The organism is Frigidibacter sp. (assembly GCF_030695035.1).
Lineage (GTDB): Bacteria > Pseudomonadota > Alphaproteobacteria > Rhodobacterales > Rhodobacteraceae > Frigidibacter.
Genome location: NZ_JAUYTT010000010.1, coordinates 113178 through 169731, shown reverse-complemented (window position 1 = coordinate 169731; position 56554 = coordinate 113178). Strand labels below are relative to the sequence as shown.

At 66.9% G+C, this 56554-nt stretch carries 49 protein-coding genes (1 of these 49 running past the window's edge); 21 read left to right on the top strand and 28 right to left on the bottom strand.

Annotated elements, in window-relative coordinates; genetic code table 11:
• Window positions 1–104: 104 nt before the first annotated feature.
• Window positions 105–1247 carry a type III PLP-dependent enzyme gene (locus Q8S30_RS09925; protein ID WP_305665867.1) on the bottom strand — a complete coding sequence of 381 codons (1143 nt, stop codon included), beginning with the start codon at window positions 1245–1247 and terminating at the stop codon, window positions 105–107.
• Window positions 1248–1475: 228 nt separating this feature from the next.
• Between Q8S30_RS09925 and Q8S30_RS09920 the strand changes: the two genes are divergently transcribed.
• The 3 genes from Q8S30_RS09920 (at window position 1476) to Q8S30_RS09910 (ending at window position 5457) form a co-directional block, all read left to right on the top strand.
• Window positions 1476–1907 (top strand): Lrp/AsnC family transcriptional regulator, encoded by a 432-nt coding sequence (locus tag Q8S30_RS09920; protein ID WP_161344328.1) that lies wholly within the window; start codon window positions 1476–1478, stop codon window positions 1905–1907.
• Window positions 1908–2015: 108 nt separating this feature from the next.
• Window positions 2016–2294 carry a hypothetical protein gene (locus Q8S30_RS09915; RefSeq protein ID WP_305665866.1) on the top strand — a complete coding sequence of 93 codons (279 nt, stop codon included), beginning with the start codon at window positions 2016–2018 and terminating at the stop codon, window positions 2292–2294.
• A gap of 103 nt (window positions 2295–2397) precedes the next feature.
• A complete protein-coding gene (locus tag Q8S30_RS09910) occupies window positions 2398–5457 on the top strand; it encodes a valine--tRNA ligase (RefSeq protein WP_305665865.1) in 3060 nt (1019 codons plus the stop codon).
• Window positions 5458–5475: 18 nt separating this feature from the next.
• Here the strand turns inward: Q8S30_RS09910 and Q8S30_RS09905 are convergent, their stop codons facing one another.
• Window positions 5476–7203, bottom strand: a complete 1728-nt coding sequence (locus tag Q8S30_RS09905) for an MFS transporter (RefSeq protein ID WP_305665864.1) — start codon at window positions 7201–7203, stop codon at window positions 5476–5478.
• 192 nt (window positions 7204–7395) lie between these two features.
• Here Q8S30_RS09905 and Q8S30_RS09900 point away from each other — a divergent pair, with 192 nt between their 5' ends.
• Both Q8S30_RS09900 and Q8S30_RS09895 read left to right on the top strand, forming a co-directional pair.
• Complete coding sequence (locus Q8S30_RS09900; RefSeq protein WP_305665863.1) at window positions 7396–8526, top strand: pyridoxal phosphate-dependent aminotransferase; 1131 nt, start codon at window positions 7396–7398, stop codon at window positions 8524–8526.
• 75 nt (window positions 8527–8601) lie between these two features.
• Window positions 8602–9003: a DUF305 domain-containing protein gene (locus Q8S30_RS09895; RefSeq protein WP_305665862.1), complete on the top strand. Its 402-nt coding sequence runs from the start codon at window positions 8602–8604 to the stop codon at window positions 9001–9003.
• Between the two features lie 82 nt (window positions 9004–9085).
• Here Q8S30_RS09895 and Q8S30_RS09890 read toward each other — a convergent pair whose 3' ends face one another.
• Complete coding sequence (locus tag Q8S30_RS09890; protein WP_305665861.1) at window positions 9086–10285, bottom strand: alanine--glyoxylate aminotransferase family protein; 1200 nt, start codon at window positions 10283–10285, stop codon at window positions 9086–9088.
• 344 nt (window positions 10286–10629) lie between these two features.
• On the opposite strand from Q8S30_RS09890, the gene Q8S30_RS09885 reads away from it, so the two are divergent.
• On the top strand, window positions 10630–11451 hold the full coding sequence (locus Q8S30_RS09885) for a tyrosine-protein phosphatase (RefSeq protein WP_305665860.1): 822 nt from the start codon (window positions 10630–10632) through the stop codon (window positions 11449–11451).
• Entirely contained in the window at window positions 11448–13184 is a 1737-nt protein-coding gene (locus tag Q8S30_RS09880) for an ABC transporter ATP-binding protein (RefSeq protein ID WP_305665859.1), read from the top strand. The genes Q8S30_RS09885 and Q8S30_RS09880 overlap by 4 nt, the downstream gene beginning before the upstream one ends.
• A 9-nt stretch (window positions 13185–13193) precedes the next feature.
• Here Q8S30_RS09880 and Q8S30_RS09875 read toward each other — a convergent pair whose 3' ends face one another.
• The 3 genes from Q8S30_RS09875 to Q8S30_RS09865 form a co-directional block, all read right to left on the bottom strand.
• Window positions 13194–13685 carry a cytochrome b gene (locus Q8S30_RS09875; RefSeq protein WP_305665858.1) on the bottom strand — a complete coding sequence of 164 codons (492 nt, stop codon included), beginning with the start codon at window positions 13683–13685 and terminating at the stop codon, window positions 13194–13196.
• Window positions 13686–13960: 275 nt separating this feature from the next.
• On the bottom strand, window positions 13961–14146 hold the full coding sequence (locus tag Q8S30_RS09870; protein ID WP_305665857.1) for a hypothetical protein: 186 nt from the start codon (window positions 14144–14146) through the stop codon (window positions 13961–13963).
• A 157-nt stretch (window positions 14147–14303) separates the two neighbouring features.
• Window positions 14304–15542, bottom strand: a complete 1239-nt coding sequence (locus Q8S30_RS09865; RefSeq protein ID WP_305665856.1) for an MFS transporter — start codon at window positions 15540–15542, stop codon at window positions 14304–14306.
• 169 nt (window positions 15543–15711) lie between these two features.
• On the opposite strand from Q8S30_RS09865, the gene Q8S30_RS09860 reads away from it, so the two are divergent.
• Complete coding sequence (locus Q8S30_RS09860; protein WP_305665855.1) at window positions 15712–16608, top strand: DMT family transporter; 897 nt, start codon at window positions 15712–15714, stop codon at window positions 16606–16608.
• A 45-nt stretch (window positions 16609–16653) separates the two neighbouring features.
• Here Q8S30_RS09860 and Q8S30_RS09855 read toward each other — a convergent pair whose 3' ends face one another.
• The 11 genes from Q8S30_RS09855 to Q8S30_RS09805 all read right to left on the bottom strand — a co-directional run bounded on the left by Q8S30_RS09855 (window position 16654) and on the right by Q8S30_RS09805 (window position 29713).
• Window positions 16654–17595: an ABC transporter substrate-binding protein gene (locus tag Q8S30_RS09855; protein WP_305665854.1), complete on the bottom strand. Its 942-nt coding sequence runs from the start codon at window positions 17593–17595 to the stop codon at window positions 16654–16656.
• 26 nt (window positions 17596–17621) lie between these two features.
• Window positions 17622–18608, bottom strand: coding sequence for an ABC transporter permease (locus Q8S30_RS09850; RefSeq protein ID WP_305665853.1), 987 nt, complete (start codon window positions 18606–18608; stop codon window positions 17622–17624).
• A complete protein-coding gene (locus tag Q8S30_RS09845; RefSeq protein ID WP_305665852.1) occupies window positions 18605–20113 on the bottom strand; it encodes a sugar ABC transporter ATP-binding protein in 1509 nt (502 codons plus the stop codon). The genes Q8S30_RS09850 and Q8S30_RS09845 overlap by 4 nt, the downstream gene beginning before the upstream one ends.
• On the bottom strand, window positions 20110–21252 hold the full coding sequence (locus Q8S30_RS09840; RefSeq protein ID WP_305665851.1) for a Gfo/Idh/MocA family protein: 1143 nt from the start codon (window positions 21250–21252) through the stop codon (window positions 20110–20112). Before Q8S30_RS09840 ends, Q8S30_RS09845 begins: the two co-directional genes overlap by 4 nt.
• Before the next feature lie 3 nt (window positions 21253–21255).
• Window positions 21256–22308, bottom strand: a complete 1053-nt coding sequence (locus Q8S30_RS09835; RefSeq protein ID WP_305665850.1) for a sugar phosphate isomerase/epimerase — start codon at window positions 22306–22308, stop codon at window positions 21256–21258.
• 11 nt (window positions 22309–22319) lie between these two features.
• Window positions 22320–23630, bottom strand: coding sequence for a xylose isomerase (xylA, locus tag Q8S30_RS09830; RefSeq protein WP_371135484.1), 1311 nt, complete (start codon window positions 23628–23630; stop codon window positions 22320–22322).
• The gene (locus Q8S30_RS09825; protein ID WP_305665848.1) at window positions 23621–24667 is read right to left on the bottom strand and encodes a LacI family DNA-binding transcriptional regulator; all 1047 of its coding nucleotides are present in this window, start codon (window positions 24665–24667) and stop codon (window positions 23621–23623) included. Before Q8S30_RS09825 ends, xylA begins: the two co-directional genes overlap by 10 nt.
• Window positions 24668–24811: 144 nt before the next feature.
• Entirely contained in the window at window positions 24812–25564 is a 753-nt protein-coding gene (locus tag Q8S30_RS09820; protein ID WP_305665847.1) for an IclR family transcriptional regulator, read from the bottom strand.
• Between the two features lie 102 nt (window positions 25565–25666).
• On the bottom strand, window positions 25667–26752 hold the full coding sequence (locus tag Q8S30_RS09815) for an extracellular solute-binding protein (protein ID WP_305665846.1): 1086 nt from the start codon (window positions 26750–26752) through the stop codon (window positions 25667–25669).
• 34 nt (window positions 26753–26786) lie between these two features.
• On the bottom strand, window positions 26787–28574 hold the full coding sequence (locus Q8S30_RS09810; RefSeq protein WP_305665845.1) for an ABC transporter permease subunit: 1788 nt from the start codon (window positions 28572–28574) through the stop codon (window positions 26787–26789).
• On the bottom strand, window positions 28571–29713 hold the full coding sequence (locus Q8S30_RS09805) for an ABC transporter ATP-binding protein (RefSeq protein WP_305665844.1): 1143 nt from the start codon (window positions 29711–29713) through the stop codon (window positions 28571–28573). The genes Q8S30_RS09810 and Q8S30_RS09805 overlap by 4 nt, the downstream gene beginning before the upstream one ends.
• Before the next feature lie 241 nt (window positions 29714–29954).
• On the opposite strand from Q8S30_RS09805, the gene Q8S30_RS09800 reads away from it, so the two are divergent.
• From Q8S30_RS09800 to Q8S30_RS09750, 11 genes are read left to right on the top strand one after another with little or no spacing between them, the layout of a single operon-like run.
• Window positions 29955–30755, top strand: a complete 801-nt coding sequence (locus tag Q8S30_RS09800; RefSeq protein ID WP_305665843.1) for a CoA transferase subunit A — start codon at window positions 29955–29957, stop codon at window positions 30753–30755.
• Window positions 30752–31504: a CoA-transferase gene (locus Q8S30_RS09795; RefSeq protein WP_305665842.1), complete on the top strand. Its 753-nt coding sequence runs from the start codon at window positions 30752–30754 to the stop codon at window positions 31502–31504. The genes Q8S30_RS09800 and Q8S30_RS09795 overlap by 4 nt, the downstream gene beginning before the upstream one ends.
• Window positions 31505–31518: 14 nt before the next feature.
• The gene (locus Q8S30_RS09790; RefSeq protein WP_305665841.1) at window positions 31519–32724 is read left to right on the top strand and encodes a CaiB/BaiF CoA-transferase family protein; all 1206 of its coding nucleotides are present in this window, start codon (window positions 31519–31521) and stop codon (window positions 32722–32724) included.
• Between the two features lie 9 nt (window positions 32725–32733).
• Window positions 32734–33783: a 2-hydroxyacid dehydrogenase gene (locus Q8S30_RS09785; RefSeq protein WP_305665840.1), complete on the top strand. Its 1050-nt coding sequence runs from the start codon at window positions 32734–32736 to the stop codon at window positions 33781–33783.
• Window positions 33784–33791: 8 nt separating this feature from the next.
• Window positions 33792–34469, top strand: a complete 678-nt coding sequence (locus Q8S30_RS09780; protein ID WP_305665839.1) for a class II aldolase/adducin family protein — start codon at window positions 33792–33794, stop codon at window positions 34467–34469.
• On the top strand, window positions 34469–35974 hold the full coding sequence (locus Q8S30_RS09775; RefSeq protein ID WP_305665838.1) for an FGGY family carbohydrate kinase: 1506 nt from the start codon (window positions 34469–34471) through the stop codon (window positions 35972–35974). The genes Q8S30_RS09780 and Q8S30_RS09775 overlap by 1 nt, the downstream gene beginning before the upstream one ends.
• Entirely contained in the window at window positions 35971–37515 is a 1545-nt protein-coding gene (locus Q8S30_RS09770) for an acetolactate synthase large subunit (protein WP_305665837.1), read from the top strand. Before Q8S30_RS09775 ends, Q8S30_RS09770 begins: the two co-directional genes overlap by 4 nt.
• A 12-nt stretch (window positions 37516–37527) precedes the next feature.
• Complete coding sequence (locus tag Q8S30_RS09765; RefSeq protein ID WP_305665836.1) at window positions 37528–39849, top strand: molybdopterin guanine dinucleotide-containing S/N-oxide reductase; 2322 nt, start codon at window positions 37528–37530, stop codon at window positions 39847–39849.
• Window positions 39846–40415, top strand: coding sequence for a peroxidase-related enzyme (locus Q8S30_RS09760; protein WP_305665835.1), 570 nt, complete (start codon window positions 39846–39848; stop codon window positions 40413–40415). Before Q8S30_RS09765 ends, Q8S30_RS09760 begins: the two co-directional genes overlap by 4 nt.
• Before the next feature lie 2 nt (window positions 40416–40417).
• Window positions 40418–40813 (top strand): rhodanese-like domain-containing protein, encoded by a 396-nt coding sequence (locus Q8S30_RS09755; RefSeq protein ID WP_305665834.1) that lies wholly within the window; start codon window positions 40418–40420, stop codon window positions 40811–40813.
• A gap of 27 nt (window positions 40814–40840) precedes the next feature.
• Complete coding sequence (locus tag Q8S30_RS09750) at window positions 40841–42490, top strand: acyl-CoA synthetase (protein ID WP_305665833.1); 1650 nt, start codon at window positions 40841–40843, stop codon at window positions 42488–42490.
• 35 nt (window positions 42491–42525) lie between these two features.
• On the opposite strand, the gene Q8S30_RS09745 is transcribed toward Q8S30_RS09750, so the two are convergent.
• Together Q8S30_RS09745 and Q8S30_RS09740 are read right to left on the bottom strand one after the other, a co-directional pair.
• On the bottom strand, window positions 42526–43521 hold the full coding sequence (locus Q8S30_RS09745; RefSeq protein ID WP_305665832.1) for an MDR family oxidoreductase: 996 nt from the start codon (window positions 43519–43521) through the stop codon (window positions 42526–42528).
• Entirely contained in the window at window positions 43518–44288 is a 771-nt protein-coding gene (locus Q8S30_RS09740; protein ID WP_305665831.1) for a FadR/GntR family transcriptional regulator, read from the bottom strand. The genes Q8S30_RS09745 and Q8S30_RS09740 overlap by 4 nt, the downstream gene beginning before the upstream one ends.
• Before the next feature lie 121 nt (window positions 44289–44409).
• Here Q8S30_RS09740 and Q8S30_RS09735 point away from each other — a divergent pair, with 121 nt between their 5' ends.
• Window positions 44410–45822: an FAD-binding oxidoreductase gene (locus tag Q8S30_RS09735; RefSeq protein WP_305665830.1), complete on the top strand. Its 1413-nt coding sequence runs from the start codon at window positions 44410–44412 to the stop codon at window positions 45820–45822.
• 12 nt (window positions 45823–45834) lie between these two features.
• Here the strand turns inward: Q8S30_RS09735 and Q8S30_RS09730 are convergent, their stop codons facing one another.
• The 7 genes from Q8S30_RS09730 to Q8S30_RS09700 form a co-directional block, all read right to left on the bottom strand.
• The gene (locus Q8S30_RS09730) at window positions 45835–47475 is read right to left on the bottom strand and encodes an ABC transporter ATP-binding protein (RefSeq protein ID WP_305665829.1); all 1641 of its coding nucleotides are present in this window, start codon (window positions 47473–47475) and stop codon (window positions 45835–45837) included.
• Window positions 47476–47486: 11 nt separating this feature from the next.
• Complete coding sequence (locus tag Q8S30_RS09725) at window positions 47487–48290, bottom strand: ABC transporter permease (protein ID WP_305665828.1); 804 nt, start codon at window positions 48288–48290, stop codon at window positions 47487–47489.
• 91 nt (window positions 48291–48381) lie between these two features.
• Window positions 48382–49323, bottom strand: a complete 942-nt coding sequence (locus Q8S30_RS09720) for an ABC transporter permease (protein ID WP_305665827.1) — start codon at window positions 49321–49323, stop codon at window positions 48382–48384.
• 24 nt (window positions 49324–49347) lie between these two features.
• Entirely contained in the window at window positions 49348–50916 is a 1569-nt protein-coding gene (locus Q8S30_RS09715) for an ABC transporter substrate-binding protein (RefSeq protein ID WP_305665826.1), read from the bottom strand.
• A 162-nt stretch (window positions 50917–51078) separates the two neighbouring features.
• A complete protein-coding gene (locus Q8S30_RS09710) occupies window positions 51079–52539 on the bottom strand; it encodes an amidase (RefSeq protein WP_305665825.1) in 1461 nt (486 codons plus the stop codon).
• Window positions 52529–52882: a hypothetical protein gene (locus Q8S30_RS09705; protein WP_305665824.1), complete on the bottom strand. Its 354-nt coding sequence runs from the start codon at window positions 52880–52882 to the stop codon at window positions 52529–52531. Before Q8S30_RS09705 ends, Q8S30_RS09710 begins: the two co-directional genes overlap by 11 nt.
• Window positions 52875–54218, bottom strand: a complete 1344-nt coding sequence (locus tag Q8S30_RS09700; protein WP_305665823.1) for an acyclic terpene utilization AtuA family protein — start codon at window positions 54216–54218, stop codon at window positions 52875–52877. The genes Q8S30_RS09705 and Q8S30_RS09700 overlap by 8 nt, the downstream gene beginning before the upstream one ends.
• Before the next feature lie 73 nt (window positions 54219–54291).
• Between Q8S30_RS09700 and Q8S30_RS09695 the strand changes: the two genes are divergently transcribed.
• Window positions 54292–55227, top strand: coding sequence for a LysR family transcriptional regulator (locus Q8S30_RS09695; protein WP_305665822.1), 936 nt, complete (start codon window positions 54292–54294; stop codon window positions 55225–55227).
• A 20-nt stretch (window positions 55228–55247) separates the two neighbouring features.
• On the opposite strand, the gene Q8S30_RS09690 is transcribed toward Q8S30_RS09695, so the two are convergent.
• Both Q8S30_RS09690 and Q8S30_RS09685 read right to left on the bottom strand, forming a co-directional pair.
• Window positions 55248–56078 (bottom strand): alpha/beta hydrolase, encoded by an 831-nt coding sequence (locus tag Q8S30_RS09690; RefSeq protein WP_305665821.1) that lies wholly within the window; start codon window positions 56076–56078, stop codon window positions 55248–55250.
• A gap of 9 nt (window positions 56079–56087) precedes the next feature.
• A protein-coding gene (locus tag Q8S30_RS09685; RefSeq protein WP_305665820.1) for an NAD-dependent succinate-semialdehyde dehydrogenase crosses the window boundary here: on the bottom strand, window positions 56088–56554 show its final stretch. Its footprint extends 997 nt past the window's final position; 467 of the gene's 1464 nt are visible here — the last part of the coding sequence; the start codon falls outside the window, past its right edge; it ends in the stop codon at window positions 56088–56090.

Here is a 56554-nt window from a genome sequence, read left to right as displayed (position 1 = left end):
CTGACCGCACAAAGGCGGTGCAAAGGCGGACTGTGACGCGCGGCGACAAACATGACAAAGGCGGGCGATTGCGCGCCCGCCTTTGTCTGGTCTTGCAGCCTTGCTCAGCGCAGCGACAGCGTCGTCGCCAGCAGCACGTCGCCAAACCCGTTGAAGCGGGTGTTGGTCGCGGTCGAATAGGCACCCATGCCGTGAAACACGAGGTAGTCGCCTTCCTGCAGGTCGCAGGGCAGCGACAGCTCGCCCGGCAGACGGTCCACCGAATCGCAGGTGGGGCCGAAGACGATACGCTCGCGGGTCAGGCCATCGCGCTTCATGCCCTCGGTCGAGATCACCTCGGTGCGGTCGATCACGCCGATCATCGGCAGCTCGGTCAGCGCGCCATAGACGCCGTCGTTGATGAACACATGCGCATCGTCGCGCACGGCCTTGACCTTGGCCGCCAGCGTGAAGGCATCGGCCACCAGCCCGCGGCCCGGCTCGCAGATCAGCGCCGGACGGTCGGCACCGAAAGCCTCGGTCGCCACGCGGTCGATCAGCGCGAAGGTGGCTTCCAGCTGCGGCGTCACCTCGTTCAGCCGGTGCGACGGGAAGCCGCCGCCGACATTCAGCCGCACCGCCTTGACGCCGGCCTGCGCACAGATTTCGGCACCCGCCCGGATATAGGCATCCCAGGCCATCGGATCGGTGCATTGCGTGCCCGGGTGGAAGGTCAGCGACGGGATGAAGCCCGCCTCGGCGACCTTTGCCAGCAGCTCGGCCGCAACCTCGACCGTGGCGCCGAACTTGGCACCGAAGTTGTAGGCGGCACCCGCGACCGGCAGCTTGTAGCGCACCGAAATCTCGCAGCCCGCGGCCGGGACCATCTCGATCAGCTTGGCCAGCTCGGAATGGCTGTCCACCGACCAGGATTTCACGTCCGCGCCTACCGCATGGGCAATCTCGGCCCGCGCCCGCACCGGATTGTTGTAATGCAGCGCAGCCGTCGGCGCGAGCCGGCGGATCATGTCGATCTCATGCGGAGAAGCCACGTCAAAACCCCGGATCCCGGCCGCAACGAGGTTCTGCACCACCATCTCATCGGGGTTGGACTTGACCGCATAGGTCACCAGCCCGGGAAAGCCCGCGATGAAGCGCCGCGCGGTCGCTTGCAGGACCGTCGGTGCGAAGAACATGACCGGATTTTCCGGTTTTTGTGCGCGAAGAAGTTCGGACGGATTCGCCCAGATCGTTTTCGAGAGCCCCATCAGCGTGTCCCTTTCTATGCCAACAGAGCGCAGCCTTCCCCTGCCCTGGAATACCAGTTCGGGACGCTTACGCGTTCAACCAAACCAGGCCAGGTGCGTATGAGCCGCCCTTTTCCTGAAAACGAAGTCTGCGCGATATGGGGCACAGTTTCACCGATCAAAAGAGTAGATTTGCGGTGCATCGTCGTTACAATGCCACATCGTTCGGGCAAAGTGAAGGAAAGTCTCGTGGATGACCTCGATCGCAGCATTCTGGGGCTGCTCAGCGCCGATGCGCGGATTTCCGTGGCCACTCTGGCGCGGCGGCTGAAGGTCGCCCGCTCGACCATCCAGGCGCGGCTGGAGCGGCTGGAGACCAGCGGCATCATCGCCGGATATACCGTCAAGCTGGGCGAGGCCGCACGGCAGGGCCGGATCCGCGCCACCGTGCTGCTGACGATAGAGCCGCGGGCGCAGCCGGCGATCCTGACACGGCTGAAGGCGATCCCCGAGATCGAGCGGGTGCATACCACCTCCGGCCGGGTCGATCTGCTGCTGCAGATCGCCGCGCCCTCGACGGCGGTTCTGGACGCGGTGCTGGACCAGATCGGGGAAATGAGCGGGGTAAAATCGTCGGAAAGCCTGATCCACCTGTCAACAAAGATGGACCGCGCCGTCTGAGCCTTCCGCAACGGAATTGCAGATCGACATATTTCTGTTGCAATCCTGAATGGAACGCATGACTCGGCGGCGCTTTTTCGGCAGGCTGACCCTTAGGGGAGAATCATCATGAAGTTCATCAAAGCAGAACCGTCTTCTGCGGCGGGTCCTGTCATCGGCCCGGCGGGGGCAACGATGTGGGCGCGGCACGGGCAGGCAGGCTATGGGTTGGCCTACGGGCTGGCGAAACAGACCTCGCAGATTGGCCGGCCAGCATCGTCTCCGGCACACAGTACGGACCGCAACCTGCCCTCGGGCTGGTGGCTGGTTCCGGCGGCAATCGGCGGGGCGCTGAGCTGGGCCTGGCTGATCTATACGCCCATCATGCTGGTCTCGGGCCACCTGTGAACCCAAGCGCACGGCAGGCCTTGCAAGGCCGCCCGCTGCTCTGGCCTTCCCCTTGCGGCGTTGGACGGTTACACACCACGTCAAGCTAGACGGGGTGCAGCCAATGCCGATGGAAAAGACGTTCAATGCCGCCGAGGCCGAGCCGCGGCTTTATGCGGAATGGGAGCAGGCGGGCGCCTTCCGCGCCGGGGCCAATGCCAAGCCGGGCGCAGAGTCGTTCTGCATCATGATCCCGCCGCCGAACGTGACCGGCAGCCTGCATATGGGCCATGCCTTCAACAACACGTTGCAAGACATCCTCGTGCGCTGGCACCGGATGCGCGGCTTCGACACGCTGTGGCAGCCCGGGCAGGACCATGCCGGCATCGCCACGCAGATGGTCGTGGAACGCGAGCTGGCGAAATCCCAGCAGCCCGGCCGCCGCGAGATGGGCCGCGAGGCGTTCCTTGAAAAGGTCTGGGAGTGGAAAGAGCAGTCGGGCGGTACCATCATCAACCAGCTCAAACGCCTCGGCGCCTCCTGCGACTGGGACCGCAACGCCTTCACCATGGACGCGCATTTCCAGCAGGCCGTCATCAAGGTGTTCGTGGACCTCTACCACAAGGGCCTGATCTATCGCGGCAAGCGGCTGGTGAACTGGGATCCGCATTTCGAGACGGCCATCTCGGATCTCGAAGTCGAGAATACCGAGGTGAAGGGCCATATGTGGCACTTCAAATACCGCCTCGCGGGCGGCGAGACCTATGAATATGTCGAACGTGACGCCGAGGGCGAAGTGACGCTGCGCGAGGTGCGCGATTACATCTCCATCGCCACCACCCGGCCCGAAACCATGCTGGGCGACGGCGCGGTGGCGGTTCACCCGTCGGATGCGCGCTATGCGCCCATCGTCGGCAAGCTGGTCCATCTGCCGCTGTGTGACCGCCTGATCCCGATCATCACCGATGACTACCCCGACCCCGCCTTCGGCTCGGGCGCGGTCAAGATCACGGGCGCGCATGACTTCAACGACTATGCCGTGGCGCAGCGCAACAATATCCCGCTCTACCCGCTGCTCGATACCAAGGGCCGGATGCGCGACGATGGCCTGCCCTATGCCGAAGCCGTGGAAATCGCCCGCGCCCTCGCCGCCGATCCGTCGCTGGCGGCGCAGACAGAGCTTGGCCCGGTCAACCTTGTCCCTGAAAAGTATCGCGGCATGGACCGTTTCGACGCCCGCGCCGCCGTGGTTGCCGACATCACCGAACAGGGCCTCGCGGTCATGGTCGCGGATGATGAGGGCAACCCGGTGCCTTATGTCGAGAACAAGCCGATCATGCAGCCCTTCGGCGACCGCTCGAAGGTGGTCATCGAACCGATGCTGACCGACCAGTGGTTCGTCGACACCGCCAAGATCGTGCAGCCCGCGATTGACGCCGTGCGCGATGGCCGCACCGTGATTCTGCCCGAACAGCATGAGAAGGTGTATTTCCACTGGCTGGAAAACATCGAACCCTGGTGCATCAGCCGCCAGCTGTGGTGGGGCCACCAGATCCCGGTCTGGTACGGGCTCGACCTGTTCCAGACCGGCTTTGCCGATGACGAGGGCGACAATGCACTGGACGAGGTGGAGATCTTCCGCCTGCTCAACGAAGGCAGCTTCAACCACGGCGATCCGCGCCACCATTGCGCCGCCGATCTGGACACCGTGTCCGAAGAGTTCAAGGCCGACCTTGCCGCCCTGCCCGCCCCCCTCCACGCCGCCCGCGTGATCGAGGTGGCCGACCAGCACGCCGCCATCGAGGCGCTGGCCAGCAGCCTTGCCGAGTACAACCTCAGCCAGGATCCGACGCATCTGGTCTATCCGGTCTGGCGCGATCCCGACGTGCTCGACACCTGGTTCTCCTCCGGCCTCTGGCCCATCGGCACGCTCGGCTGGCCCGAGCAGACGCCGGAACTGGAGCGCTACTTCCCCACCTCCACCCTCGTCACCGGCTTCGACATCATCTTCTTCTGGGTCGCCCGGATGATGATGATGCAGCTCGCCGTGGTGGGTCAGGTGCCGTTCAGCACCGTCTATGTCCATGCCCTCGTCCGCGACGAGAAGGGCAAGAAGATGTCGAAATCGCTCGGCAACGTGCTCGACCCGCTGGAGTTGATCGACGAATACGGCGCCGATGCCGTGCGCTTCACCGTGACCGCGATGGCGGCCATGGGGCGCGATCTGAAGCTGTCCACCGCGCGTATCGCCGGCTACCGGAACTTCACCACCAAGATCTGGAACGCCACCCGCTTTGCCGAGATGAACGGCGTGTTCATCGGCCCGCGTCCGACCGGCATCCCCCAGCCCAAGCACACCGTGAACCGCTGGATCATCGGCGAAACCGCCCGCGTGCGCGAGGCGGTGGACGAGGCGCTGGCGGGCTACCGCTTCAACGACGCCGCCAACGCGCTCTATGCCTTCGTCTGGGGCAAGGTCTGCGACTGGTATGTCGAATTTGCCAAGCCCTTGTTCGATGGGACCGATGCCGAGGAAACCCGCGACACGATGGCCTGGGTGCTGGACCAGTGCTACACGCTCTGCCACCCGATCATGCCCTTCCTGACCGAAGAGCTGTGGGCGCTGACCGCCCCGCCCATCGGCCGCGCCAAGCCGCTGGTGCATGCCGACTGGCCCACCTACCGCGCCGCCGACCTGCTCGACCCTGCCGCCGACCGCGAGATGACCTGGGTCATCGCGCTGATCGAGGAAATCCGCTCGGCCCGCAGCCAGATGCATGTGCCGGTGGGCCTCAAGTTGCCGATGGTGCTGGTGGAGGCTGACGCCGCCGCCCGCACCGCCTGGGCGCGGAACGAGGCGCTGATCCAGCGCCTCGCCCGCATCGACAGCCTGACCGAGGCGCCCGCCCCCAAAGGCGCGATCACCATCGCCGCCGAGGGCGCGACCTTCGCCCTGCCGCTGGATGGCGTCATCGACGTGGCAGAAGAGAAGGCCCGCCTGACCAAGGCGCTGGAGAAGCTGGAGAAAGACCTGAACGGTCTGCGCGGCCGCCTGAACAATCCCAAATTCGTGGAAAGCGCGCCCGAAGAGATTGTCGAGGAAAACCGCGAGAAGCTGGCACTTGGCGATGAAGAGGCCGGCAAGATCCGCGCCGCCCTCTCCCGCCTCGCCGACATGGGCTGACAGGTCAGCCGCCCGGCATCAATGGTGGATGTCGGGCGGCGGCTTCAGCGCCATGTCGTCGTAGAGCGGCACCGTCTGCCGTTCGATCAGCCGGTGCACCCGCGGCCGCTCTGGCCCGCGATGCAGTGCAAGCAGCGCTTGATAGCTGTCGAGGTCGGCCTTGGTGCGGCGCTCGTTATGGCGCAGGTAATCCACCCAGGTCGGCACATGATAGGACTCGGTCCAGGTATCGGGGCTTTCCAGATCACGCAGTAGCGCCCATTGCCGGGCCCCGTCGCGGATGCGGATCCGGCGGCGGATCTGCATCAGGGCCAGGAACGCACCGGTATCCTCGGGGGCGATCTGGTAATCGACCATCACCATGATCGGCCCGCTGCGCCCGCGCAGGTCCAGCCGCAGTTGCGGCTCGCGGAAGAGGCCAAGGGGATCAAGGTCCAGCGCCCCGAACTCTGCCAGCGGCAGCCAGCGCCCCGCAGCCGCCCCCAGCAGCAGCAAGGCCGAGGCGGCCAGCAGCGCCTGATCGGGGCCGCGCGCATCGGCCAGCAGCCCCCAGCACCAGCTTCCCGCCGCCATGCCGCCAAAGACCGAGGTCTGGTAAAAGGACAGCGCCCGCCCCACCACCCAGCGGGGCGTCGACAGCTGCACCGACACGTTGAACAGCGACAGCGCCAGCACCCAGCAGGCCCCCGCCACCATCAGCGCCGCACCGGCAAGCACCAGATGGGTGGCAAAGGCCAGCCCCGCCACGCCGATGGCAAAGCCGGCAAAGGCCCCCACCACCACCTTCTCATTGGCAAAGCGCGCGCGGACCTTGCTGTTCACCGCCACCCCGCCAATCGCCCCAAGCCCGAAGAACCCCAGCAGCATCCCATAGGTCAGCGCCGTGCCCCCCAGCATGTCCCGCGCCACCGTCGGCAACAGCGCCAGCACCGAGGAGGCCGCAAAGCCGAACAGCGCCGAGCGTCCCATCACCCGCATCAGGTTCGGCGACATCGACACATAGCGCAGCCCGGCGCCTAGCGCCTGCCCCAGCGGCTCGCGCGGCAGCCGCGCCGGCTGCCTCTCGGGCTGCCAGCGGATCAGCGACCAGATCGTCGGCAGATAGCTCAGCGCATTCACCCCGAAGGCCGCCGCCGCCCCCGCCAGCGCCACCAGCGCGCCGCCAAGCGCCGGGCCGACGCTGCGCATCAGGTTGAAGCCCATGCTGTTCAGGCTCACCGCCGCCGAAAGATCGCTGCGCGGCACGATATCGCCCATCGAGGCCTGCCAGGACGGGTTGTAAAGCGCGACCCCGCTGCCCAGCAGGAAGGTAAAGGCCAAGAGCCCCCAGGGCGACAGCACCCCCAGCCAGGCCGTCAGCGCCAGCGCCACCGACACCGTCAGCATGAACACCTGCGCCGCGATCAGGATGCGGCGGCGGTCGAAACTGTCGGCCAGCGCCCCCGCGACCAGCGAAAACACCATGATCGGCAGCGTGTTCGACGCCTGCACCAGCGCCACCATCCCGTGCGAGGTGGTCAGCGAGGTCATCAGCCAGCCCGCCCCCACCGCCTGGATGAGCCCGCCTAGGTTCGACACCTGCGAGCTGACCCAGAGCCGGCGGAAGGTCGGGATCCCCAGCGGGGCGAAGGTCGGATGGCGTGCGATGGTCCTGCTCCTCGGGCAGCGGCAAGTCGGGGCGAAGCGCGGGGCGCGGCCGCCCGTCAATGCCCGGCCCGGCCGGTTCGTTCCCGCCTCCTCCGCCATTTATCACGCCGAAGCCCGCGTAAGCGCAACCCCCGCCGCGGCACCCCTTCCCCCTTTGCTTTTTCCAAATATCCTGCAGGGGGAGCCCGAAGGGCGTGGGGGACGCAAAGTCCCCCGGCCCCGGCCGAGCCTCCAACATCCACCAAACCGCCCCCTTGCCGGGCCCCGCGATTTCGGCTTCTGATGCCCGCCATGACCGCACCGCGCCCCACCCCGCCCCGCTTCACGCCCCTCGTGGCCTCGCTGCCCGCCACCGTGCCCTTCGTCGGGCCCGAGACCCAGGAGCGCGCCCGCGGCCGCCGCTTCGCCGCCCGTCTCGGCGCGAATGAGAGCGTGTTCGGCCCCTCGCCCCGCGCGATAGACGCCATGGCGGCAGCGGCCCGTGATGTGTGGATGTATGGCGACCCCGAGAACCACGACCTGCGCGCCGCGCTCGCTGCCCATCACGGCACCACGCCGGCGCATGTGATGGTGGGCGAGGGCATCGACGGCCTTCTGGGATACCTCGTGCGGATGCTGATCGCGCCCGGCGATGCCGTCGTCACCTCCGACGGGGCCTATCCCACCTTCAACTTCCATGTCGCGGGGTTCGGCGGCGCGCTGCATAAGGTGCCCTATCACGGCAACCATGAGGACCCCGAGGCACTGCTGGCCCGCGCTACTGAGACCCGCGCGCGGCTCCTGTACATCGCCAACCCCGATAACCCGATGGGCTCGCACCACCCCGCCGCCACGCTCGAGCGGATGGTGGAGCGCCTGCCCGACGGCTGCCTGATGGTGCTCGACGAGGCCTATCTCGAACTGGCCCCGGGGGGCACCGCGCCCATGATCGCGCCCGAGGATCCGCGGGTGATCCGGATGCGCACCTTCTCCAAGGGCTATGGCATGGCCGGGGCACGGGTGGGCTATGCCATCGGCGCCGCGCCACTGATCGCCGCCTTCGACCGGGTGCGCAACCATTTCGGCATGGGCCGCATCGCGCAGGCCGGCGCTTTGGCGGCGCTGGCGGATCAGGACTGGCTGGCGCAGGTGCAAGCTCAGGTCGCCACCGCACGCGACGGCCTCGCCGCCATCGCCCGCGCGAATGGGCTGGTGCCCCTGCCCTCCGCCACCAACTTCGTGACGATGGATTGCGGCGCGGGCGGCGCCTTCGCCCGCGCCGTGCTGTCCGGGCTGATCGCCCGCGACATCTTCGTGCGGATGCCCTTTACCGCCCCGCATGACCGCTGCATCCGTGTCAGCTGCGGCACCGAGGCCGATCTGGCCGCCTTTGCCGCGGCGCTTCCCGATGCGCTGGCCGAGGCGCAGGCGGCTCTCCGCTGAGCCTCACCCATTGGTGAGTGGACGGGATGCGCAGCGCCGGGGCACTCTCGCCCGGGCAACAGTGAGGACAGTCCGATGACACGCCAAAATACCGCCCGTACCCTTCTGCGCGCCGCACGCCTCAGCCCGCTGGCCTTCGCGCTGGCCTTCGGCGCCTATGCCCAGACGATGGATCACAGCAACCACGGGGCCCCCGCCGCTACACAAACCGAGGCTGGACCGGCGCCCTGGGATGCAGGCTATGCCGCGGCGAATGCGAAGATGCATGAGGGGATGGCAGTCGCCCCCAGCGGCGATGCCGATGTCGATTTCATCCGCGGCATGATCCCCCATCACCAGGGCGCCATCGACATGGCCCGCGTGGTGCTGGAGCATGGCAGCGACCCCGAGGTGCGCAAGCTCGCCGAAGAGGTGATCGCGGCGCAGGAGGGTGAGATCGCCTGGATGACGGAGTGGCTCAAGGCGCACGGCCAGTAAAGCGCTGCGCTTGGGGTAAGCCGCGGGGCCTTTGCGCCCCCGCACCCCCGCAGGATATTTGAGACAAGGCAAAGGCGGGGAGTCAGACGCCCGCGACTACCGCCGCGGCGGCCTCGACGCCGCCCGGGCCATGCGGGATGCCAAGGGCGCGCATCCCGGCCTCCATCGTGGCCAGCACGCCGAGGGTCATATGCGCATTGACATGGCCCATATGCGCGACGCGCAGGTAATCCTGATAGGCCGGATCCGTGGGCAGCGCCATGCCAAGGCCGATGCCAAGGGTGACCCCCGCCTCGGTCTCCAGCCATTTGCGCAGGCGCCCGGCCCCGCCGCCGCCAATGCGGGCCGCGGTGACGGAATGGCCGCGCCGGGCCGGGTCGGCGATGTTCAGCGCGATATCGCCGCCGCGGCCCCAGGCCTCGAACGCCGCCCAGACCGCGCGGGCCAACCTCTCGTGCCGCGCCCAGACATGGGGCAGGCCCTCTTCGTCGAGGATCATCGTCAGCGATTCCCGCAGCCCGAACAGGTGATGCGTCGGCGCGGTGCCGCAGAAGAACTGGTAATATTCGGCCCCCACCGCGCGCGGCTTCCAGTCCCAGTAGGGCGTCACCAGATCGGACTGCTGCGAGGCCGCCAGCGCCTTGTCCGAGAACCACACAAAGCCAAGCCCCGGCGGCACCATCAGCCCCTTCTGGCTGGCCGCGACCATCACATCGACGCCCCAGGCATCCATGTGGAACTCGTCGCACCCCAGCGAGGCGATGCAATCCACCGCCAGCAGCGCCGGGTGGCCCACCGCGTCGATGGCGGCGCGGATCGCCGGGATGTCATTGCACACGCTGGTGGCGGTATCGACATGGGTGACCAGCACCGCGCGGATAGTGTGGGCGGTGTCCGCCGCCAGCGCTTCGGCGATGCGGGCCGGATCGGCGGGGGAGGCGCGGCCGAAGTCGATCACCTCGACATCCACGCCCACGCGGCGCGCGGAGTCGGCCCAGCCGATGCCAAAGCGCCCGGTGGCAGCGACCAGCGCCTTGTCCCCGCGCGAGAAGAGGTTGGCATTCGCCGCCTCCCAGGCGCCATGGCCATTGGCGATGTAGATCGCCACATGGGCCTTTGTATCCGCCACGCGCCTCAGGTCGGGGTAGATCCCCCGCGTCATCTCGACCAGCGCGCCTTCATAGATATTGGGCGCGGCGCGGTGCATGGCGTTCAGCACCCGGTCGGGCATCGTGGAAGGGCCGGGAATGGCAAGATAGGGGCGACCCTGCGCGAGGCTCATGGAACAGGCTCCGGGGAATGGAAGACCCGCCATGGGTAGGGCGGCGCGGCGGCGGCGTCAATCGGGGGCGGAGGGGCCGCGCTGGTGTTTTCTGATCGCTTATCAACCCCGTGCCGGGCCTCCTGTGGAATGCTGGCGCAACGGTCCCTTGCAGAATTTGGAGCCGTTCGGGCCTATGTCCTCACCCCTTGCCCTCCGGCTTGCGCCGTCGGGCAACCGGCGGGACTGCTCCACCCCAGACAGTCCACCCCCCCTTTGCTTGCCTCGCCGCGGCTTTCGGGCTAGACCCGCGGACCAAATGACGGGGCCCGTCCCGCCCCGCCCCTGCCCGATCCGGAGACGCGATGTTCAGCCGGCTGAAGACCCTGCACAAGCGCTTTGAAGCCCGGCTGAGCGATCCGGCCGGCCCCGGCCTTGACGCGCCCGAAGGCCGCCGTCGGCATCTGCTGCATTTCCAGCTGTTCGATCATGCCTTCCTGCGCGTGTTCTGGACCAATGCCGCCAAGGTCGCGGAGGGCGTCTACCGCTCCAACCAGCCCTCGCCCGCACGAATGAAGCGCCTCAAGGCCCGCGGCATCCACACCGTGCTCAGCCTGCGCGGCGATGTTCCCCTCAGCTTCAACCTGCTGGAGCGCGAGGCGGCGCTGCGCGAGGGGATCACCCTTGTCAGCATCCGGCTCTACGCCAAGCGCCTGCCCAGCGCCGAGACGCTGATCGAGCTGGAGCATCTGTTCCGCACCCTCGACCGCCCCCTGCTGATGCATTGCAAATCCGGCTCGGACCGCGCCGGATTTGCCTCGGCGCTCTACCTGATGATGATCGAGAACCGCCCGGTGGCCGAGGCGGCCCGGCAGCTCGACTGGCGCTTCTTGCACCTCAAGACCACGCCCACCGGGGTGCTGGACCATTTCCTGCGCGTCTATGACGAGGCGCACCGCCAGACCGGCATCAGCCTGATGGACTGGGTGCGCACGGAATATGACCCCAAGGCGGTGACGCGGTCCTTCAAGGACTGGCTGGCGGCGCGCAAGGGCATCCCTGCCCCCGGGGTGGCGGCGGCAGCCGAAGCTGTGCTGGCCAGCGCGCCGGAAGCCGCAGCCCCCCTGCCGCCCGACCTCGCGGCCCCCGACGTGAAGATCGAGGCCGACCCCGAGGACCGGCCATGACCGGCCCGCAACTGATCCGCTGGCTGTGGCGCGATTACCTGCGGCCCTGGCGCTGGTGGTTTGCGGTCGCCATGCTGCTGATGTCGGTCGAAGGCGCGACCGTGGGGGCACTGTCCTATCTGGTGAAGCCGATGTTCGACCGGGTCTTCGTCGGCGGCTCGTCCGAGGCGGTGATCTGGGTCGCGCTGATGGTCGGCGGCGTCTTCGTGCTGCGGGCGCTGACCAGCCTGGCGCACAAGGCCATCATGGCGCGGCTGGGAGAGCGCATCGTGCAGGCGATGCAGGGCAATGTCCTGCGGCACCTGCTGACGCTCGACCAGTCCTTCTACACGATCCACCCACCGGGCAGCCTGATCGAGCGCACCCGCGGCGACAGCGGCGCGATCCGCAACCTTGCCAGCCAGGTCATCGCGGCGCTGGGGCGCGATCTGTCCGCGCTGATCTCGGTGCTGGCGGTGGTGTTGTGGATCGACCCGATGTGGACGCTGGTGGCCGTGGCGGGCGTGCCGCTGCTGCTGCTGCCGATCATGGCGCTGCAAAAGCTGGTGCGGCGCACCAGCCGCAAGGCCCGCGTCGCCGCCGCCGACAATGCGACGCGGCTCGATGAAATCTTCCACGGCGTCGCAACGATCCAGATCAATGGCATCGAGGCGCGCGAGGCCGACCGCTACACCCAGGCCCAGCAACGCTATGTCAAGCAACAGGTCCGGGCCGAGACCGGATCGGCGGCAATCCCGGCACTGATCGACCTTGTGGCGGCGATCGGGCTGGCCGGCGTGCTGACCTATGGCGGCTATGAGATCATCGGCGGCGAGAAGACCGTGGGCGAGTTCATGACCTTCTTCATTGCCATGGCCGCGGTCTTCGACCCGCTGCGCCGGCTGGGCGCCATCTCGGGTGCCTGGCAAAGCACGCGCGCCTCGCTCGACCGGGTGGTGCAGCTCTTGCAGATCGCGCCGCGTGTCACCTCGCCCGCCAAGCCCCTGCCCGCGCCAACCGAGCGCGGCGCAATGCGGCTGGCCTTTGAAGGGGTCAGCTTCGGCTATGGCACAGCGCCGGTGCTGAACGACCTTGGCTTCACCGCCGAGCCCGGGCAGACCACCGCCATCGTCGGCCCCTCGGGCGCGGGCAAGACCACCCTCTTCAAGCTGCTGACCCGGATGATCGACCCCGATACCGGCCGCGTCACCGTCGCCGGGCAGGACCTGCGCGATCTCGATCTGTCCGACCTGCGCGGGCTCTATTCCGTCGTGGCGCAGGACACTGCCCTGTTTGACGAGACCATCCGCGACAACATCCTTCTGGGCCGCACCGACGTGACCGAGGCGCAGCTGGCTGCCGCGCTCGACTCCGCTCATCTGACCGATTTCGTGGCGGGCCTCCCCGCCGGGCTCGACACCCCCGCCGGCCCCCGCGGCTCTGCCCTGTCGGGCGGCCAGCGCCAGCGCGTTGCCATCGCCCGCGCCCTGCTGCGCGATGCGCCGATCCTGCTGCTGGACGAGGCGACAAGCGCGCTCGATGCGGCATCCGAACGGATGGTGCAGGACGCGCTGGAACGGCTGGCGAGCGGGCGCACCACGCTGGTCATTGCGCACCGGCTGGCGACGGTGCGCAATGCCGACAAGATCGTGGTGATGCAGGCCGGCCATGTCGTGGAACAGGGCCGGCATGACGAACTGGTGGCGCAGAACGGCATCTACGCCAGCCTCAGCCGGCTACAGTTCGGCGAGTAGCCGCCCCGATCAAGGGGCGGGGGTCTTCATCCGCAGCAGCAGCCCGTCCTTCAGCACGAACTGGTGGTAGAGCGCGCCCACGACATGCAGCACGACCAGCGCCAGCAGCAGGGTCTTCATCACCCCATGCGCATCACCAGCCGCCCCCACGCCGCCGAACCATGCCACCGCGCCCGACAGCGGCAGCGCCAGCAGCAGCGCGTAAAGCCCGCCATGCGTGACCTTGGCCACGAGTTTCAGCGCGGGATGCTCGCCTTCAGGCAAGGGCGGCGCGGCACGGCGGCTGCGCAGCACGATCCGCCACAGCACCAGCGCCGCGATCAGCAGCCCGCCCGCCACATGCAGCGGGACAAGCGGGTCGAAGGCTGGCTCCAGCCCCTTGCCAAGCGCGGCCCATGCCGCCGAAATCCCGTCATGCAGCACGAATTGCGGCACGATCAGCAGTGCAACGATCCAGTGCAGGCGGATCTGGGGTTTCGAATATCCTGTTGGCTCTGTCATGGCTCTCTCCATCTTGGGTGCCGGCCTTGCCCGGCGGAAGATCGGGGTCAGGCTCAGGTCTGGCGCGCCCCAAGCGTTGATCGCACGGCCCCGCCCGTTCCGTCGCTAGCACGATGTCGCGGCGGAAAGGGCGCACTGCCGGCCGGCTTTCGCCGCTGGCAGGGTGCTGACAGGTTCGGCCCGGCAGGGCCTCGCGGTAATACCCGACGCATTTTGTATGCATATGGAATACATATGGGTTCCATATGCATTCCATATCGCGGCGGACGGCTTGCTCAGGCGTCCTGCATCAGCTGCTTGGCGACGAACCACGACACCGGCAGCGCGACGACGGCACCCGCGACAGCGGCGACGATGATCGAGACGGCATCGACCCGGCCCACGGTCAGCGCCGCAACGATGGCCGTGCCGGACAGCGTGGTCGCAGCCAAAGTGTAGATGATGAGAAAGAGACGGATCATGGGTTGCTCCCGCAATGTCTCGCGTTTCCGTGAGGATTGGTAGGCGGGCGGCACAGCTTTCGCCTTGATCTGGATCACGTGGCGAACCGTTGCCTTCGCGAAAAAGTCGGGCGCCCGGCATCATGCCCTGTCTCGGCCAGAAAGGCACGGCGGCCGGTCAGGCCGTGCGGGTACCGCGCCCTGCAAGGAAGCACCCAATCGCCGCCAGCTGCACGGCGGCGGCACAGGCGAACAGCGCCGCCTCGCCACCCGCACCGCCGCGCAGCAGGCCGAAGGCGGCGGGCGCGAAGGCATAGCCCGCCTGTCCGATCGCCACGATCAGCGGCACCACCCGCGCCGCATCCTTGGGCGCAAACTCCTGCTGCGCTATAAGCGGCGGTAGCGAGGTAGCATTGCCGATGCCAAGGCCGAACAGCGCGAGGCCGAGGATCAGCCAGCCCCCGCCCGTCCCCGCAGCGGCCAGAAATATAAGTGAGCCAAGCACTTGCACGCCATAGCTCATGCAGGCGACCAACCTGCGGTCCGTCGAGGCAGGCATCGCCCAGCCCACCAGCGAGCGCCCGAGGATCGCCGCGAGTGTAGCGCCGCCCATCGCCAGGCCGGCCCCGCCCTCCCCCAGCACCGGCACCAGCAGCGAGAACAGATGCGCCAGCAGTCCGATCTGCGCGAAGAGGCCGAGCATCATCCCCGCGGCCAGCGTCAGGAACCTGCGGTCGCGCCAGAGGGACAGACGCCCTGACGGCACGCGCACCGCCGGCGGCGCCACGGGCGCCCCTGCCCCGTCCGGGTGCTGCCCCATGCCTTCGGGCGTGCGCGAGAACACCAGCACCGCCAGCAGGACAATCACCGCCAACATCGCCCCGCCAACGGCCAAGGCGGCGGCGGCAAAGCCGATCCCCGCGATCAGCGTGATCCACAGCGGCGAGAACAGCACCCCGCCCAGGCTGGCGCCGTTATAGGCCATCCCCAGCGCAGCCGGGCGGCGCAGGCTGAACCACGGCGCGACCAGCGCGTTCACCGCCGCCGCGCCCATGCCAACCCAGCCGGCTCCGCTGACCGGCGCTGCGGCGAACAGCTGCCACGGCGCGGCGGCAAGGGCCCACCCCATCACGCCAAGGGCCAGCAGCACTGCACCCAGCACCGTGACCTGCGGCACACCCAGCCGGCGATAGAGACGCGGGAGGTTGGCAACGACGAACGCACCCACAAGAAAATGCACGGTGACTGCGGCCGAAACCAGCGCCACAGGCCAGCCCGTGCGCTCGACCACGGCATAAAGGAAGACCGGCGGGCCATAGAAGCCGACGCCCCAGCCGAAGATGGCGAGCAAGAAGGTGGCGGCGACGACGTGCCAGCCGAAGAACGGGCGGGATGCGGCGAACGGCAGGGGGGACATGCGGGCAGACTCCATGAAGGGTCCGCAGGGTATGGAGGCAATGTCACGGCGGATGCTTCGGCACAGAGCGAAGCATTACCGATTTTCGCGCAGCGGGAAGGCTGCCCGCCACGCCTTGCCGCGCGCAGATTGTTCGCCTAATGTTCCAAAAACCAGGGAGCTTCGGACGATGCAGCGTGCTGAACGGCGACCCGACAACCTGCCGCTGGCCGTCAGCGTGATCCTTGTCACGGTGCTGGCGCTGTCGCTTGGCGATGCGCTGATCAAGCTGACCAGCAGCAGCTTCGTGATCTGGCAGATCTTCGTGATCCGCTCGCTGATCGCCCTTCCCTGCCTGCTCGCGCTGACTGGGCGCAGCACGCTGCGTCCGCCAAAGGCGGCGGGCTGGGTCGCGCTGCGCAGCGCGACGCTGGTCGCCATGTGGATCTGTTATTATCTGGCGCTGCCGCATCTGTCGCTGTCGGCGGCCGCGGCCGCCTATTACACGCTGCCGATCTTCATCACCCTGTTCTCGGCGCTGTTCATCGGCGAGCGGATCAGCCGGGCCGGATGGATCGCCGTCGCCCTCGGCTTTCTTGGCGTGCTCTTGATCCTGCGGCCGGGATTGGGCGATTTCAACGGTTGGGCGATCCTGCCGCTGATTGCCGCCATGCTCTATGCCGGGGCGATGATCCTGACGCGGACGCGCTGCCGCGACGAGAACCCGCTGATCCTGTCGCTGGCATTGAATATCTGCTTTGTGGCCACCGGAAGCGTGGCCGCCGCCGGTATCGCGCTGATCCCCGCCGAGGCGCGGCAGGGGTTCCTGCTGGCGCCCTGGGCCAGCATGGGCATGGCGGAATGGCTGTCGATGGCACTGCTGGCGGCGGCCCTGCTGATCGGCAGCATCGGCGCTGCCATTGCCTATCAGAACGGCCCGCCCGCTGTGATCGGAGCGTTCGACTTTGCCTATGTCGCTTTCGCGGTGCTGTGGGGGGTGGTCTTCTTTGCCGATGTGCCAGACCTGACCTCGGCCGCCGGCATGGCGCTGATCGTCGGCGCCGGGATACTATCACTGCGGCAGTGATCATGACCGGGCGGACCCGGCCATGACAGCAGCATTTGAGCCCGATCAGAACGGGCTGTCGGGGTAGTAGAAGTCAGCCGCATTTTCCGGCGTGACCAGAACCGAGCCGATGATGAACTGCCCTGAAACCGGGGCCTGCGAGACGAGGCCGACGGCCGTAATCTCGATGGCGGTGGCGATCATCGACGGCGGATAGGTCACGTTGGCCGGGATCATCGTGTCGCCGTCCATCACCCGCTTGACCATCTCTTTCATGCCTGCGCCGCCGAGCACGAACTTGACGTCATCGCGGCCCGCCGCCTCGATGGCCGCCAGAACGCCGACGGCCATGTCATCGTCCGACGCCCAAACCGCGTCGATCTGCGGGTGCTTGGACAGGAAGTCCTGCATGACGGTGAAGCTGTCATCGCGGTTCCAGTTGCCATGCTCCATGCCGATGACTTCGATGTTCTTGCCTTCGATGGCAGCCTCGAAGCCCTCCACACGCTCATTGTCGATGGTGGTCGGGATGCCGCGCAGCACGACGATCTTGCCGCCATCTGGCATCGCCGAGGCCATGTATTCGCCCGAGACGCTGCCGAAGCCGGGGTTGTCGCCCGCGACATAGAGGTCTTCGATCCCGGGGACCGAGAGGCCGCGGTCCACGACCGTGATCCAGGCGCCCGAGGCCTTGACGTTCTGCACCGGGCCGGTCAGCGGCTCCGATTCAAACGGCAGCACCACCAGCGCGTCGATGTTGCGGGTGGCGACCATATCCTCGATGTCGTTCACCTGCTTGCCGGGATCGGAGGCCGTGGCGAGCACGAAATCGAGTTCCGGGTACGCCTCTTCCAGCCGGTCGATGGCGGCCTGGGCAAAGTAGTTCATGCCGCCCGCCCAGCCATGCGTCGCGGCCGGGATCGACACGCCGATCACCTTGGTTTCCTGCGCGATGGCCGGCACGGCCAGCGCCACCGACAGGGCAAGCCCCGATACGAGATGTTTCATTGGATTCTCCTCCCTAGATGCCGGGGTCAGACCCCCGGTTTGCTTTCGCGCTGCAGAACCACAGCGAGAACGATGATCAGCCCCTGGATTGCTCCGTTCAGGTAGGGCGATACGAAATCCGTCAGGTTCAGGATGTTGCCGATCAGCGTGAGGATCAGCACCCCGATCACCGTGCCCCAGACCCGGCCGAAGCCGCCCTTGAGCAAGGTGCCCCCGATAATGACCGCGGCAATCGCCTCCAGCTCCCACAGCACGCCGGTGGAGGAAGAGGCAGAGCCAAGCCGCGGCACATACATGATGGTGGCGACGCCCACGAGCAGGCCAAGGATCACATAGGTCGCCATCCGCACCCGGCCCACCCGGACGCTGGAATATTTGGCAACCTGATCGTTGGACCCGATGGCGGCGCAATGGCGGCCGAAGACCGACGAGCGCATGGCGATCTCGCCCACGATCACCACCACGGCGAACACGATGATCGGCCAACTGACCCCAAGGATGCCCCCATAAAACACCGGCTGGTAGAAGGTACGCAGCCCGAAATCGAGGCTGAGCGTGCCGCCATCGGCCAGCCAGGTCACCAGGCTGCGGTAGATGCCCATGGACCCGAGCGTGACGATGAACGCCTCGATCCCCAGCACGGTAATCAGGAACCCGTTCAACCAGCCCGCCACCAGCCCCGCCACCAGCGCCGTCGCCATGCCCAGAAGAATGATCGGCACCCCCACCCCCAGCGAGGGCAGCGCCGCGTTCATCACCAGGATCATCAGCCCGGCCACGAAAGCGGCCATCGAGCCGACCGACAGGTCCAGCCCGCCGGCGGTGATCACGAAGGTCATGCCGACGGCGATGATGCCGATGAAGGCCGAACGCGACAGCACGTTGCTGATATTGTCCACGCCCAGAAAGTTCGGGTTCATCAGTGCGCCCATCACGATCAGCACGATCAGCGCCGCGATCGGGCCGATCACGGACATCGACACCTTGGGTCGGGCCTGAGGCTTGACGGTCATTGCGCAGTCTCCAGTACCGGGGCGCGTTGCCCCACTCCCATCGCCAGCTGGACGATGGCATCTTCGGTGAGCGATGCGCCCTGAACCTCGCCGGCAATGCGCCCCTGGCGCATCACCAGAACGCGGTCGGCAAGGCCGATCACCTCTTGCATCTCGGACGAGATCACGACGATGGCCCGGCCTTGGTCGGCCAGCCCGCGGATGAAGCCATACATCTGCTGCTTGGTGCCGATGTCGATGCCGCGCGTCGGCTCGTCGATGATCACGATGTCGGGGTTCGACAGCATGGTCTTGGCGAACAGCAGCTTTTGCTGGTTGCCGCCCGACAGGTTGCCGACGCGCACCCCGCGGCTGCCGCGGATGTCGAACTCGGCGATAGCCTTCGTCAGGGCGGTCTCTTCGGCCCCCTTGTCGATCAGCCCGCGCGCGAAGCTGTGCAGGGCCTGAAGGGTCAGGTTCTCGCGCATTCCCTTTTGCAACAGCAGGCCGCGGGTCTTGCGGTCTTCGGTCAGGTAGCACATGCCAAGGTCCAGCGCCTCCCAAGGGTGGCGGATGGTCACCGGCTGGCCCTTGATCCGCACCTCGCCGCTGGCGGAGCGCAGGCCGCAGAGCCCCTCGAAGGTTTCGGTGCGCCCGGACCCAATCAGCCCGGCGATACCGAGGATCTCGCCGCGGCGCAGGGTGAAGTTGATATCTTCGGCAAAGCCCGGCACCGTCAGTCCCCGCACCTCCAGCGCCATGTCGCCGAAGCTGCCGGTCTTGGGCGGGAACAGGTCCGACATCTCGCGCCCGACCATCGCTGTGGCCATCGCGTGTTCGTCCATCCCCTCGGCGGGGCCGGAGAACACCACCGAGCCGTCGCGCATGATGGTCAGGTCATCGGCAATCTCGCGCACTTCATCCAGCTTGTGCGAGGTGAACAGCACCGCCGTGCCCTTGTCGCGCAGGGCCCGCACCTGCCGCATCAGCACCGCGGTTTCCGATTTGGTCAGCACCGCGGTCGGCTCGTCCATGATCAGCACGCGGGTGTCGCGCAGCAGGGCCTTGGCAATCTCCACCATCTGCTTGTCGGAGTTCGACATCTGCGAGACTACACGGTCGGTCGGCACGCGGCAGTCCAGCCGGTCGAGCAACTCGTGCGTTTTTTCCCGCATCGCGCGCTTGTCCAGCAGCAAGCCGCGTTTCAGCTCCTGCCCCAGGAAGATGTTCTGCTCGGCGGTCAGCTGCTCGGCGAGGTTGAACTCCTGATGGATCAGCGAAATGCCAAGCGCCTCGGCCTCGCCCATCGAGGCGAAGGCGGTCTCGCGCCCCTCCACATGCACGCTGCCGGAGCTGGGGGGCTGGTAGCCCGCGATGATCTTCATGGTGGTGGACTTGCCCGCCCCGTTCTCGCCGATCAGCGCATGGACGCGGCCGGGGCGCAGCGCCATGCTGACGCCGTGCAGCACCTCGATGGGGCCGAAGCTGCGGCTGACATTGGACAGGGACAGCACGGGTTCCGTCACAGCGCCACCCAGGCCGCATCGTCCTGCGACGAGGCAACGGCGGCCGCGATGAAGCGCATCCCGGCGAGGCCCGCTTCGAGCCCCGGCAGCACGTCCAACACCGCCGCGCGCTCGCCCTTCGCCGCGGCGCGGATCGCCTGCGCCGCCCCTGCGTAGATGTTGGCGAAGCCCTCCAGATAGCCCTCGGGGTGGCCCCCCGGCGTGCGGCTGACGGCGCCCGCCGCGGCCGAGGCCCCTGCCCCGCCCCGTGTCAGCAGCCGCTTGGGCTGGCCGAAGGGCGTGTGCCACAGGTAGTTCGGATCCTCCTGCGCCCAGTCGAGCCCGCCCTTCTCGCCATAGACGCGCAGGCGCAGCGCATTCTCGTTGCCCGGCGCGACCTGGCTGCACCAGAGGCTGCCACGTGCCCCGCCCTCAAACCGCAGCAGGATATGGGCGTTGTCATCCACCCGCCGCCCCGGCACGAAGGATTGCAGATCGGCGGCCAGTTTCTCCACCCGCAGCCCAGTGACGAAGCAGGCCAGGTTATGCGCATGGGTGCCGATATCGCCGATGGACCCGCCCGCGCCCGAGCGTTCGGGGTCGGTGCGCCATTCGGCCTGCTTGTTGCTGCCGGTCGCCTCCGACGCCTCGGTCAGCCAGTCCTGCGGGTATTCCACCTGCACCACGCGGATGCGGCCCAGATCGCCCGCCGCGACCATGTCCCGCGCCTGCCGGATCATCGGGTAGCCGGTGTAGTTGTGGGTGAGGATGAACAGCGCCGTTGAAGCCCGCACCGCCGCCGCCAGTTCGTCCGCCTGTTCTATCGTCGCGGTCAGCGGCTTGTCGCAGATCACATGGATGCCGCGCTTGAGGAAGGCGATGGCCGGGGCGGCGTGCATGTGGTTCGGCGTCACGATCGACACCGCCTGAATGCCGTCCGGCCGCGCCGCCTCGCGCTCTGCCATCTCCTCGAAGCTGCCATAGCAGCGATCCGGCGCGAGGCCGAGCGCCAGCCCGCTTTCGCGCGCCTTGTCGGGGGTCGAGGACAGCGCCCCCGCCACCAGATCATAATCGCCGTCGATCCGCGCCGCGATGCGGTGGACCGCCCCGATGAAGGCATCCTTGCCGCCGCCGACCATGCCCAATCTGATCTTCTCCATCGCTCAGATCCCCAGCATGCGGCGGTTGGCGGCATCGTCGGCGCCGCCGCCCGCGAAATCGTCAAAGGCTTTTTCGGTGACGCGGATGATGTGGGACTTCACGAACTCCGCCCCCTCGCGCGCGCCGTCTTCGGGATGCTTCAGGCAGCATTCCCATTCGACCACGGCCCAGCCGGCAAAGTCGTTCGCCGCCATCTTGGAAAACACCGCCCCGAAATCGACCTGCCCGTCGCCCAGGCTGCGGAAGCGCCCGGCGCGGTTCGTCCAGCCCTGATAGCCGCCATAGACACCCTTGCGCCCGGTCGGGTTGAACTCGGCATCCTTGACGTGGAACATGCGGATGCGGTCCTTGTAGATGTCGATATTGTCCAGATAATCAAGGCATTGCAGGACGTAGTGCGAGGGGTCGTACAGCATGCAGGCCCGGGCATGGTTGCCCGTCCGCTCAAGAAACATCTCGTAGCTGTCACCATCATGCAGGTCTTCGCCGGGGTGGATTTCATAGCAGACATCGACCCCGCACTCCTCGGCATGGTCAAGGATCGGCGTCCAGCGCTTCGCCAGTTCGTCGAAGGCAGCCTCCACCAGCCCCGCCGGGCGCTGCGGCCAGGGGTAGACAAACGGCCAGGCGAGCGCGCCCGAGAAGGAGGCGTGGGCGTCAATCCCCATATTGCGCGAGGCGGTGAGGGCCTTCTTGACCTGATCCACCGCCCATTCCTGCCGGGCCTTGGGATTGCCGCGCACCGAAGGGTCGGCAAAGCCGTCAAACGCCTCGTCATAGGCGGGGTGGACGGCGACCAGTTGGCCCTGAAGGTGGGTGGACAGCTCCGTCACCTCCACCCCGTTGGCGGCGGCTACGCCCTTGAACTCGTCGCAGTAGTCCTTGCTGGCAGCGGCCTTCGACAGGTCGATCAGCCGCGCGTCCCAACTGGGCACCTGCACGCCCTTGTAACCACAATCCGCGGCCCATCTGGTGATGCTGTCCCACGAGTTGAACGGCGCGTCATCGCCAGCAAATTGCGCCAGAAACAGCGCCGGTCCCTTGATCGTCTTCATGGCTCCCCCCTTCAGACGTAACGGTTCACGAGGTTTTCAAGTTGCTCCTGCCGGCCCGAGACCGGCTGCGGATCAAGTCCGCGTGCAACAGCAGCGTCGGCGATCTCTTCCAGCCGCGCGCCCGGGGCCAGCATCGCCTGCGCGGCCTGGCCCTGCCAACCGGCATAGCGCGCGTCCCGCGCGGCCTCCAGGCGGCCCTCCTCCAGCATCTTGGCAGCAGCTTTCAGCCCGCGGGCACAGACATCCATCGCGCCGGCATGGGCGGCGACCAGATCCTCGGCGTCCAGCGACTGGCGGCGGAGCTTGGAGTCGAAATTGGTACCGCCAGTGGTGAAGCCGCCGCCCTTCAGGATCTCATAATAGGCCAGCGCCACCTCGGGAACGTTGTTGGGGAACTGATCGGTATCCCAGCCCGATTGCTGGTCATTCCGGTTCATGTCGATGGACCCGAAGATGCCAAGCGCATTGGCCAGCGAAATCTCATGCTCGAAGCTGTGGCCCGCCAGGATCGCGTGGCCCTGCTCGATATTCACCTTCACCTCATCCTCCAGCCCATAGCGGCGCAGGAAGCCGTAGACGGTGGCGACGTCGTAATCATACTGGTGCTTGGTGGGTTCCTGCGGCTTCGGCTCGATCAGGATCGCGCCCTTGAAGCCGATGCGGTGCTTGTAGTCCACGACCATCGACAGGAAGCGGCCCATCTGGTCCAGCTCTTTCCCCAGATCAGTGTTCAGCAGCGTCTCATACCCTTCGCGCCCGCCCCAGAGCACATAGTTCTCGCCCCCCAGACGCTGGGTCACGTCAAGGCAATCGCGCACCGTCGCGGCGGCATAGGCAAAGACATCCGGGTCGGGGTTGGTCGCCGCGCCGGACATGTAGCGGCGGTTCGAGAAGAGGTTCGCGGTGCCCCACAGCAGCTTGGGCCCGCCCGCCTCCATCTTGTGCTGGAAGATGTCGGCGATGCGGTTCAGCCGGTCGCGGCTTTCGGTCAGGCTGGCGCCTTCGGGGCGCACGTCGTGGTCGTGAAAGCAGAAATAGGGCGCGCCGAGGATGCGGAAGAAGCCGAAGGCCGCATCCGCCCGCGCCTCGGCCAGCGCCATCGTGTCGGCGGGGAACCAGGGCCGGTCAAAGGTGCGCCCGCCAAAGGGATCGCCGCCCTCCCAGCCGAAGCTGTGCCAATAGGCGACGGCAAAGCGCAGGTGGTCCTTCATCGGCTTGCCAAGCACGATCTCGCCCTCATCGTAGTGACGGAACGCAAGTCCATCGCTGTCCGGTGCAAAACCCAGCGGGGCGATACTTCCAAAATAGTCGCTCACGTCCATCCTCCATTGGCATTTGGATCAGGCAGATTGTCTGCCAAGTAGATTGTCGGGACGACGCGGCTGTCAGGAGCAGGCAGGTCATCCGCAATGGCGCGCATCGCGTCGATGGCGCGGCTGATTTCTTCGGCGGGTTTCTGGTCGATGACTGCATCGATCATGCCGCACTTCAAGGCCGCGCGACTGGTTGGTGTCAGTTCGTGAAGGACAACGACGGGGCGGTTTCTTTCAATACGGCTTAGAAGATCTACCAATCCGCGGTTGCCCCCGCCGATCGAATAGATCCCCGTTATGGCGGGGTCGGATTTCAGGATTTCACTCACCCGGTCCAGCATGATCTCGGGGCGATCCTGCACCTCGATGGGCGGAAGAATCTCAAGGCCAGAGCCGGGCGCGGAAATCACCTCTGTTGCGCCCTGCAGGCGCTCGCGGTGGTCGCGCACGCCCATCGTGCCCAGAATGGGCAGGATACGGCCGGTCCGGGTCTTGTGGGTCAGCAACATCAGGCGGCCGGCCGTGCGCCCGGCGATCACATTGTCGATGCCGATATAGGACTGCCGCAGATCGGTGGCGCTGTCGGATACCAGCGTAATGACCGGCAGTCCTTTCCCGACCAGCCTGCCTATCGCAGCGTCCAGAATATTGGAATCAACGCCGATCAATGCGACGCAGTCGTAATCCTCGGGATTGATCCTGCTCAATTCCGCAGCGAGCGCTTCGGCATCAAATGCCGGAACGTCGTAATGCGTTATGACCAGCCGATCCACAAGGCGCCTGACCGTTTCATGCAAAAGCGCCTCACGCAGAGTGGTGAAGAAGCCGTGGTCGCCCCGCGGCAAAAGGAAAAGGAAACGGTAATTTCGCCTGCGCGACAGATTGGCAGCGTGAATGTCACGCCGATATCCAAGCTCTTCAATTGCACGCTGAACGCGCTGCGCAGATTTTTCTGCGACGCCACCCCGTCCATTCAAAACGCGATCAGCGGTCGAATAGCTGACACCTGCTGACCGCGCTACATCATGTAGCGTGGGGCTTTTCATGATTCTCCTCCCAGAATGATCTTCCCAGAGGGGGTGATAGACGTCAATCAGTTTTGACAGACGTATGTCAAAACTGGGGCCTCGGACACGCTGTCGGCCCGACCGCGTCAGAGAGGCATCAAAAAGACTGCCGCTGGGGCGCCCTCAGCGCCGCGAATAGCCCAAGGCGGCCGAAATCGCCTCGGCCGCTTCCATCACTTGCGGCGCGATCAGCTTCAACTGTTTGCGCTTGAGCCGCGAGTCCGGGCCCGAGATGCCGATGGCCCCCACCAGCTCACCCGAGCGGCCCAAAATGGCGCAGGCGCAGGCGGCGATACCGTCGCGCCACTCGCCATGCAGCACCAGCGCATGGCCCTGCGCGCGGGCCTGAGCGACGTCCTCGCGCAGCTCGGCCAGCGTGGTGCGGGTGGTTTCGGTATAGGCGCGCAGATGCGGGGTGAACCGTTCCAAATAGTCGTCTGGCATGTGCGACAGCATAGCCTTGCCCGTGGCCACGGTGAACGCCGGCGCCCGAGAGCCGACGCTGGTATTGGCGCGGATGTGATGCGCGCTTTCGATCTTGTCGAGATAGATCACATCGATGTCTTCCAGCACCGACAGGTGAACCGTCTCGCCCGTCTGCTCGGCCAGCCGGGTCATCGCCGGGCGCGCGATCTTGATCAGGTCCATGCGGCGGATGACGTGGCTGCCAAGCTCCCAGATCTTGGTCGTCAGCTCATAGGTGCTGTTCGCCGGAACCTGCCGCACATAGCCGTGAGCCTGCAGGGTCTGCAGCAGGCGATGAACGTTGCTCTTGGTCATCTCCAGCTCTGCCGCCAGATCGCTGACCCCGCGGGGCAGGTCACTGAGGGCGAGGGTTTCCACAAGGCGCAGTCCCTTGACGAAGGCTTTGTCCATAGATGTCCCGATACTCACTCTGCGCGCCGGCAGCGCCCTGGCCGCCGACTATAGCGCAGAATGCGATGGCCGCGACAGAAGCGTCGCGGCCATTCCTGTGACTTATTGTGCCAGCAGCGCGTTCAGCTGTTCCTGGCCATGCTCTTCATTGGTGGTCGTGCCGCCTTCCGACATCGCCCCCCAATAGTCCGGGCTCCACTCGATGGCGCGCGAAACGTTGGCGGGGTTGTTGGCCCAGTAGGTGCTGACCGCCGGGTCCGCCGCCTCGAACACCACCGAGGACGGCAGTGCCACCGGGAAGTTGGAGGTCAGCTCGGCCGCACGCTCGGGCTCCAGCCGCCAGGACAGCAGCTTCATGGCGTTTTCGTAGTTCGGCCCGTCCTTCGGGATCGAGAAGAAGTCGTAATAGATGAAGCCCTGGTTCCACTCCACCTCGATCGGGGCGCCTTCCAGCGCCAGTTTCGAGGTCGATCCGGTATAGGCCATGCACATGTCGGCCTCTCCATCCAGCAACAGCTGCGGCGGCTGCGCCGAGGTGGTCCACCATTTCGACACATGCGGCTTGATCTCGGCGATCTTCGCCAGCGCGCGGTCCATGTCCAGCGGGTAGAGCTGGTCCTTCTCCACGCCGTCGGCCATCAGCGCCGCTTCCATCACGAAGCGCGGCCAGGCCGGCAGGCAGCGCTTGCCCGGGAACGCCTCGACATCCCAGAAATCGGCCCAGCTTTTCGGGGCCTCTTCCTCGGAATAGACGTCGGTGTTGTAGACAAGGCCGACGCCGATCACCTGCAGCGCGACGCCCTTGGGCCGCTTGAGGTTGTCCGGCATGGCGGCCAGCGTCTTCTGCGCGCCTTCCGACATCATCGAATAGTCGATATCGGCCAGGCAGCAATCACCCAGAAGCTTCGTTTCCTGGTCGAAGATGAAGGTCAGGTCCCATTCGGTCTTGCCAGCCTCGACCTGCGCCTTGATGCGCGGGCCGGACCGCGCCTCCTGCACGGTGATGACGTCGATGCCAGTCTCCTCCTCGAAGGGATCGTACATCACCTTGCGCAGCGCCTCGCCATAGCCGCCGCCGGGATCTTGCATGATCACCTCGGTGCTTTGCGCCAGCACCGGACCGGCGCCGAATGCGGCGGTGACGGCCAGGGCCGACACCATTCCTTTCAGTCGATAAGATCCAAGCATCACATCTCCTCCTCTGTTTTACTTGGGTTTGCAGTCAGTGTGCCGCGCGCGACCGCCCGAAGACGGGCCGCGCGAGGAAGATCCCACCGACGACCAGCACGACTTCCAGCGTCGAGACGACGGCCAGAACCGGGTTGAGCTGATAGTTGATGTCGGCCCAGAGCATCAGCGGCAGCGTCTTCATCCGCGGGCTGGACAGGAACAGCGACAGCACCAGTTCGTCGAACGAGTGCAGGAAGGCAAAGAACACCGCCGCGGCGAGCCCCGGCGCGATGGCGGGCAGGGTCACCGTGCGGAACACCGTCAGCACCGAGGCGCCGTGCACGGCCGCGCTTTGCTCCAGCTGCCGGTCCACCGCCTGCAGCGAGGCGGCGACGATCACGATCACGATCGGGATGCCGCCGATGGCATGGGCGGCCGCGAGGCCGAAATAGGTGCCGACAAGGTTGAGGTGCAGGAACAGGCTGTAGAGCGACAGGCCAAGCACCACCGGCGGCACGATCATCGGGCTGACCAGCAGCAGCATCACCGCCGATTTATAGCGGATCTCGCTCCGCACGATGCCTATCGCAGCCGTCGCGCCAAGCGCAACCGCCATCACCGAGGATAGCGCCGCGATCCCCAGCGAGTTCCAGAAGGCCGACATCCAGTTCGAGTCCGAAAAGAACTTCTCGTACCACTGCAGCGACCAGCCCGGCGGCGGGAAGGTCAGGTAGCTGGCCTTGCTGAACGAGATGACGATCACCACAAGGATCGGCAGGATCAGCGTGCACAGCACGAACCCGCCGAGGATCCGCACCGTCCACTTGCCGGTGTCGGCAGGCATCCGCCCCAGCAGGCGCAGGATCGGCCAGCCAGCCATATCGGCCACCAGCATCCTGGCGCTGCGCCGCGTCGGCCCGGCGGCGGCGCGCTTGGATTTTGCCGGAGTCTCTGCCACCTCGGACAGCTTGCCGCCGCCCCAGATGAACTCGAACCCCATCAGCCGGCCGGCGATGCCGACAACGACCAGCGTGATCACCAGCAGCACCACCGCCAGCGCCTGCAAGAAGCCCTCGCCGGTGATGGAATCGGCCTGCTGGGTGATGTGCATGGCGAACATCTGGTCGCCCGGGCCACCCAGCAAAGTGGGGGTGATAAAGAAGCCAAGCGCGCTGACGAAGACCAGCAGGAACCCGGCGCCGATGCCAGGCAGGGTCAGCGGCAGCAGCACCCGCCAGAACACCGCCAGCGGCCCGGCCCCGCTGGCCAGCGCCGCGCGGATCAGGTTCTGGTCCAGCCGCGACAGGCTGGAATAGATCGACAGCACCATCAGCGGCATCAGCACCGCCGTCATGCCCATCAGCACGCTGCCCCGGTTGAACAACAGCGCCAGCGGCTCGTCATAGATGCCCAGCCAGATGGCGGTCTTGTTGATCGGCCCGTTGCGCCCCAGCAGCACCATCCAGGCATAGGTCCGGATCAGGATGGCGATGAAGTAGGGCAGGATCACCGCCGTGGCGATCATCGCCTGCACGCTGCCCCGGCTGCGCTGGATCAGCAGCGCCGTGGGATAGCCGAACAGCGCACAGAGGCAGGCGACCGTCAGCGCGATCTTCATCGTACGCAGCAGCGATTCCCAATAGAGCGGGACCGAGAAGACCCGCGCAATATGGCTCCACCACGGATCGGCGGCGACGCTGACGCGGCCGAGATCGATCAGCGGCATCACGTAGATCGCGGCCAGGAACAGCACGGCCGGCACCAGCAGCAGCGCCGGAGATTTCAGCCAGGCGCCACGCGGCCTTGGCGCGGCCGTGCCAGACAGCGGCGCGGCGGTCATGCCAGCACCCAGCAATCTTGCGCACCCCAGCCGACATGGATCTTGCTGCCCGGCGCAGGCAATTCGCGGGCCGCAGTGTCCGGGCAGCGGATCAGCAGCGTCTCGCCACCCTCCATCGCTGCCTCGATGCGCAGCGTCTCGCCCATGAACAACGCCGAGGTGACGGTCGCCGGGGCGGTGCCGGGCTGCGGGCTGTCATGCAGCGCCATGCGTTCGGGACGGATCAGCACCGTCACCTTGCCGATGGAGGGGACATTGCGGCTGCCAGCCTGAAAGACATGCCCGGCCTTGCTGCGGAGGGTGGCGATGTCGCCCCGCCGCTCCAGCACTTCGGCCTCGATCAGATTGCTCTCGCCGACGAAGCCGGCGACGAAGCGGCTTTTCGGGTGGCGGTAGATTTCCAGCGGGCGGTCCACCTGGATGATGTGGCCCTTGTCCAGCACGGCGATACGGTCGCTCATCGTCAGCGCCTCGCTCTGGTCATGGGTCACGAACAGGATCGTGCTGCCGATGGTCTGGTGCAGCTCGCGCAGCTCGATCTGGATTGACTCACGCAGCCGCCGGTCCAACGCCGACAGCGGCTCGTCCATCAGCACGACGCGCGGGCGCATCACGATGGCCCGGGCAATCGCCACCCGCTGCTGCTGCCCGCCCGACATCTCGGACGGTGTCTTGGCCGCATGTTCCGAAAGCCGCATCATCTCGAGCGTTTCCGCCACGCGCCGGTCCGAGGCGGCCCGGTCAAGCCCCGCCATCCGCATCGGAAAAGCTACGTTCTGCGCCACGGTCATGTTGGGAAACAGCGCATAGCTTTGGAACACCATGCCAAACCCGCGCCGATGGGTCGGTACATGGGTGATCGACTTGCCGTCGATCAACACCTCGCCGCCATCGATGCGCTGGAACCCGGCCAGCAGGTTCAGCAGCGTGGTTTTGCCGCTACCGGACGGACCCAGAAGGGTGATGAACTCCCCCGGCTCGACATCAAGGCTGATGCGGTCGGCGGCGACGAAGGCCCCGTATTTCTTGGTGACCTCGCGCATCGAGATCCGGGCCCCGATGATGTCCTGTCCGCGCCCCGCCCGGCCGGACGGCGCCACCTCTCCACGCGGATCGCGCAAAGTCTGGGTCTGTATCATTGCATCCTCCCATGCGTTCTACATTATAGAACAGCATTCCGTATTTCATTTTCAGGTGAGTTTCGCGCTTGTCAAGAAGTTCCGCGTCGGCGGCGCCGGCCGGACCGAAAATTCTCTGTGTGCCCCCCTCGCAGCAGCGATTGACACCCCTGCCAAGCTCTGCCTATCCTGATTTTCAGAATATTGTTCTATATTGTAGAACGCTAGGCGCGCTGCCGCAAAACCGAAGGGGAGGACACAGATGCAAGCCGATCTGCGGGCCATGGCCGCGCGCATCCGCCCCGGAATGCGAATCGCCCTGCCGGTCGATTACGCCGGCGTGTCGATGGCCATGACCCGCCCGCTGATCGCGCATGGCGCAGGCGATCTGGATCTGGTCTGCGTGCCGACCGGGGGGCTTCAGGTCGATCAACTGATCGGGGCGGGTCTTGTCCGCGGCGTGGAAACCAGCGCCGTGTCACTGGGCGAGGCCGGGGGCGCCCCGCGCTTCAATCAGGCGGTGCAGGACGGCGCGATCCGCCTGCGCGACGCCACCTGCCCCGCGATCCATGCCGGGCTGATGGCGGCGCAGAAGGGCAGCTCTTTCATGCCGATGCGCGGGTTGATCGGCACCGATGTGCTGCGCCACCGGGACGACTGGCGCGTGATCGACAACCCCTTTGACACAGGCGGCGACCCCATCGTGCTGATCCCGGCGATCCACCCCGATGTGGCGATCTTCCACGCCCCGATGGCCGACCGCTTCGGCAATGTCTGGATCGGGCGGCGGCGCGAGCTGGCGGCGATGGCCTATGCTTCGGCAGAAACGCTGGTCACGGTGGAACGCATCGTCGAGTACAACCTGCTGGCCGATGAGATGACAGCGGCGGGCACCTTGCCCGCGCTCTATATCACCGCTATCGCACCGGCGCCGCGCGGGGCATGGCCTTATGGCCTCTGGGGCGAATACGGCACCGATACCGATGAGCTGATCCGCTACGCCCGCGCCGCCCGCACCGAGGCGGGCTTTGCCGAATACATGGCGCAGGAGGTACCGGCATGACCCCTATCCTGCCGCGCGAAACGCTGATCTTCACCATCGCCCGCCTGCTGGAGGGCGTGCGGCTGGTGGCGGTAGGCGCCTCCTCACCCATCCCCGCAGCCGGCTCGATGCTGCGCCGGGCGCTGGACGAGCCAAGCCGTCAGGTGCGCCTGTCGGTGCTGGGATCGGTCGAGCATAACTTCTTCACCAACGGCTCGGCAGAGCTGTTCGATTCCGCCGGACAGGGGCGGCTCGATGCCTTCTTCCTTGGCGGCGGGCAGATCGACGGGCAGGCCAATGTCAATCTGGTGGGGGTGGGCGACTACCCGGCCACCTCGGTCCGCTGGCCCGGATCCTTCGGGTCGGCGTACCTCTATTTCACGGTTCCGAGGGTGATCTTGTTTCGCGAAGAGCACACGCGCCGCGTGTTGGTCGAGAAGGTGGATTTTATCTCGGCCCCCGGCACCAGCCCAGAGGGCGTCTATCGCCCCGGCGGGCCGGTGGCGCTGCTGACCAGCAAGGCACTGTTCCGGTTCGACAAGGCGCGCCCGGGCTTCACGCTGGACAGCGTCCACCCCGGCCACAGCGCGGCCGAAATCGCCGAAGCGACGGGCTTTGCCTATGACGCCCCCGCCGCCCCGACCCAGACCCCCCAGCCGGATGCCGCCACGCTGTCGCTGATGCGCGGCCGCGTGCTGACCGAGCTTGCCGAAACCTATCCCGCCTTCGCCGCCGACTGGCGCCGCGATCTGGCTGCACTGGTTGCCTGAAAGGACGATGCCCAATGTTCAAACCCGGTTCTCTGGCCAATCTAAAGGTGATTGACGCCAGCCGCGTACTGGGGGGGCCCTATGCCGGGCAGATCCTCGCCGATCACGGCGCCGACGTGATCAAGGTCGAACCGCCCGCCGGGGACGAAACCCGCGGCTGGGGCCCGCCCTTTCTGGACGGCGCTGCCAGTTATTTCCTCGGCCTCAACCGCAACAAGCGCGGAATCGCCGTCGACCTTGCCCAAGAGGCGGGGCGCGATCTGCTGCTGGACCTGCTGGCCGATGCCGACATCTTCATCGAGAATTTCAAGACCGGCACGCTGGAGCGGTGGGGCGTGGGGCAAGACGAGTTGTCGCGCCGCTTTCCCCGGCTGATCCACGCCCGCATCTCGGGCTTTGGCGCCGACGGGCCGATGGGCGGCCTTCCGGGCTATGACGCGGCCATCCAGGCGCTGTGCGGGATCATGAGCGTGAATGGCGAGCAGGGCGGCCAGCCGCTGCGCGTCGGTCTGCCAGTGGTAGATATGGTCACCGGCCTCAACGCCGCGCTTGGCATCATGATGGCGATCCATGAGCGGGCGGCCAGCGGCAAGGGCCAGTTCGTCGATACCAGCCTTTACGATTGCGGCGTGTCGCTGCTGCATCCGCATCTGCCGAATTACTACCTGTCGGGGAAGGTGGCAGAGCCGTCGGGCAACGCCCATCCCAATATCTGCCCCTATGACACCTTCGCCACCGCGACCGAGCCGGTATTTCTGGCCGTCGGAAACAACCGCCAGTTCGCCATCCTCTGCGCCATGATCGGGCGCCCGGACCTTCCGGGGGATCCGCGCTTTGCCGCGAACAGCCAGCGCAACATCCACCGCGATGCGCTGAAGGTGGAATTGGAGGCGGCGCTTGCCGGCTTTGACTGCGCCGATCTGTCGGACCGGCTGATCAAGGCCGGCGTGCCATGCGGCGCGGTGCGCAGCATCGATCAGGTGGTCGCCGATCCCCACACCCTCCACCGCGAGATGGTGGTGGATATCGGCGCCTATCGCGGCACCGGCAGCCCGATCAAGCTGTCGCGCACCCCCGCCAGCTACCGCCTCGCCCCGCCGCAATTCGCGCAGCACACTGCCGAGGTGATGGCAGAGCGCGGGCTTGATACCAACCGCTACCGCGATGTGCTGCCGGGCCTGGATGCGCCTGCAGTGCCCGCCTCCGTGTCTGACGCCTGAGGATTGACCATGACCCAGCAGCCCCTGACCATCGGCATCATTGGCGACGGCTTCATGCAGCCGGCCTTCTTCGAGGACGCCCTGAAAGCCCGCCTGCCGGACCGTGACCTGCGCTTCCGGCAGATGGAGCTGGACTGGCCGCTACGACTGAAATCCACGAAACACGACCCGACCCTGCCGGTGGGCGAGTTCGTCGGGCGGCCCGAGGAGTACTTCGGCTTCCTCTGTGATCTCGACATCCTCATCACCCATCTGGCCCCGATCACCGGCCAAAGCCTCGACCATGCCCCGAACCTGCGGCTGATTGCCGTTTCGCGCGGCGGGCCGGTGAATATCGAGATGGCGGCGGCGCGCGAACGCGGCATCACCGTCGTCAACACGCCCGGGCGCAATGCCTCGGCGGTGGCCGAATTCACCGTCGCCTCGCTGCTAGCCGAAACCCGCAACCTGATCCGCGGGCATCTGGCGGTGGCGAACGGCACCTTCGGGCGCGAATTCTACCACTACGCCAATACCGGGCCAGAGCTGTGCGAGCTGACCGTGGGGATCATCGGCTATGGCGATATCGGCACCCGTGTCGCGCGTCTGCTGCGGCCCTTCGGCTGTTCGATCCTGATCTATGACCCGTTCAAGGAGCTGACGGAGGAGGAACAGGCCGCCGGCTTCCGCAAGGCAGATCTGGATGATGTGATGCGGCAGGCCGATGTGGTCACCCTGCACCCCCGCGTCACGCCGCAGACCAAGGGCATGATCAGCCGCGAGCGCATCGCCATGATGAAGCCCGGCGGCTACATCGTGAACACCACCCGCGGGCAGGTTCTGGACTATGCCGCGCTCTATGATGCGCTCGTGTCGGGCCATCTGAAAGGCGCGGCGCTGGACACGTTCGATCCGGAACCGCCGCCGCCCGACTGGCCGCTGCTGAAGCTGCCCAATGTCACGCTCTCGCCCCATATCGCCGGGGCGTCGCGCTATTCCGCCACCAAGGCTGCGGCCATGATCGCCGAGGACATCGCCCTGATCCTGGGCGGCCAGGCCCCGCTTTACCCCTGCACATGAGGTTTGCCATGACCGATGAAGACCGCGCCCTGCGCACCGAACTGCTGGAAGCCTGCCGCAGCATGAACCGGCTGGGCATAAACAAGGGAACCGCCGGCAATATCAGCGTCCGCCACGGCGACGGCTTCCTGATCTCGCCCACCGGCATCCCCTATGACAAGCTGATGCCCGAGCATGTGGTGGCGATGAACTGGGACGCGACCTTTGCGGGCGACGTCCTGCCCTCGTCGGAATGGCGCTTTCACCGCGATATCCTGCGGGCCCGGCCCGATCTGAATGCCGTGGTCCACACCCATTCCACGCAAGCGACCAGCGTGTCGATCCTCGGCCATGACATCCCGGCGATCCACTATTCCATCGCCGCCGCGGGCGGATCCACCATCCGCTGCGCGCCCTATGAGATTTTCGGCTCGCAAGAGCTGGCCAACCGGGTGGTCACCGCGCTGGAAGGGCGCCGCGCCTGCCTGCTGGCGCATCACGGGGTGATCGCGGCGCATGTGTCGATCGCGCGGGCGCTGGCGCTGGCGGTCACGGTTGAAGAGCTGGCGACGCAGTACCTGCTGTGCCTGCCGCTTGGCACGCCCCCGGTCCTGTCCGAGGCAGAGATCGCGGAAGTGCTGGTCAAGTTCAAGACCTATGGCCAGCAGACGCCCGAGGTTCAGGAAGGCCTTCGTCAGGCATCGTGATGGACCAGGTTCTGCTCTGCCTCGATTCAGGGACCACGGCGGTCAAGGCGGCGGCCTTCGATGGCCGGGGCCGCATGATCGCCAGTTCCGAACGCCCGAACGGCGCCCTGCGCCGCGAGGGCGCGCGGGTCGAGCAGGACATGGAGGTGACGCGGGCCGAGGCTTTGGCGGTGCTGCGGGACTGCGTGGCGCAGCTTTCGGTGCCGGTGGCTCGGCTGGTCTCGGGGCTGATCATCACCGGGCAGGGCGACGGGCTCTGGCCGGTGGATGCAGCGGGGCAGCCCGTGGGCCGGGCGCTGACCTGGCTGGACGGGCGGGCGCGCGGGCTGGTGACAGAGCTTGCCCCGGCGTTGGACGCGGTGCAGGCGATCACCGGCTCGCGCCCCACCGCCGCCTCTGCCAGTCTTCAGCTGCTGTGGCTGCAGCGGAATGAACCTGAACAGTTGGCCCGGATCGCCCATGCGCTGCGGGCGAAGGAATGGCTGTTCCTGTCGCTGACCGGCCGCGTTGCGGGTGAGCCGACGGCCGCCCTGCCGGTCTGGGGCAACTGGCGCGATGGGCAGCTGGCGGCTGGCGTCGAACAGGCGCTTGGCCTGACGCGCGGGCTGGCGCTGCTGCCCGAGTTTCAGCCCGTCGGCGCCTGCCGCGCCGGCCTTGCCGCCGATATCGGCCTGCCCCTCGGCCTGCCGGTCCTGCTGGGCCCGGGCGATGTGCAATCCACGCTGATCGGCCTTGGCCTCGGCAGCCGCCCGGGCGTGGCGCGCGCCTCGATCTTCGGCACCAGCTCGATCCATGCCTGCCTGCACCATGACCCCGCTTCGATGGCAGAGGCGCCGCCCGGCGCGATGGTGCAGCAATTCGCGCTGGGGCCAGGATGGCTGTGCTTTCACCCCAGCTTCAACGGCGCGACGCTGCTGCAGCACCTCGCCCGCCAGTTCGCCGACCTGCCGGCTCCGGCACCGCCCCGCTACTCCGGCCTGATCCTTCATCCGTTCTTCGAGCCGGGCGGCGAGCGCTCGCCCTGGACCGACCCGCACGCCACCGGTGCCCTGCTGGGACTGACCGCCGCCACCACGCCCGGCGAGATTGCCTGGGCGGGGCGCGAGGCGTTGGCCTTCGTCGCGCGGCATAGCCACGCGCTGCTGGGGCCCGAGCCGGGCGCGCTGTCGCTGGGTGGCGGGCTGGCGGGCGACCGGCATTTCGCGCAATTCCTGGCCGCCGCGACGGGGTATGAGGTGCAGCTCAGCCCCGGCGGTCATGCAGGGTTGCGCGGGCTCGCCGCCATCGGCGCGCGGTTCTTGCTGGGCGAAGAGCTTGACACCATCGCCGCTCGTTGGATTGGTTCGCCGACCGAGACGGTCGGGCCGCAGCCCGCCGAAATCACCCGCTACGCCGCGCAGAAATACGCCCTCTTCGCCGCGCTGGTCGAGGCGATACGCCCCCACTGGCCCGCGCTGGCCGATCTGCAGGCCCAAGCCGAACCCCTTGCCCGGAGACCTCAATGAACGGCGCCGACCTTCTTTGCGAAACCCTGCTGGCCAATGGCATCGACACCTGCTTTGCCAATCCCGGCACGTCTGAAATGCATTTCGTGGCGGCCCTCGACCGTCAGCCGCGGATGCGCTGCGTGCTTGGCCTTTTCGAGGGTGTGGTGACCGGCGCCGCCGATGGCTATGCCCGCATGGCCGAAAAGCCGGCGGTCACGCTGCTGCATACCGGGCCGGGGCTGGCGAACGGGCTGGCGAACCTGCACAACGCGCGCCGTGCCCGCACACCGATGGTGAACGTGGTCGGCGACCATGCCACCTATCACCTTGTCCATGACGCGCCGCTGACCTCGGATATCGATGCGCTGGCCCGGCCGATGTCGCACTGGGTCGGCCGCGCCGAGGCTGCCGAGGCCGTGGGCCGCCGCACCGAAGAAGCGATCCGCGCCGCCCGCGCCGGCGCGGGTGGCATCTCCACGCTGATCCTGCCCGCCGATGCCGCCTGGACAGAGACGGAGTTTACCCCGCCGGTGGCGATCACGCTGCCCACGCCCTCCGCGCCCGATGCGGCGCAGGTCCGGCAGGCGGCAGCCTTGCTGCGCAACGGCCGCGCGACCACGATCCTCGTCACCGGCACGGCCCTGCGCGCGCCGCAGATGGAGATACTGGACCGTATCGCGCAGAAAACCGGCGCGCGGGTGCTGGCGCAGCAGGCCAATGGCCGGATGCAGCGCGGCGCGGGCCGGGTGGCGGTGGACCGCGTGCCCTATGTGATCGATCTGGCGTTGGCCAGCTTTGCCACGACCGAGCAGGTCATCCTGGTCGGCGCCAAGGCCCCCGTCGGCTTTTTCGCCTATCCCGGCAAGCCCGGCTCGATGCTGCCAGAAGCCTGCACGGTGCTGGAGCTTGCCAGCCCTGACCACGACCTGCCCGCGGCCATCGAGGCGCTGGCGGATGAGGTGGGCATGGCCCCGGCGCCCCGGCTGGCACCGCGGCATCGGCCAGACCTGCCCACGGGCAAGCTGACGCCTGATGCCATCGCCATCGCCCTTGCCGGCGCCATGCCCGAAGGGGCGATTGTCTGCGACGAGTCCATCACCTCGGGCCGGGATTTCTTCCGCACGACCTATGGCGCCGCGCCGCATGACTTCCTGCAGCTGACCGGCGGTGCCATCGGCGATGGCATCCCGATGGCGACCGGCGCCGCCGTCGCCTGCCCGGACCGCAAGGTCATCGGGCTGCAGGCCGATGGCAGCGGCATGTACACGGTTCAGGGCCTGTGGACGCAGGCGCGCGAAAAGCTGGACGTGCTGACCATCGTCTTCGCCAACCGCCGCTACCAGATCCTGCATGGCGAGCTGCTGAACGTCGGCGCCGGACCCGCGGGCGAGAATGCAAGCCGGATGCTGGACCTCGACAACCCCGCCATCGACTGGGTGCAGATGGCGAACGCGATGGGCGTCGAGGCGGCGCGGGCCAATACGGTCGAGGGTTTCCGCGACCTGCTGCGCACCGCCCTGGCCCGCAAGGGGCCGTTCCTGATCGAAGCCGTTATCTGAGGGATGCAAGACATGATCCGCCGGGTTCCGCATTGCAGCCATTGGGGCGCCTATACCTTGCTGGTCGAGGAGGGCCGCATCGTCGGTGTCGAGCCGTTCGAGCATGACCCCGCCCCCTCGGCCATCATCCAGTCCGTCACCGACTGGGCCAAGCCGGACCGCCGCATCCTGCGCCCGATGGTGCGCGAAGGCTGGCTGGCGGCGCGGGAGGGCAGCAATCGGCGCGGCCGCGGCAGCGAGCGTTTCGTGCCGGTCAGCTGGGACGAGGCGACCGATCTGGTTGCCGGCGAGATCCGCCGCGTGTCGCGCGACCACGGCAATGCCTCGATCTTCGCCGGCAGCTATGGCTGGACAAGCTGCGGGCGCTTTCACCATGCCTGCACCCTGTTGCGGCGGATGATGAACCTTGCCGGCGGCTACACCGGCCATGTCGACACCTACTCCATCGCCGCGGGCCCGGTGATCTTGCGCCACACGCTGGGGGATGAGCGGGCCTGCGGCGGGCAGTCCAACACGCTCGACACCATCGCCGAGCATAGCGAGACGCTGCTGGTCTTTGGCGCCATGAGCCCCCGCACCGCGCAAAGCGAGGCAGGCGGGATCGGCGCGCATTATCTGGAGGGCTACCTGCGCAAGATCGCGGAGCGGGGGGTAAAGGTCATCCACGTCTCGCCCTTCCGCGAGGATCTGCCGGACTGGACCGGCGCCGAATGGTGGCCGATCCGGCCCAACACCGACACCGCCCTGATGCTGGGGCTGGCGGGAGAGATCGTTCTGGCCGGGCGGCACGATGCAGGCTTCCTTGAGCGCTGCACCAGCGGGTCGGAGCAGTTGCTGGCCTATCTGGGCGGCGATGGCGACGGGCAGGCCAAAACCGCCGACTGGGCCGCCGCCATCACCGGGATCGGCGCGCAGGCGATCCGCGATCTGGCGCGGCGCCTGACCGAAACCCGCGGCATGATCACCGCCAGCTGGGCCTTGCAACGCGCCCATCATGGCGAGCAGCCGTTCTGGGCCGCCATCGCCCTCGCGTCGATCACCGGGCAGATCGGTCTGCCGGGCGGCGGCATGGGCTTTGGTTATGGCTCGCTTGGTGGCGTCGGCGCGCCCTTCGTCACCGGCAAGTCACCGGCGATGTCGCAAGGCGCCAAGCCGATCGACAGCTTCATTCCAGTGGCGCGGATCAGTGACATGCTGCTGAACCCCGGCGGCGCCTACAGCTATGAAGGGCGGGACCGCACCTATCCCGACATCCGCCTTGTCTATTGGGCGGGGGGCAACCCCTTCCATCACCATCAGGACCTGAACCGCCTGTCGGACGCCTGGACCCGGCCCGAGACGATCATCGTGCAGGACCCGATGTTCACCGCCACCGCCAAGCGGGCCGATATCGTGCTGCCCGCCTCCACCTCGCTGGAGCGGAACGACCTGTCGGGCAACAAGCGGTCGGACTTCATCCTCGCGATGGCCAAGGCCATCGACCCCCTGGGCGAGGCGCGGTCGGATTTCGATATCTTCAACGCCATCGCCGAAAAGCTGGGCGTCGCCCCTGCCTTCAACGAAGGACGCGACGAGATGGGCTGGATCCGCCACATCTACACCGAAAGCTGCGATTACGCCGCGCAGCGGCTTGGCTTCGAGATGCCGGATTTTGAAGCCTTCTGGGCGCAGGGCTATGCCGCCTGCCCCGTACAGCAGGGTCATACCTATCTGGCGCCCTATCGCGCCGATCCTGCGGCCCATCCGCTGAACACCGAAAGCGGGCGCATCGTTCTGGGCAGCGACACGCTGGCGCGGCTTGGCTATGCCGATTGCCGCGCGCATCCGGCCTGGATCGAGCCGGCGGAATGGCTGGGCGGCGCGGCAGAGGGCGAGCTGCACCTGATCTCGCACCAGCCCAACGGCCGCTTGCATAGCCAGCTGGAGACGGCCGAGGCGAGCCTCGCCGACAAGCGCGGCGGGCGCGAGCAGGTGCGGCTGAACCCGGCCGATGCTGCAGGCCGGGGCATCGCGGACGGCGCTACAGTGCGCCTGTGGAACGCGCGCGGCGCCTGCCTTGCCACCGCTTGCCTAACGGATGCCGTGGCGCGGGGCGTGGCGATCCTGCCCACCGGCGCGTGGTTCACCCCCGCGGGTGCAGGGGGGCCAGAGCTGTCGGGCAACCCCAACGTGCTGACACTGGATATCGGCACCTCGGCCTTCGGGCAGGGCTGCTCGGCCCATACCTGCCTTGTGCGCATCGAGCCTTACGAGGGCGCGGCGCCCGACGCCGCCCAGACCTATCAACACGAACTGGCAGACATCTGTCCGCCCCAGGAGGAGACCTCACCATGACCTCACCGGCCATCAGCCGCTTTCCCGTCCCCGCGCTGGAAGACATGCCCGAGGATATCCGTACCCGCATTCTCGCCGTGCAGGAGAAGTCGGGCTTCGTGCCCAACGTCTTCCTGACGCTGGCGCACCGGCCCGACGAATTCCGCGCCTTCTTTGCCTATCACGACGCGCTGATGGACAAGCCGGGCAACCTGACCAAAGCCGAGCGCGAGATGATCGTGGTGGCGACCTCGAACGCCAACCAGTGCCAGTATTGCGTGGTGGCGCATGGCGCGATCCTGCGGATTCGCGCCAAGAACCCGCTGATCGCCGATCAGGTGGCGATCAACTATCGCAAGGCCGACCTGACCCCGCGGCAGATGGCGATGATCGACTTCGGCATGAAGGTTTCCGCCCGCGCCTATGAGGTGGGGGATGAGGATGTGGCGCTGCTGCAATCCCACGGCTTCACTGAAGAGGATATCTGGGATATCGCCGCGATCTCGGCCTTCTTCGGCATGTCGAACCGGCTGGCGAATGTCACCAGCATGCGTCCGAACGACGAATTCTATGCACTGGGGCGCTGAGAATGGCCAAGGGATACAAGGACATGCTGGCCGAAGCTGATGCACTTGTGCAGTCGGTGACGGGGGACGAGATGGCGGCGCGGCTGGACGATGACGGCGTGGTCTTCGTCGATATCCGCGACCCGAGGGAACTGGAGCGCGAAGGGCTGATCCCCGGCGCCTTCCACGCCCCGCGCGGGATGCTGGAATTCTGGATCGACCCCGAAAGCCCCTATCACAAGCCCCGCTTCGCCGAACCGAAGACCTTCGTCTTCTACTGCGCCTCTGGCTGGCGGTCGCTGCTGGCGGCACGGCTCGCACAGGAGATGGGGATCGAGGCCCGCTCGATGCTGGGCGGGTTCGGCGAGTGGAAGAAAACCGGAAAGCCGGTCGCGGCCCGGGAAAAGCACAGCGGTTGACAGGCCAAAGGCCGACGGAGAGCCCCCTTGGACAAATACGAAGACGGACTTGGCCGCCGCGCCGCGAACCATCAGCCGATGACGCCGGTGTCCTATCTGGAGCGGGCGGCGCGAACCTATCCGGACCATCCGGCGGTGATCCATGGGCGCCTGCGCAGCAGCTATGCCGACCTGTGGCAGGACTGCCGCCGCCTTGCCTCGGCGCTGGTCGCGCGAGGCGTGGGGCGCGGCGATACCGTCACGGTGATGCTGTCCAACACGCCGCCGATGGTGCAGGCGCATTACGGCGTGCCGATGGCGGGCGGGGCGGTCCTGCACTCGCTGAACACCCGCACCGATGCCGCGACCATCGCCTTTCAGCTGGACCATGCCGAAACCCGGGTGCTGGTCGTGGACCGCGAGTTTTCGGGCGTGATCGCGCAGGCGCTGGCGCTGGCGGAGGTGCGCCCGCTGGTCATCGACTTCGATGACAGCGAGTATCCGGACGATGCGCCCCATCCCAAGGGCGACCGCATCGGCACGCTGGACTATGCCGAGTTCCTCGCCAGCGGCGACCCGGAGTTCGAGGGCGCGGTGCCGCTCGATGAATGGGACGCCATCGCGCTCAACTACACCTCTGGCACCACCGGCAACCCCAAGGGCGTCGTCTGTCACCACCGCGGCGCCGCGCTGATGGCGCTGAACAACACGATCCACGGCGAGCTTGGCAAGCATCCGGTCTACCTGTGGACGCTGCCGATGTTCCATTGCAACGGCTGGAGCTTCAGCTGGTCTGTCGGCGTGCAGGCGGGCACCCATATCTGCCTGCGATGGGTGCGGGCCGAGGCGATCTATGCCGCCATTGCCGATCACGGCGTCACGCATCTGTGCGGCGCGCCCATCGTCATGTCGACACTGCTGAACGCGCCGGATGCGGCCAAGCGCGCCCTGCCCCACAAGGTGACCTTCAACACCGCCGCCGCCCCGCCGCCCGAGGCGGTGCTGCAGGCGATGAAGGAGCAGGGCTTTCATGTGAACCATCTCTACGGCCTGACCGAAAGCTATGGGCCGACGGTGGGCAACGAATGGCACAGCGCCTGGGACGCGCTGCCGCCCGCCGACCAGGCCGCCCACAAGGCGCGGCAGGGGATCCGTTATCTGTCGCTCTCCGATCTGGCAGTGCTGGACCCCGAGACGCTGCACCCCGTCCCAGCCGATGGCGAGACGCTGGGGGAGGTGATGTTCCGCGGCAATCTGGTGATGAAGGGCTATCTGAAGAACGCCAAGGCAACGGAGGAGGCCTTTGCCGGCGGCTGGTTCCATTCCGGCGATCTGGGGGTGATGCATCCTGACGGCTATGTGCAGCTGAAGGACCGCTCCAAGGACATCATCATCTCGGGCGGCGAGAACATCTCGTCCATCGAGGTAGAGGATGCGATCTACCGGCACCCCGATGTGGCGCTGTGTGCCGTGGTCGCCATGCCGGATGAGAAATGGGGCGAGCGGCCTTGCGCGTTTGTGGAGCTGCGGCCGGGGCGCGCCCCGACCGAGGCGGCGATCATCGCGCATTGCCGGGCAACCATCGCGCCCTACAAATGCCCGGCCCGGGTGGTGTTCACCGATCTGCCCAAGACCTCGACCGGCAAGATCCAGAAGTTCGTGCTGCGCGCCCGTGCCGCCGAGGTGGCGGCCCGGTAGAGCCAGCGCCGGGGCTTCCCCCGGCGCTGCAATCGTCAGGTATTCACGTCGATGACCACACGGCCCCGGATGCGCCCCGCCACGATGTCGGCCGCCAGCTCTGGCAGAACCGACAGCGGCTCTGTCCGGGCGATGCTAGCCAGATGCGCCTTGTCCAGCCGACGGGCCAGCAGATCCCAGGCCCGGTCGCGCCGCGCCTGCGGGGCCATCACGCTGTCCACCCCCAGCAGCGCCACGCTGCGCAGGATATGCGGCGCCACCGTGGCTGGCAGGTCCATCCCGCCGGCCAGTCCGCAGGCGGCAACGGCGCCGCCATACACAGTCTGCGCCAGCACATTGGCCAGCGTAGTAGAGCCAACCGAATCCACCGCGCCGCCCCAGCGTTCCTTCTGCAGGGCCCCGCCCTTTTCGGCCAGCGCCGCACGCTCCACGAACCCGGTGGCGCCCAGACCGGCCAGATAGTCCTGCGTCTCGGGCCGGCCCGTCGCCGCCGTCACCCGGTAGCCCGCCGCCGACAGCAGCGCGATGGCGGTAGAGCCGACGCCGCCAGCCGCCCCGGTCACCAGCACCTCGGCCCCGCCGGGCGTGATCGTCCCCCAATCCTCCAGCGCCAGTACGCACAGCGCAGCGGTATAGCCCGCCGTGCCCACCGCCATCGCCTGCTCCATGCTGAACGCCTCGGGCAGCCGCGTCAGCCATTGCGGCTTGAGCCGTTGAAACCGGCTGTAGCCGCCCCATTCTGTCTCCGACAGGCCCCAGCCATTGACGATGACCTTGTCGCCCGGTGCCCAGTCCGGCGAGCGGCTTTCCACGACCGTGCCTGCAAGGTCGATCCCCGCCACCATCGGCAGTCGCCGCGCGATGCGGCCCTTGCCGCTGACAGCCAGCCCGTCCTTGTAGTTGACGGTGGAATAGGAAACCTCGACCAGCACCTCATGGTCCGGCAGGTCAGCCTGCGTCAGCTGGCGGAACTCGGCCTTCGGCTTGCCCTCATGCTCCACGATCATCAGCGCGCGAAACGTATCGGTCATTCGGTCTCTCCTCCCTCAGCGGCGCCTGCCACCGCGCGGGAAGCCCGCCGGTCCAGCGCCTGAATAAGCACCGCGCGCATCCCCTCCAGATGCCCGCGGATCTCCTGTGCCGCGCGCTCTGCATCGCGCGCCGCAATCGCCTCGAGCACCCGCGCATGGCTGCCGACGCTGCGGCGTCGCTCATGCTCGCCGAAGATCAGCATGTTGGTCACCGGGATGAAGCTTTCGATCACCGTGTGCATCATCAGCCGCAACGGCCCGTTGCCCGAGGCGGTGACGATAGCCCGGTGAAAGCGCACGTCGGAGGCGCAGAAGGCCTCATCGGTCAGCCCCTCATCGCGCTGGATGACAATCTCGGCCTCAAGCCGGGCAAGGTCTTCGTCGCTGCGGTTCGCCGCCGCCAGCCGGCAGCAGATCGCCTCGGTCTCGATCCGCGCGGTGACGATCTCATCGACGCCGAAGGTTCCGACGCCCACCAGCAGCGTCGAGGCCTCCGCAATGGCGCGGCCCGCGGCGTCGAGATCAGGGCGGTTGACGAAGGTGCCGCCGGTCGGGCCGCGGCGCGAGCGGATCAGGTTCTGCGCCGCCAGCACCTTCAACGCCTCGCGCACCGTCGGGCGGGAAATTCCGAAGCGGCGGGAGAGTTCGTCTTCGCTGGGAAGCCGCTCATCGACCTGCAGGCGCCCTTCCAGAATGGCGGCGCGGATCAGGTCGGCGACCTGCTTGGAGAGGCCGGTGCGGACGATCTCATCATAGTGCAGCGCCATTGGCCTACCTTTCCCGAGCTTACCCGGAGCGTAGCAGCATTCCCGGAAATGAAAAAGGTTTGACAATTAAAAGAATACACAGATCCTCTGGCCACAAGACCGAACGGAGGAGCGAGTCAGCATGACGGAACTGCAGCCCATCCCTGCGGCAGGTGCCGAGTCTGCCCTGCTGGATCGCCTTGCCCGCGCCCTGCCCCCGGCCGCGCTGCTGACCGGCGGCGCCATCGGCCCACGCTATCAGGAAGACCGGCGCGACCGCTTTTCCGCCCCGCCCCGCTTCGTGCTGCGCCCCGAAACAACGGCCGAGGTCGCGGCGGCGCTGTCGGCCTGCAATGACTTCGGGCAGCCGCTGGTCGTGCAAGGCGGGCGCACCGGCCTGTCGGGCGGGCACCGGATCATTGCGGGCGAAGCGGTGCTGTCGCTGGAACGCCTGACGGCCCTTGGCGCGGTCAGCCCGGAAAGCGCCACCATCGAGGCGCAGGCCGGTGTTCCGCTGCAACTGGTACAAGAGGCCGCCAGCCAAGCGGGCTTGATGTTCGGCGTCGATATCGGGGCGCGCGGCAGCGCGACCATCGGCGGCAATATCGCCACCAATGCGGGCGGCATCCGGGTGATGCGCTATGGCATGTTCCGTGCGCAGGTGGCGGGGCTGGAGGCTGTGCTGGCCGATGGCACGGTCCTGAACACGATGAAACAGGTCGAGAAGGACAATGCCGGCCCCGACCTTGGCCAGCTGTTCATCGGCAGCGAGGGTATCCTGGGCGTGGTCACCTGCGCCCGGCTGCGGCTGCATCCCAGCCCGGCGATCATGGCCAACGCCTTCCTCGCGCTCCCCTCCACCGATGCCGCGCTGGCCCTGCTGCAACGGCTGCGCGGCACCCTGGGCGGGACGCTTTCGGCGTTCGAGATCATGCTGCCCGACGCCTATCACGGCGTGTGCCAGTTCCTGCGGATGACCCCACCACTGGCGACAAAGGCCCCGGTCTATGTGCTGGCCGAGATGCAAGCCGGCCCGCTGGCCCTGCAGGCCGAAGACATGTTCGCCGCAACCCTGATGGCCGCCATCGAGGAGGGCGGCGTTCTGGATGCCGTCGTCTCCCAGTCCTCCCGCGAGTTCCAGGGACTGTGGGACATGCGCGATGGCTGTGCCGAGTTTATGCGGACACTGGACAACATCGCCAGCGGCGATATCAGCGTGCCGGTGGCGCGGATCCCGGACTTCCTGCGCGAAAGTCAGGCGGCGCTGCGCGAGATCGATCCTGCCACGGCCTTCCTTGCCTTCGGGCACATGGGCGACGGCAACCTGCACTATGTCTTCTGCACGCCGCAAAAAGGCCCGGCGATGGATCGGCTGCTGAGGCTGGTGGCAACCTATGGCGGGTCGATTTCCGCCGAGCACGGTATCGGCGTCGACAAGAAATCCTGGCTGCACCTGTCGCGCAGCCAGGCGGAAATTGCCACTCTCCGCGCCCTGAAGGCGACGCTGGACCCGCGCGGCATCCTCAATCGCGGGCGGATCTTCGACCCGCTGTAGGCGCCGGTCCGGTCAGGGCTGCTCCGCCAGAACCCCTTGGGTCCGCATCGCCAGTCCGCCCGGGATCGCCCTGATCAGCTCTTCGGTATAGGCGTGGCCGGGATTGGTGAAGACATCCCGCGTCAGCCCGGTTTCGACCACGCGGCCGCGATGCATCACGATCAGCCGGTCGCAGATATTCGAGGCGACGCGCAGGTCATGCGTGATGAACAGCATGGCAAACCCCAGCTCGCGCTTGAGCGTTTCGAACAGCTCCAGCACCTGCGCCTGAACGGACACGTCGAGCGCAGACACGGCCTCGTCGGCGACGACAATCCGCGGTTTCATCGCAAGCGCGCGGGCAATGCAGATGCGCTGGCGCTGGCCACCCGAAAATTCATGTGGGAAGCGGCCCATCGCTTCGGCGGGAAGGCCGACACGGTCCAGCAGATCCAGCGCCCGAGCCAACGCCTCGGAACGCGAGACCCCATTTGCCATCGGCCCCTCGGTCAAGGAATGGCCAACCCTCCGGCGCGGGTTCAGCGATTTGAACGGATCCTGAAACACCATCTGCACGCCGGCGCGATAGTCGTTCAGGGCCTTGCCCCGCAGCGACCCGATCTCGCGGCCGAACACCGTCATCGTGCCGGCATCCGGCTTTTCAAACAGCATCAGCACCTTGGCCAGGGTCGATTTGCCCGACCCGGATTCCCCCACTACGCCAAGCGTCTCGCCGGGGTCGATATGGAAACTGACCTGATCCAGCGCCTTGATCTCGCGCTTGGCGCTGGTGAAGCTGCGGGTGACATAGGTCAGGTCCAGCCCCTCGGCCCGCACCAGCGCCGTATCTGCCACCGGCAGCTCGGGCCGAAAACGAAAGCCCGGGACCGCAGCGATCAGGCTTTTGGTATAGGGGTGCTCGGCGCGCTCCAGCACCGCATCCGCGGCGCCATGCTCGACGACGCGTCCGTTCTGCATGACATAGACGAAATCAGCCACCTCGGCGACCACGCCGAAATCATGGGTGATCAGCAGAACGCCGCTGTCATGACGGGTCATCAGCTCGCGGAACAGGTGCAGGATCTGCGCCTGCGTGGTGACATCCAGCGCGGTGGTCGGCTCGTCGGCGATGATCAGCGCGGGTTCCAGCGCCAGCGCCATCGCAATCACCACGCGCTGCCGCTGCCCGCCGGACAGCTGGTGCGGAAAGGCCCGCATGATCTGCGGCGGGTCGGGCAGGTGCACATCGCCCAGCAGTTCGAGGATCCGCGCCTCGCGTGCACGCGCGCTCATCTCGGGCCGGTGGATCGCCAGCATCTCGCCGATCTGGGTGCCGACCCGCATGACCGGGTTCAGCGCCGTCAGCGGCTCCTGAAACACCATCGACACGACGCGGCCGCGCAGCGTGGCCAGATCCTCGGGCGTGGCGCTGGCCATGTCATGCCCGTCCAGCAGGACCCGGCCCCCGTCGATGCGCAGGCCCGAGGGCAGCAGCTGCATGATCGCCGATGAGGTGACCGACTTGCCCGACCCGGATTCCCCGATCAGGCAGGTGATCTTGCGGCGATGCACGGTCAGGGCGACATCGGTCACAACCCGCCGGACAGTGCCCGGCAGGTCAAGCGCGACGGACAGGCCCGAGATTTCCAGGATCGATGCGGTGCTGCTGGTCATGGTCTTGCCTCTCAACTGGGTCTGCGGCGGGCGGCAAGGCGAGGGTCGAGCCTGTCGCGCAGGCTGTCGCCCAGAACGTTCACCGCCAGCACCGTTACCGACAGGAACAGCCCGGGGAACAAGATGCACCACGGCGCCCGCTGAAAGGCGCTTTTGCCATCGGCGATCACATTGCCCCAGCTTGGGATTTCGGAAGGAAAGCCGACGCCGAGGAAGCCAAGTACGGCCTCGGTCAGGATCGCGGCGGCGAACATGTAGGAGAACTGCACCGCCAGCGGCGCAAGGCAGCCGGGCAGTATGTGGCGCAGAACCACCTTCCAGCGCGGGATCGACATGCTGATGGCGGCGAACACATAGGGCTCTTCGCGCAGGGTCAGCACCATTGCCCGGATCAGCCGGGCGACGCGCGGAATTTCAGGGATGCAGATGGCAACGACGATGGACAGCAGGCTGGGCCCCACCAAGGACACGATGGCAACGGCCAGCAAGATGTTGGGGATCGCCATCAACCCGTCCATCACCCGCATCAAGATGGCATCGACGATGCGGAACGACCCGGCCAGCAACCCCGCCAGCGTGCCGATGACCGCGGCGAGGCTGGCCGCCAGCACGCCGACGGCCAGAGAGATCTGCCCGCCATGCAGCACGCGGGCAAAGATGTCGCGCCCGTATTGATCGGACCCAAACAGGAACTCGGCCCCCGGGGCGGTGTAGCGATCACGCGGGCTGATGCTCAGCGGGTCGGTCCCGGCGATCAGGCCGGCAAACATCGCGGACAGCACCACCAGTACAAGGACCAGGACGGCGATGGACATGGTAGGCTGCCGAACGGCCCCGCTGGCAAGGCGGCGCAACAGCGGCGGACGGGAGGGGGTCTCGATATGGGTCATCCTCGGGCGCTCCTCTTCAATAGCGGATGCGCGGATCGACGATCAGATAGGTGATGTCGATCAGAAGGTTGATGAAAACATAGGTCAGGGAAAACACCAGGATCAGCCCCTGCACCACCGGATAGTCACGGCCGAGGATGGCGTCGATGGTCAGCCGCCCAAGCCCGGGGATGTTGAAGACACTCTCGGTGACGACCACGCCCGAGATCAGCGAGGCGATCCCGAGGCCGATCACCGTCACCACCGGCACGGCGGCATTGGGCAGGGCGTGCTTCCACAAGATGCGGTTTTCATTGCCGCCCTTGGCGCGGGCGGTGCGGATGAAATCCTCGCCCAGAATTTCCAGCGTGCTGGCCCGCGTCACGCGCGAGATCAGCGCCATGAACACGATGGCCAGCGTGGCGGCAGGCAGGACCAGATGCTTCAAGCTTTGCAGCGGATCGTCGAAAGGGCTGATATAGCCCTGCACCGGCAGCAGGTTCGCCTTCAGCGCCAGAAGCTGCATCAGCGTGTAGCCGATCACGAAGCTTGGCACCGAAAACCCGACCACGGCCAGCGTCATCACCATCCGGTCGCGCCAGCCATCATGGTGCCAGGCGGCAATGGCGCCAAGCGGGACCGCGATGACCACCGTCACGACAATCGTCACCAGCGCCAGCACCAGCGTCGGTTCGACCCGGTCAGCGATCAGGTCCAGCACCGGCTGGCCCGACAGCGTGGAGGCCCCGAAATTGCCCTGCGCCATCTGCGACAGCCAAGTCACGTATTGCACTGGCAAGGATCGGTCGAGCCCCAAATCGCGGCGGATCTGTTCCACCTGTTCCGGGGTCGCCTGCTCGCCGGCAACCACCAGCGCCGGATCACCCGGGCTGAGGCGGAGAAGAAGAAAGACGAAGGTCGCAACAACCAGCATCACGGGCACCGCTGCCAGCAACCGCAGGACTATCAGCCGGATCATCGTCTCTCTCCTTCTTCTGCCGGGTCAGTTCTTGTCGATGCCCCAGAACACCGACACAGGTGCGGGCAGCGGCGGGGTCACGTTGTCCCGATAGGCGGTGTAGGTGCGGTAGGTGCCAAGCGGCACAAAGAACACCAAATCGTTCGCCCGGGCCTGGATCTTCTCGGCAATCGCCTTTTGCTCTTCGGGCGAGGATGCGCGGGCATAATCCTCTTTCAGGCTGGCCAGTTGGTCATCCGAACTCCATCCGGCATAGCCCTTGGCGCCTTCGGTATCGAGGTTCAGGTTCGACAGCGGCGACATCAGGTCCGGGCTGTTCCAGACGCCAAAGGCGATGCTCCATCCGCCCTCGGACACCGGGTCCTGCTTGTTGCGCTGCGCCAGGTAGGTCGAAAAGTCCATCGACTGCACCTCGACGTTCATCCCCGCATCGCGCAGGTATTGCGCTGTGATCGGCGCCAGCCCGCGGAAGGACAGGATGTCCGACGCATCGAGGATCACCACCTTCTCGCCATCGTAGCCGGCTTCCGCCATCAGGGCCTTGGCCTTCTCCGGATCGGGCGCCGAGGTGCCGAGCGCATTCACATCCGTCGCCAGCGGCGAGTCGCAACCAAAGAGCGAGCCGCAGACCTCATAGGTTTCGGGATCGCCTACCGTCGCGGCCATGAAATCGTCCTGCGAGATCATCGCAGCCACGGCCTGCCGCATCTTGGGGTTGTCAAAGGGCTTTTGCAGCCAGTTGATGCGCAGTGTGGGCGTGTTCGAGGTGATGCGCAGATCATACTCCACCCCCGGCGCGCCCTCGATCATCGACAGCGTGTCCGAGCTGATCGCCTCGACCAGATCGACCTCGCCCTTGGTAAGTGCGTTCGCTGTGGTCTGGTCATCGGGGAAGGTCAGCCATTCGACGCGGTCGACCAGCACGTCCTTCTTGCCCGCAAGATAGCTTGGGGCTTCGTCCCGCGGGACATAGTTCTCGTTCTTGACATAGACGGCCGAAACGCCGGGGCGGAACTCTTCGGCGACAAAGCGGTACGGCCCCGAGCCGATGATCTCTTCGACATTGCCATCGCCCGCAGCGTCAATGATGCGCTTGGGCATGATGAAGGGCACCACCGAAGACGGCTTGGCCAGCGCTTCCACCAGAGAGCCGAAGGGGGCGGTCAGACTGATGGTGAATTCGGTGTCGCTGTCGGCGGTGATGGCCCCCAGCACGGCTGCGATCTTGCGGCCCGTCAGGTCTCGGGTCATCCAGCGCTGCAACGAGGCCACGGCATCGGCGGCGGTCACGGCGGCGCCATCGTGGAAGGCAAGGCCCGGGCGCAGGGTGAAGCTGTAGGTCAGGCCATCCTCGCTGGCGGACCAGTCAGAGACCATCTGCGGCTGCGGCACATAGTTTTCGTCATAGCCGAACAGCGTGTCATAGACCATGTAGCCGTGGTTCCGGGTGACATAGGCGGTGGTTGTCAGCGGATCCAGCAGCCGGAGCGAGGCGTGCGGCACCATGCGCAGCACCTTTTGCTCCTGTGCGGCCAAGGGCGCCGCGACAAGCGCCGTGGCGAGTGCAATTGCTGCGAGTCTTGAAAAGCTCATTGTCGTCTCCCCGTCTGTTTATGTGTTTTGGTTTTCTACGAAATCTGCTGCCGGCCCCGTGAAGGGCAGGCAGCGGCACATCTGCTGCCAAGGCAGCCAGATGGTTGGTCGCACCGCTCTTCTTTGCGTCAGGTGACCGGAGGCCGCGTAGGTGCCAGACGCTCATGCCGTGCATGTCGCGCCCCCTTGATACGGGCCCTGCGGGCCCTTGGGGTCCACCGGGGTGCGGCCAAGCGCGCCGGTGATGTCCTCAAAGATCTGGGCAGCGGCCAGCAGATCCGCCTCGCCGCGCGGACGCCCGACCAGCTGGATCCCAACCGGGAACCCATTGCGGTTAAAGCCGCAGGGCACCGAGATCGACGGGCATCCCAGCAGCGAGATCGTGTAGGTGATGGCGATCCAGTCGATATAGGCATCGAACTCATGCCCGTGCAGCGTATCCACGCGGCGCCACTCGGCCGGAAACGGCTCCATGATGCCGGTGGGGCAGACCAGCAGATCGAAGCTGTCGAAGAAGGTCATGGTGCGCAGGAACATCTGTGCCCGCTCGCGCTCGCCCCAGGCATAGCGCGTGATCGGCAGTTGTGCCGCGCGGTCCACCGAATAGTGGATCTCTGGGATCATCCGGTCGCCATATTGCTCGCAAAGCGGGCCCATATTGGCCAAATGGTTGACGCCGCGAATGGCATGGAACACCTCGACACCGTTTGACAGGTCCGGTGCCTCGAACTCCACCGCGACCCCGGCCTCGCGGAAGCGCAGGGCACCTGCCCCAACGATGGCGGCAATCTCGGGATCGACGGGCGTCACACCCAGATCAGGCGAGAAGCCGATGCGCCTGGGCGCCTTGCGTTCAGCCGCGGCCCTCACGAACTGGCCGGGGATCACCGGCAGCGACAGCGGATCGGCCGGATAGTCCCCGACCATCGCGTCCAGCATCAGTGCCGTATCCCCGACGGTGCGGGCAATCGGGCCCAGCACCGCCAGCGTGCTGAACGGCATCCCCTTGCGCGCCCGCGGCACCCGGCCCGGCGAGGGTCGCAGCCCCACGACGGAACTGTAGGCCGCCGGCAGCCGGATTGACGAGCCAAGGTCCGACCCCGTCGCCAACCAGACCTCGCCCGTCGCCACCGACACCGCAGCCCCGCCCGAAGACCCTGCGGCGGTACGCGACGTGTCATAGGGGTTTCGGGTCGCGCCGAAGAGGTCGTTGATCGTATTGGCGTTGAAGCCGAATTCGGGCGAGTTCGACTTGCCCATCGTGATGGCGCCATTGCCTTCCAGCATCTCGACCATCGGCGAAGAGGTGGTGGCGACATAATCCTTGAACACCACCGACCCGCCATTGGTGTGGCGCACGCCTGCAACCTCATCCAGATCCTTCACCGACATCGGCAGCCCAGCCAGCAGCGATCCGGCCCCAAGCTGGCCCGCGTCATAGCGGCGGGCCTGCTCGCGGGCGCGCTCAAAGCAGGTGATCGGCATGGCGTTCACCTGCGGCTCCACCGCTTCGATACGCGCAATCGACGCCTCGACCAGCTCCATCGACGAGAGGTCGCGGGATTTCAGCCGCGCGGCGGCCTCGGCGGCGGTCAGCGACAGAAGGCTCTTGTCAACAGGCATCGGCAGGCTCCGCTCTGGTAATGGGCAGGGACAACAGGTGGAAAGACAGGCATTTGCCATGCGCATCCAGATAGAGGCTGGAGTTCACCCCGCCGCCCAGCGCCCGTTCGAGCACGAAGTTGAAGCCGCCCAGCGCCGGCAGATCGAAGCGGGTGACCCGCTCGGGCTGGCGCATCGCGAAATGCTCCATCATCCGCGCTTCGGTGACCTGCCGGGCCAGCAAGTCCCAGTCGGCGGGATCATAGGGGAACAGGCTGATGTTCAGCCGGTCGCCCTTGTCGCCCGCGCGGGCATGGGCAAGGTCATGCAGCCGCAGGCTGCTTGGGTCGGGGCGGTCAGGCATTTGCAACCTCGGGATAGGGAATGGCCCAGGTCCTGACCAGATCGCGCTCGATCAGGACGGGTTCAGAGGTCAGGCGCTCGACCAGACTGCGGCGCACGCCGCCGCCGCCCGCAGGGCCACACAGATACAAGCTCTCCACCTCATCCAGCGCGGTCTGCGCCAGCTGCGCGCTGTCGGCCGCAACCGCCAGGCGCAAGCGCACCTCGGGCAACTGCAGGGCCTGCTGCGGCAGGGCCTGATCGGCAATGGCGTTGACGCCGATCAGATCGACGCGGGTTCTGGCATAGCCCAGATCCCGCAGCCGGGTTTCCAGCACGCCGGCCGCAAGGCGCCCCCGAGGCAGGGCATTCGGCCCGGCATAAGAGATTTCCGCCTCGCCCAGCCAGCCGCCGCGGTGGCAGGCCATTGCGCGCAGCGTGTCGGGCCGGGGCCATCCACGAGCGCCTGACACCTGCACACGGTCGGGCCCCGCCTCGGACAGATGCACCGCGGTCAGGTCCAGAACCACATCGGGCGTCAGATACCGCGCCGGATCGTCGATCTCATACAGTACCTGCTCGCGCACCGTCTGCAGGGTGACGCAGCCGCCGGTGCCCGAGGGTTTGGTGATGACAAAGCTGCCATCCTCCGCAACCTCGGCCAACGGGAATCCCAGATGCGCAAGGTCGGGCACGTCCTTCAGCCCCGGATCGGCGAAGTACCCGCCGCTGACCTGCGCCCCACATTCCAGCATGTGACCGCAGAGCGTGCCCGCTGCCAGAAGATCCCAATCCTGCCAGCCCCAGCCAAAGGAATGCACCAGCGGCCCCAGCGCCAGCGAGGGGTCTGCAACCCGGCCGGTGACCACGATCTCGGCGCCCATGTCCAGCGCCTCGACCACCGAAGCAGCGCCGATATAGGCGTTGGCGGCAACCAGATCGCCGGTTTCACGGCGGGCCGTATCAATTGCGGCGCGTGCGGCGCCCGTCATTACATCATCGCCAAGGACATAGACCATCCGCGGCTGCGGCAGGCCCATCTCGGCGCAAAGCGCAGCGATGCGGCGGCAGGCGCCCTCGGGATCGGCCGCGCCGAAGTTTGACACGATGCGGATGCCGCTTTTCAGGCAGGTCTCCAGTACCGGGCGCAAGAAGGCATCCAGTCGCGGCAAATAGCCCGGCCCGCCATTCATCCGGCGCAGCTGCGCCTGTGCCAGGGTGCGCTCGGCCAGCGTTTCGTAGATCATGAAGCGCGGCCCGGATTTGCGCGCCAGATCCTCGACAACCGCGCGGCCGCCATCCGGCCGATCCCCGGCGAACCCTGCACCACACCCGATATAGACCCGTTCCGCCGTCATGTTTGCCGCCTGATCCTCACGCCTCCAGAAAAAGCTAGATTGCAACATTAAGAAATACTAACGTAAATTTGTTATGCATTCAGAGGCATTGCTTGTGAATTACACCCTGCGCCAGCTGGCCGCCTTTCGCGCGATCGACAACCACCGCAACATCACCCGCGCCGCCAAAGAGCTTGGGCTGACGCAGTCGGGCCTGTCGGCGATGCTGCGCGAACTGGAGGCCGAGGCGGGCGAGGCGCTGTTCTCGCGCACCACAAGGCGGCTGGAGCCGACCCCGGCCGGTGTGGCCTTCCGGCCCTTGGCCGAGCGTGTGCTGCAAGAATCGGCCGCGCTGGCAAGCACCTTCCGCGACTATCGCAGCGGCGGGCGCGGGCTGGTGCGGCTGGGTCTGATGCCCTCGCTTGCGGCGGTCGTGCTACCAGACCTGCTGCGAGAATTTCGCCGCACCCACCCGCTGGTCGAGATCGATCTGGTCGAGGCCCATGCAGGTACCCTGTCCGAGATGGTGCAGGACGGGTCGTTGTCGGTGGCGCTAGGCACCGCCTTTGCGCTGGGGCGGGATCTGCACCACGATCACCTGTGGCAAGATGAGATCGTCGCGGTTCTGCCAGAGCCGGACGGCAGCGACCCGCTGCAGTGGAGCGATCTTGCCAAGCGCGATTTCGTGGCCATCAAGGACAGCGCCAGCCTGCGCACCCTGTCAGATGCCGGGTTCCGGGTATCGGGCGGGATGCCGAGGACGATGATCGAGGTCGGGTCGATGGCCACCGCCATCGCCTTTGTTCGCGCGGGGTTTGGCTGCACGATCTTGCCGCGCTCGGCTCTGGCGATGCTGGTGTCCGACGGGCTGACCATACGCCCGCTGGTCGCGCCGGCGCTGGCGCGGGATATCTCGATGATCACTCCGGCGCAGGTGCCAAACGCCGCCACTGCCGCGCTGTGCGATCTGATCTTGCGCAAGGCGGCGACCTACCGGAACCAGCGGCCCTGGACCGCGGCGGATGGGTAGGATCGCAGACGCGCTGCCCCCTACCCCACCGTCAGATCGGCCAGCACCCCGCCAAGCGCAGAGGCAGGATCGGCCAGCGACAGCACGATGGTCAGATGGTTCAGCCCCGGCTCGCTGCGCAACTCGCAAGGCTGGCCGGCCCCGGTGATCAGCCCGCCAAGAGCCGTCGCCTGATCGTGGAACGGCGCCGTTTCCAGCGCGCCCCTTGTGAGGGTCCGCGATGGTCCGACCAGTTGCGCCGAGGTCAGCGGCGACCATGCCTCGGCCTCCCCCGCCGTCATCTCCGCCTCATGCTTCAGGAAGCTGCCGGGAATACCCCCAAGGTCATAGATGCCGCTGACCATCAGGATGCCGCGCAGCGAGGGCAGATCGGGAGACGCTTCCTGCGGACCGAGGGCCGCCAGATAGCTTGCCAGATGCGCCCCCGCCGAATGGCCGCTGACAGTGAAGCGGGCCGGATCGGCGCCAAGCGTGGGGGCGATGGCCTGCAGGTGCAACGCCGCCGCCCGCACCTGCCCCACGATGCGGCCGAGCCGGGTGCCCGGCATCAGGTCATAGGTGGCGATGGCGGCGATGCCCCCCGCCGCCAAAACCGGCGCGGCGACGAGGTGGTGGTCCGCCTTGCTCCCCGACCGCCAATAGCCGCCGTGGATGAACATGTGCAGCGGCGCGCCCTTGGCCGGGCTCAAAGGGAACAGGATATCCATCCGCTCGCGCGGCGAGGGGCCATAGGCCACATCGGTCCGCACCTCCACCCGCGCCGCAAGCTCGCGGGAGCGTGCGGCGGTCTCGGCGAGGATGGCGTCGAAATCGGGGATGAAGTCGCGGTTGCGGTAAAGATCCTGTCCCATGCTCTCGCTCTAGAAGTTCACCGCGAAATACTTCGGCTCCATGAATTCCAGGATGCCGGTCACCCCGCCCTCTCGCCCCAGCCCGCTTTGCTTGGCGCCGCCGAACGGGGCGGCCGGGTCCGACATCAGGCCGCGATTGATGGCGACCATCCCGGTCTCGATGCCCTTGCCCACCCGCAGCGCGCGCGACAGGTCGCCCGAATAGACATAGGCCGCAAGCCCGTATTCGGTAGAATTGGCGAGGCGAATCGCCTGCTCCTCTGTCTCGAAACGGTAGACGGGGGCGACGGGGCCGAAGATCTCTTCATGTGCGATCTCGGCATCCTCCGGCACATTCTCGATCACCGTCGGCGGGTAGAAGTAGCCCGATCCCGGCAGCGGCGCCCCGCCCGTGGTGACCCGCGCCCCGCGCGCGACGGCCTGGCTGACCAGCCGGTCGATCTTGGTCACTGCCTTGGTGGTGATCATCGGGCCGA

Excerpts from the sequence above, each read along its gene's own strand:
- Q8S30_RS09905 (WP_305665864.1), bottom strand. The coding sequence starts at position 7,203 with ATGGCGGAGGAGGCGGGAACGAACCGGCCGGGCCGGGCATTGACGGGC.
- Q8S30_RS09925 (WP_305665867.1), bottom strand. The coding sequence starts at position 1,247 with ATGGGGCTCTCGAAAACGATCTGGGCGAATCCGTCCGAACTTCTTCGC.
- Q8S30_RS09705 (WP_305665824.1), bottom strand. The coding sequence starts at position 52,882 with ATGCCTGACCGCCCCGACCCAAGCAGCCTGCGGCTGCATGACCTTGCC.
- Q8S30_RS09790 (WP_305665841.1), top strand. The coding sequence starts at position 31,519 with ATGTTCAAACCCGGTTCTCTGGCCAATCTAAAGGTGATTGACGCCAGC.
- Q8S30_RS09770 (WP_305665837.1), top strand. The coding sequence starts at position 35,971 with ATGAACGGCGCCGACCTTCTTTGCGAAACCCTGCTGGCCAATGGCATC.
- Q8S30_RS09765 (WP_305665836.1), top strand. The coding sequence starts at position 37,528 with ATGATCCGCCGGGTTCCGCATTGCAGCCATTGGGGCGCCTATACCTTG.
- Q8S30_RS09875 (WP_305665858.1), bottom strand. The coding sequence starts at position 13,685 with ATGACAGAGCCAACAGGATATTCGAAACCCCAGATCCGCCTGCACTGG.
- Q8S30_RS09695 (WP_305665822.1), top strand. The coding sequence starts at position 54,292 with ATGCATTCAGAGGCATTGCTTGTGAATTACACCCTGCGCCAGCTGGCC.
- Q8S30_RS09835 (WP_305665850.1), bottom strand. The coding sequence starts at position 22,308 with ATGAAGACGATCAAGGGACCGGCGCTGTTTCTGGCGCAATTTGCTGGC.
- Q8S30_RS09725 (WP_305665828.1), bottom strand. The coding sequence starts at position 48,290 with ATGTCCATCGCCGTCCTGGTCCTTGTACTGGTGGTGCTGTCCGCGATG.
- Q8S30_RS09900 (WP_305665863.1), top strand. The coding sequence starts at position 7,396 with ATGACCGCACCGCGCCCCACCCCGCCCCGCTTCACGCCCCTCGTGGCC.
- Q8S30_RS09735 (WP_305665830.1), top strand. The coding sequence starts at position 44,410 with ATGACGGAACTGCAGCCCATCCCTGCGGCAGGTGCCGAGTCTGCCCTG.
- Q8S30_RS09840 (WP_305665851.1), bottom strand. The coding sequence starts at position 21,252 with ATGGAGAAGATCAGATTGGGCATGGTCGGCGGCGGCAAGGATGCCTTC.
- Q8S30_RS09805 (WP_305665844.1), bottom strand. The coding sequence starts at position 29,713 with ATGATACAGACCCAGACTTTGCGCGATCCGCGTGGAGAGGTGGCGCCG.
- Q8S30_RS09795 (WP_305665842.1), top strand. The coding sequence starts at position 30,752 with ATGACCCCTATCCTGCCGCGCGAAACGCTGATCTTCACCATCGCCCGC.
- Q8S30_RS09715 (WP_305665826.1), bottom strand. The coding sequence starts at position 50,916 with ATGAGCTTTTCAAGACTCGCAGCAATTGCACTCGCCACGGCGCTTGTC.
- Q8S30_RS09780 (WP_305665839.1), top strand. The coding sequence starts at position 33,792 with ATGACCGATGAAGACCGCGCCCTGCGCACCGAACTGCTGGAAGCCTGC.
- Q8S30_RS09800 (WP_305665843.1), top strand. The coding sequence starts at position 29,955 with ATGCAAGCCGATCTGCGGGCCATGGCCGCGCGCATCCGCCCCGGAATG.
- Q8S30_RS09880 (WP_305665859.1), top strand. The coding sequence starts at position 11,448 with ATGACCGGCCCGCAACTGATCCGCTGGCTGTGGCGCGATTACCTGCGG.
- Q8S30_RS09860 (WP_305665855.1), top strand. The coding sequence starts at position 15,712 with ATGCAGCGTGCTGAACGGCGACCCGACAACCTGCCGCTGGCCGTCAGC.
- Q8S30_RS09865 (WP_305665856.1), bottom strand. The coding sequence starts at position 15,542 with ATGTCCCCCCTGCCGTTCGCCGCATCCCGCCCGTTCTTCGGCTGGCAC.
- Q8S30_RS09745 (WP_305665832.1), bottom strand. The coding sequence starts at position 43,521 with ATGACCGATACGTTTCGCGCGCTGATGATCGTGGAGCATGAGGGCAAG.
- Q8S30_RS09825 (WP_305665848.1), bottom strand. The coding sequence starts at position 24,667 with ATGAAAAGCCCCACGCTACATGATGTAGCGCGGTCAGCAGGTGTCAGC.
- Q8S30_RS09870 (WP_305665857.1), bottom strand. The coding sequence starts at position 14,146 with ATGATCCGTCTCTTTCTCATCATCTACACTTTGGCTGCGACCACGCTG.
- Q8S30_RS09915 (WP_305665866.1), top strand. The coding sequence starts at position 2,016 with ATGAAGTTCATCAAAGCAGAACCGTCTTCTGCGGCGGGTCCTGTCATC.
- Q8S30_RS09785 (WP_305665840.1), top strand. The coding sequence starts at position 32,734 with ATGACCCAGCAGCCCCTGACCATCGGCATCATTGGCGACGGCTTCATG.
- Q8S30_RS09850 (WP_305665853.1), bottom strand. The coding sequence starts at position 18,608 with ATGACCGTCAAGCCTCAGGCCCGACCCAAGGTGTCGATGTCCGTGATC.
- xylA (WP_371135484.1), bottom strand. The coding sequence starts at position 23,630 with ATGGACGTGAGCGACTATTTTGGAAGTATCGCCCCGCTGGGTTTTGCA.
- Q8S30_RS09890 (WP_305665861.1), bottom strand. The coding sequence starts at position 10,285 with ATGAGCCTCGCGCAGGGTCGCCCCTATCTTGCCATTCCCGGCCCTTCC.
- Q8S30_RS09910 (WP_305665865.1), top strand. The coding sequence starts at position 2,398 with ATGCCGATGGAAAAGACGTTCAATGCCGCCGAGGCCGAGCCGCGGCTT.
- Q8S30_RS09710 (WP_305665825.1), bottom strand. The coding sequence starts at position 52,539 with ATGCCTGTTGACAAGAGCCTTCTGTCGCTGACCGCCGCCGAGGCCGCC.
- Q8S30_RS09690 (WP_305665821.1), bottom strand. The coding sequence starts at position 56,078 with ATGGGACAGGATCTTTACCGCAACCGCGACTTCATCCCCGATTTCGAC.
- Q8S30_RS09810 (WP_305665845.1), bottom strand. The coding sequence starts at position 28,574 with ATGACCGCCGCGCCGCTGTCTGGCACGGCCGCGCCAAGGCCGCGTGGC.
- Q8S30_RS09740 (WP_305665831.1), bottom strand. The coding sequence starts at position 44,288 with ATGGCGCTGCACTATGATGAGATCGTCCGCACCGGCCTCTCCAAGCAG.
- Q8S30_RS09815 (WP_305665846.1), bottom strand. The coding sequence starts at position 26,752 with ATGCTTGGATCTTATCGACTGAAAGGAATGGTGTCGGCCCTGGCCGTC.
- Q8S30_RS09820 (WP_305665847.1), bottom strand. The coding sequence starts at position 25,564 with ATGGACAAAGCCTTCGTCAAGGGACTGCGCCTTGTGGAAACCCTCGCC.
- Q8S30_RS09775 (WP_305665838.1), top strand. The coding sequence starts at position 34,469 with ATGGACCAGGTTCTGCTCTGCCTCGATTCAGGGACCACGGCGGTCAAG.
- Q8S30_RS09700 (WP_305665823.1), bottom strand. The coding sequence starts at position 54,218 with ATGACGGCGGAACGGGTCTATATCGGGTGTGGTGCAGGGTTCGCCGGG.
- Q8S30_RS09760 (WP_305665835.1), top strand. The coding sequence starts at position 39,846 with ATGACCTCACCGGCCATCAGCCGCTTTCCCGTCCCCGCGCTGGAAGAC.
- Q8S30_RS09755 (WP_305665834.1), top strand. The coding sequence starts at position 40,418 with ATGGCCAAGGGATACAAGGACATGCTGGCCGAAGCTGATGCACTTGTG.
- Q8S30_RS09885 (WP_305665860.1), top strand. The coding sequence starts at position 10,630 with ATGTTCAGCCGGCTGAAGACCCTGCACAAGCGCTTTGAAGCCCGGCTG.
- Q8S30_RS09895 (WP_305665862.1), top strand. The coding sequence starts at position 8,602 with ATGACACGCCAAAATACCGCCCGTACCCTTCTGCGCGCCGCACGCCTC.
- Q8S30_RS09720 (WP_305665827.1), bottom strand. The coding sequence starts at position 49,323 with ATGATCCGGCTGATAGTCCTGCGGTTGCTGGCAGCGGTGCCCGTGATG.
- Q8S30_RS09730 (WP_305665829.1), bottom strand. The coding sequence starts at position 47,475 with ATGACCAGCAGCACCGCATCGATCCTGGAAATCTCGGGCCTGTCCGTC.
- Q8S30_RS09855 (WP_305665854.1), bottom strand. The coding sequence starts at position 17,595 with ATGAAACATCTCGTATCGGGGCTTGCCCTGTCGGTGGCGCTGGCCGTG.